General features: G+C 63.2%; 46 protein-coding genes and 3 tRNA genes. 33 read left to right on the plus strand and 16 right to left on the minus strand.

Annotated elements, in window-relative coordinates; translation table 11 throughout:
- The first annotated feature begins 109 nt into the window (after positions 1–109).
- Entirely contained in the window at positions 110–883 is a 774-nt protein-coding gene (gene map, locus Q0G75_RS07230) for a type I methionyl aminopeptidase (protein WP_294416864.1), read from the plus strand.
- A 105-nt stretch (positions 884–988) separates the two neighbouring features.
- Here map and Q0G75_RS07235 read toward each other — a convergent pair whose 3' ends face one another.
- Entirely contained in the window at positions 989–2,287 is a 1,299-nt protein-coding gene (locus Q0G75_RS07235; RefSeq protein ID WP_294416824.1) for a hypothetical protein, read from the minus strand.
- Positions 2,288–2,465: 178 nt separating this feature from the next.
- Between Q0G75_RS07235 and asnB the strand changes: the two genes are divergently transcribed.
- Positions 2,466–4,436, plus strand: a complete 1,971-nt coding sequence (gene asnB, locus Q0G75_RS07240; protein ID WP_294416826.1) for an asparagine synthase (glutamine-hydrolyzing) — start codon at positions 2,466–2,468, stop codon at positions 4,434–4,436.
- Between the two features lie 163 nt (positions 4,437–4,599).
- On the opposite strand, the gene Q0G75_RS07245 is transcribed toward asnB, so the two are convergent.
- Complete coding sequence (locus Q0G75_RS07245; protein ID WP_294416829.1) at positions 4,600–5,676, minus strand: methyltransferase domain-containing protein; 1,077 nt, start codon at positions 5,674–5,676, stop codon at positions 4,600–4,602.
- Between the two features lie 126 nt (positions 5,677–5,802).
- On the opposite strand from Q0G75_RS07245, the gene thyX reads away from it, so the two are divergent.
- Positions 5,803–6,483 carry an FAD-dependent thymidylate synthase gene (gene thyX / locus Q0G75_RS07250; protein ID WP_294416831.1) on the plus strand — a complete coding sequence of 227 codons (681 nt, stop codon included), beginning with the start codon at positions 5,803–5,805 and terminating at the stop codon, positions 6,481–6,483.
- Complete coding sequence (locus tag Q0G75_RS07255) at positions 6,476–7,930, plus strand: DUF1385 domain-containing protein (protein WP_294416832.1); 1,455 nt, start codon at positions 6,476–6,478, stop codon at positions 7,928–7,930. The genes thyX and Q0G75_RS07255 overlap by 8 nt, the downstream gene beginning before the upstream one ends.
- Positions 7,931–8,008: 78 nt before the next feature.
- Here the strand turns inward: Q0G75_RS07255 and Q0G75_RS07260 are convergent, their stop codons facing one another.
- Positions 8,009–8,488, minus strand: a complete 480-nt coding sequence (locus Q0G75_RS07260; protein ID WP_294416834.1) for a hypothetical protein — start codon at positions 8,486–8,488, stop codon at positions 8,009–8,011.
- A gap of 457 nt (positions 8,489–8,945) precedes the next feature.
- Here Q0G75_RS07260 and Q0G75_RS07265 point away from each other — a divergent pair, with 457 nt between their 5' ends.
- A complete protein-coding gene (locus Q0G75_RS07265; protein ID WP_294416836.1) occupies positions 8,946–11,525 on the plus strand; it encodes a DNA topoisomerase I in 2,580 nt (859 codons plus the stop codon).
- A 190-nt stretch (positions 11,526–11,715) separates the two neighbouring features.
- On the opposite strand, the gene Q0G75_RS07270 is transcribed toward Q0G75_RS07265, so the two are convergent.
- A complete protein-coding gene (locus Q0G75_RS07270; RefSeq protein ID WP_294416838.1) occupies positions 11,716–12,390 on the minus strand; it encodes a TetR/AcrR family transcriptional regulator in 675 nt (224 codons plus the stop codon).
- Between the two features lie 223 nt (positions 12,391–12,613).
- Between Q0G75_RS07270 and Q0G75_RS07275 the strand changes: the two genes are divergently transcribed.
- Together Q0G75_RS07275 and Q0G75_RS07280 are read left to right on the plus strand one after the other, a co-directional pair.
- Positions 12,614–14,365: an FAD-binding protein gene (locus tag Q0G75_RS07275; RefSeq protein ID WP_294416840.1), complete on the plus strand. Its 1,752-nt coding sequence runs from the start codon at positions 12,614–12,616 to the stop codon at positions 14,363–14,365.
- A 3-nt stretch (positions 14,366–14,368) separates the two neighbouring features.
- Complete coding sequence (locus Q0G75_RS07280; RefSeq protein WP_294416842.1) at positions 14,369–14,908, plus strand: cytochrome c3 family protein; 540 nt, start codon at positions 14,369–14,371, stop codon at positions 14,906–14,908.
- 360 nt (positions 14,909–15,268) lie between these two features.
- Here the strand turns inward: Q0G75_RS07280 and Q0G75_RS07285 are convergent, their stop codons facing one another.
- Together Q0G75_RS07285 and Q0G75_RS07290 are read right to left on the minus strand one after the other, a co-directional pair.
- Complete coding sequence (locus Q0G75_RS07285; protein ID WP_294416845.1) at positions 15,269–15,823, minus strand: FumA C-terminus/TtdB family hydratase beta subunit; 555 nt, start codon at positions 15,821–15,823, stop codon at positions 15,269–15,271.
- Positions 15,820–16,713 (minus strand): fumarate hydratase, encoded by an 894-nt coding sequence (locus Q0G75_RS07290; RefSeq protein WP_294416847.1) that lies wholly within the window; start codon positions 16,711–16,713, stop codon positions 15,820–15,822. Before Q0G75_RS07290 ends, Q0G75_RS07285 begins: the two co-directional genes overlap by 4 nt.
- Before the next feature lie 499 nt (positions 16,714–17,212).
- Between Q0G75_RS07290 and Q0G75_RS07295 the strand changes: the two genes are divergently transcribed.
- From Q0G75_RS07295 to Q0G75_RS07345, 11 genes are all read left to right on the plus strand, one after another.
- Complete coding sequence (locus Q0G75_RS07295; protein ID WP_294416848.1) at positions 17,213–18,367, plus strand: NADP-dependent malic enzyme; 1,155 nt, start codon at positions 17,213–17,215, stop codon at positions 18,365–18,367.
- 4 nt (positions 18,368–18,371) lie between these two features.
- A complete protein-coding gene (tmk, locus tag Q0G75_RS07300; RefSeq protein ID WP_294416850.1) occupies positions 18,372–19,271 on the plus strand; it encodes a dTMP kinase in 900 nt (299 codons plus the stop codon).
- Between the two features lie 5 nt (positions 19,272–19,276).
- Positions 19,277–20,452 carry a DNA polymerase III subunit delta' gene (locus Q0G75_RS07305; protein ID WP_294416851.1) on the plus strand — a complete coding sequence of 392 codons (1,176 nt, stop codon included), beginning with the start codon at positions 19,277–19,279 and terminating at the stop codon, positions 20,450–20,452.
- Between the two features lie 14 nt (positions 20,453–20,466).
- A complete protein-coding gene (ricT, locus tag Q0G75_RS07310; protein ID WP_294416854.1) occupies positions 20,467–22,065 on the plus strand; it encodes a regulatory iron-sulfur-containing complex subunit RicT in 1,599 nt (532 codons plus the stop codon).
- A gap of 59 nt (positions 22,066–22,124) precedes the next feature.
- Positions 22,125–23,588: a nicotinate phosphoribosyltransferase gene (locus tag Q0G75_RS07315; protein ID WP_294417915.1), complete on the plus strand. Its 1,464-nt coding sequence runs from the start codon at positions 22,125–22,127 to the stop codon at positions 23,586–23,588.
- A 51-nt stretch (positions 23,589–23,639) separates the two neighbouring features.
- Positions 23,640–24,542, plus strand: coding sequence for a DegV family protein (locus Q0G75_RS07320; protein WP_294416858.1), 903 nt, complete (start codon positions 23,640–23,642; stop codon positions 24,540–24,542).
- A gap of 59 nt (positions 24,543–24,601) precedes the next feature.
- Complete coding sequence (locus tag Q0G75_RS07325; protein WP_294416860.1) at positions 24,602–25,537, plus strand: DegV family protein; 936 nt, start codon at positions 24,602–24,604, stop codon at positions 25,535–25,537.
- A 3-nt stretch (positions 25,538–25,540) separates the two neighbouring features.
- A complete protein-coding gene (locus tag Q0G75_RS07330) occupies positions 25,541–26,518 on the plus strand; it encodes an NAD(P)-binding domain-containing protein (protein WP_294417917.1) in 978 nt (325 codons plus the stop codon).
- Positions 26,519–26,857: 339 nt separating this feature from the next.
- Positions 26,858–27,817, plus strand: a complete 960-nt coding sequence (locus tag Q0G75_RS07335; RefSeq protein ID WP_294416699.1) for a 4Fe-4S cluster-binding domain-containing protein — start codon at positions 26,858–26,860, stop codon at positions 27,815–27,817.
- Positions 27,818–27,905: 88 nt separating this feature from the next.
- Positions 27,906–29,378 carry a putative DNA modification/repair radical SAM protein gene (locus Q0G75_RS07340; RefSeq protein ID WP_294416698.1) on the plus strand — a complete coding sequence of 491 codons (1,473 nt, stop codon included), beginning with the start codon at positions 27,906–27,908 and terminating at the stop codon, positions 29,376–29,378.
- Positions 29,375–30,292, plus strand: coding sequence for a TIGR03915 family putative DNA repair protein (locus tag Q0G75_RS07345; protein ID WP_294417919.1), 918 nt, complete (start codon positions 29,375–29,377; stop codon positions 30,290–30,292). Before Q0G75_RS07340 ends, Q0G75_RS07345 begins: the two co-directional genes overlap by 4 nt.
- Before the next feature lie 137 nt (positions 30,293–30,429).
- Here the strand turns inward: Q0G75_RS07345 and Q0G75_RS07350 are convergent, their stop codons facing one another.
- Positions 30,430–31,545 carry a putative ABC transporter permease gene (locus Q0G75_RS07350; protein ID WP_294417921.1) on the minus strand — a complete coding sequence of 372 codons (1,116 nt, stop codon included), beginning with the start codon at positions 31,543–31,545 and terminating at the stop codon, positions 30,430–30,432.
- Positions 31,546–32,014: 469 nt separating this feature from the next.
- Here Q0G75_RS07350 and Q0G75_RS07355 point away from each other — a divergent pair.
- The 3 genes from Q0G75_RS07355 to Q0G75_RS07365 all read left to right on the plus strand — a co-directional run bounded on the left by Q0G75_RS07355 (position 32,015) and on the right by Q0G75_RS07365 (position 34,571).
- Positions 32,015–32,089, plus strand: a tRNA-Thr gene (locus Q0G75_RS07355).
- Between the two features lie 101 nt (positions 32,090–32,190).
- Complete coding sequence (locus Q0G75_RS07360) at positions 32,191–34,098, plus strand: HAD-IC family P-type ATPase (RefSeq protein WP_294416696.1); 1,908 nt, start codon at positions 32,191–32,193, stop codon at positions 34,096–34,098.
- On the plus strand, positions 34,095–34,571 hold the full coding sequence (locus Q0G75_RS07365) for a hypothetical protein (protein ID WP_294416695.1): 477 nt from the start codon (positions 34,095–34,097) through the stop codon (positions 34,569–34,571). The genes Q0G75_RS07360 and Q0G75_RS07365 overlap by 4 nt, the downstream gene beginning before the upstream one ends.
- A gap of 181 nt (positions 34,572–34,752) precedes the next feature.
- Here Q0G75_RS07365 and Q0G75_RS07370 read toward each other — a convergent pair whose 3' ends face one another.
- Entirely contained in the window at positions 34,753–35,388 is a 636-nt protein-coding gene (locus tag Q0G75_RS07370; protein WP_294416694.1) for a GNAT family N-acetyltransferase, read from the minus strand.
- A 524-nt stretch (positions 35,389–35,912) separates the two neighbouring features.
- Here Q0G75_RS07370 and Q0G75_RS07375 point away from each other — a divergent pair.
- Positions 35,913–37,229 carry a glycosyltransferase family 2 protein gene (locus tag Q0G75_RS07375; RefSeq protein WP_294416693.1) on the plus strand — a complete coding sequence of 439 codons (1,317 nt, stop codon included), beginning with the start codon at positions 35,913–35,915 and terminating at the stop codon, positions 37,227–37,229.
- A gap of 208 nt (positions 37,230–37,437) precedes the next feature.
- Here Q0G75_RS07375 and Q0G75_RS07380 read toward each other — a convergent pair whose 3' ends face one another.
- Positions 37,438–38,181, minus strand: coding sequence for a phosphoribosyltransferase family protein (locus tag Q0G75_RS07380; RefSeq protein ID WP_294416692.1), 744 nt, complete (start codon positions 38,179–38,181; stop codon positions 37,438–37,440).
- Between the two features lie 371 nt (positions 38,182–38,552).
- On the opposite strand from Q0G75_RS07380, the gene Q0G75_RS07385 reads away from it, so the two are divergent.
- Together Q0G75_RS07385 and larB are read left to right on the plus strand one after the other, a co-directional pair.
- Positions 38,553–39,599 (plus strand): ABC transporter substrate-binding protein, encoded by a 1,047-nt coding sequence (locus Q0G75_RS07385; protein WP_294416691.1) that lies wholly within the window; start codon positions 38,553–38,555, stop codon positions 39,597–39,599.
- Positions 39,600–40,008: 409 nt separating this feature from the next.
- Entirely contained in the window at positions 40,009–41,361 is a 1,353-nt protein-coding gene (larB, locus tag Q0G75_RS07390; RefSeq protein WP_294416690.1) for a nickel pincer cofactor biosynthesis protein LarB, read from the plus strand.
- 161 nt (positions 41,362–41,522) lie between these two features.
- On the opposite strand, the gene Q0G75_RS07395 is transcribed toward larB, so the two are convergent.
- Positions 41,523–44,477: an insulinase family protein gene (locus tag Q0G75_RS07395; RefSeq protein WP_294416689.1), complete on the minus strand. Its 2,955-nt coding sequence runs from the start codon at positions 44,475–44,477 to the stop codon at positions 41,523–41,525.
- Positions 44,478–44,654: 177 nt separating this feature from the next.
- Between Q0G75_RS07395 and Q0G75_RS07400 the strand changes: the two genes are divergently transcribed.
- The 5 genes from Q0G75_RS07400 (at position 44,655) to rplT (ending at position 47,808) form a co-directional block, all read left to right on the plus strand.
- Positions 44,655–45,065, plus strand: coding sequence for a hypothetical protein (locus tag Q0G75_RS07400; protein WP_294416687.1), 411 nt, complete (start codon positions 44,655–44,657; stop codon positions 45,063–45,065).
- A 29-nt stretch (positions 45,066–45,094) separates the two neighbouring features.
- Complete coding sequence (locus tag Q0G75_RS07405) at positions 45,095–46,237, plus strand: hypothetical protein (protein ID WP_294416686.1); 1,143 nt, start codon at positions 45,095–45,097, stop codon at positions 46,235–46,237.
- 397 nt (positions 46,238–46,634) lie between these two features.
- Positions 46,635–47,240, plus strand: coding sequence for a translation initiation factor IF-3 (gene infC / locus Q0G75_RS07410; RefSeq protein WP_042434641.1), 606 nt, complete (start codon positions 46,635–46,637; stop codon positions 47,238–47,240).
- Positions 47,233–47,430: a 50S ribosomal protein L35 gene (gene rpmI, locus Q0G75_RS07415; RefSeq protein WP_129425166.1), complete on the plus strand. Its 198-nt coding sequence runs from the start codon at positions 47,233–47,235 to the stop codon at positions 47,428–47,430. Before infC ends, rpmI begins: the two co-directional genes overlap by 8 nt.
- 24 nt (positions 47,431–47,454) lie before the next feature.
- The gene (rplT, locus tag Q0G75_RS07420; RefSeq protein ID WP_042434636.1) at positions 47,455–47,808 is read left to right on the plus strand and encodes a 50S ribosomal protein L20; all 354 of its coding nucleotides are present in this window, start codon (positions 47,455–47,457) and stop codon (positions 47,806–47,808) included.
- Positions 47,809–48,158: 350 nt separating this feature from the next.
- On the opposite strand, the gene Q0G75_RS07425 is transcribed toward rplT, so the two are convergent.
- The 5 genes from Q0G75_RS07425 to Q0G75_RS07445 all read right to left on the minus strand — a co-directional run bounded on the left by Q0G75_RS07425 (position 48,159) and on the right by Q0G75_RS07445 (position 52,853).
- Positions 48,159–48,491: a NifB/NifX family molybdenum-iron cluster-binding protein gene (locus tag Q0G75_RS07425; RefSeq protein WP_294416682.1), complete on the minus strand. Its 333-nt coding sequence runs from the start codon at positions 48,489–48,491 to the stop codon at positions 48,159–48,161.
- A 90-nt stretch (positions 48,492–48,581) separates the two neighbouring features.
- On the minus strand, positions 48,582–50,096 hold the full coding sequence (locus tag Q0G75_RS07430; RefSeq protein ID WP_294416681.1) for a DEAD/DEAH box helicase: 1,515 nt from the start codon (positions 50,094–50,096) through the stop codon (positions 48,582–48,584).
- 32 nt (positions 50,097–50,128) lie between these two features.
- Complete coding sequence (locus Q0G75_RS07435; protein WP_294416679.1) at positions 50,129–51,472, minus strand: glycosyltransferase; 1,344 nt, start codon at positions 51,470–51,472, stop codon at positions 50,129–50,131.
- A gap of 73 nt (positions 51,473–51,545) precedes the next feature.
- Positions 51,546–51,620, minus strand: a tRNA-Glu gene (locus tag Q0G75_RS07440).
- Positions 51,621–51,875: 255 nt separating this feature from the next.
- Positions 51,876–52,853, minus strand: coding sequence for a glycosyltransferase (locus tag Q0G75_RS07445; protein WP_294416677.1), 978 nt, complete (start codon positions 52,851–52,853; stop codon positions 51,876–51,878).
- 334 nt (positions 52,854–53,187) lie between these two features.
- On the opposite strand from Q0G75_RS07445, the gene Q0G75_RS07450 reads away from it, so the two are divergent.
- Complete coding sequence (locus Q0G75_RS07450; protein WP_294416675.1) at positions 53,188–53,598, plus strand: GtrA family protein; 411 nt, start codon at positions 53,188–53,190, stop codon at positions 53,596–53,598.
- Positions 53,599–53,841: 243 nt separating this feature from the next.
- Here Q0G75_RS07450 and Q0G75_RS07455 read toward each other — a convergent pair.
- Positions 53,842–53,918: transfer RNA gene (locus tag Q0G75_RS07455), tRNA-Arg, on the minus strand.
- A gap of 61 nt (positions 53,919–53,979) precedes the next feature.
- Between Q0G75_RS07455 and rlmD the strand changes: the two genes are divergently transcribed.
- The 3 genes from rlmD (at position 53,980) to Q0G75_RS07470 (ending at position 57,619) form a co-directional block, all read left to right on the plus strand.
- Complete coding sequence (rlmD, locus tag Q0G75_RS07460) at positions 53,980–55,320, plus strand: 23S rRNA (uracil(1939)-C(5))-methyltransferase RlmD (RefSeq protein ID WP_294416673.1); 1,341 nt, start codon at positions 53,980–53,982, stop codon at positions 55,318–55,320.
- Between the two features lie 328 nt (positions 55,321–55,648).
- Positions 55,649–56,182 (plus strand): peptidylprolyl isomerase, encoded by a 534-nt coding sequence (locus tag Q0G75_RS07465; RefSeq protein WP_294416671.1) that lies wholly within the window; start codon positions 55,649–55,651, stop codon positions 56,180–56,182.
- A 48-nt stretch (positions 56,183–56,230) separates the two neighbouring features.
- On the plus strand, positions 56,231–57,619 hold the full coding sequence (locus tag Q0G75_RS07470; protein WP_294416670.1) for a tetratricopeptide repeat protein: 1,389 nt from the start codon (positions 56,231–56,233) through the stop codon (positions 57,617–57,619).
- The last annotated feature ends 52 nt before the right edge of the window (positions 57,620–57,671 follow it).

Here is a 57,671-nt window from a genome sequence, read left to right on the forward strand (position 1 = left end):
ATTGCAGATTGCAGATTGCAGATTGCAGATTGCAGATTGCAGATTGCAGATTGCAGATTGCAGATTGCAGATTGCAGTTGATGAAGCTATTGGGTTAGGAGCATTGGTTATGTCGGTTATCTTGAAGTCTCCGGGTGAGATTGAGGCTATGAAGGCTGCAGGGCAGCTTTCCGCCGAGGTGTTGCGCAAGGTAGGGGAGTTGGTAAAGCCCGGTGTCTCTACTTTGGAGCTTGATGAGTTCGCCGAAACCTATATTCGCGAGCACGGGGGAATCCCGGCTTTCAAAGGCTACGGTGGATTTCCTGGGACGATCTGCGCATCGGTAAACGAGCAAATCGTTCATGGCATTCCCTCGAAAAAAGTTGTGCTTCGGGACGGCGATATCCTCAGCGTCGATACCGGTGCAACCGTTGATGGTTGGGTTGGGGATAATGCCTGGACGTTCGCGGTTGGGAAGATCTCCGAGCAAAAACGAAAGCTCCTCAAGGTTACCGAGGAATGCATGTGGGCTGGTTTGGATTGCGCCGTCGCGGGTAACCATTTGGGCGATATCGGCCATGCTGTGCAATCGATTGCCGAGAATGCCGGCTTCGGCGTAGTTCGTGAGTATGTTGGCCATGGCGTTGGCAGAAGCATGCATGAAGAGCCGAACGTCCCAAACTATGGACATAGGCATTTTGGCTTGAAGCTGCAGGTTGGCATGGTACTGGCTATCGAGCCTATGATCAATATGGGAACCAGAAAAGTGCTTCAGGGCAAGGATGGATGGCTGGTCAGCACGCGCGATGGCAAGCCCAGCGCGCACTTCGAGAAGATGGTCGCCATCACCGAAGCCGGCCCCGTGATTCTCACCACCGAACCAGACCATAGGCGTCCTCTGTAACACGACCTTAAGGTATGTATAGCAAAGGGCGGGCGTGCAGCGCGTATACACGCTGCACGCCCGCCCTTTTTTTAGCATTACGAGAGGACAATTGGCAAGGGCCTTCTACTTCAGCTGCTTTCCGTTTGTGTCCCAGTAGAAGCGCTTGAACTTGCGAATCTGGTTCAGGTGCATGATCTTCGCCCACATGTTGTGTTTGAAGGAATCGGGTGCGTAGTGCAACGGGTAGGGCTCATCGGTGGCCTTCAGAGCCTTCAGGGCCTGAGCAAGGCGCTCCTGGTTGTCCATGCTGCGCTTGAGCACATAGGCGGGTACGCAGCAGTACAAGAACGGGTTATAGGCCTCGTGATACTCCACCGGCTGGCCCATGACGAACTCGCGCACGATCAACTCGACGAAGTTCTGTCCGCCAAGGCTCATGTAGTAGGTGTTGCGCCCGCAGCGCGTGTTCACCTCGAAGAAGCGGAAGCTGCCGTCGCGGCTGTCGTACTTGATGTCGAAGTTGGCGAAGCCGCGATAGCCCACATGCGACAGGAAGCGCTTAGCGCACGAAATGATGGCCTCCTCGCGCTCGCCCATGATGCACAGCGGGTTGCCAAGCGCGGTGGGGTCGTGGTCCTGCAGGCAGACCACGCCGCCTGCCACTACGCGCATGTTTCCGGAAGCGTCCGAGAACGTGGTAAGCGTGCGGATGGCGTCGTCGCCGCCGGGGATGAAGTCCTGCAGCACCAGCAGGTTGTTGTAGTCCGACGTGCGGATGCTGCGCCAAACCTGCGCAAGCTCTTCGGGGCTTTCGATCTCGTAAATCTTTCGCCAGCCTTCGATGGTGGGCTCGGCATCTTGGAACTGGGCCGAGTTGGAAGGCTTGGCGATAAGCGGGTAAGGGAACTCGCTGACGGGAAGCTCGTCGGGGCCGTTGCCGCAGTCGAAGTACCAGGTTTTCGGGAACGGGATGTCGAGCTCCTCGCAGATCTCGTAGAAGCGGCGCTTTTGCGTGATATCGTCGAGCAGGGGGAAATCGATGTAGGGAACCACGTAGCCAAGGTCCTGCAGGCGCTGCTTGCCCTGCGAGAGCATGCGGGCATGGCAGTCGTCGCAACCCAAGATGATCAGCGTCTTCTCCGGATGCGCGCCGTGGACCTCCTTCGCGATGCGCTCGAGCGCGTTGTAAAGGCCCTCCTGCTCGTGGATATGCGGCTCCAAACGATAGTCGGTGAAACGGCTTTCGGAGAGCATCTTGATGTTTTGCGTGGCAAGCACGATGGTGCTTTCGATACCGAAGGCGCGATGCAGTTCGCGCACGTAGCTGTAGGCAAGGATATCGCCGCCTACCACCACCGGTTGCAGCAGGCGCGCAACATCTTCGGTGCAGGTGATAGGTGCGGGGTCGACGTTTGCGGTCATGAAATCTCCTTTGAGACCCGATAACGTATGCAGCCTTGCATTATCGCACACGCCGGTAGCCGCGCGTAGGCGTGACGCGCGTTTCGTGGAAAGTGCCCATAGGGCGAGCCGGTGGCGTATGATGGGCGAATGCAAAACGCCGGTCGGCGAACCTGTAAGAAAAGGAGCTTTCCAAAGCATGTGCGGATTCGTGGGATTCACCGCCGTTGATTTCGATGAGGGCGTCAATCGCGCCATCGTCAAGGATATGGCGGATCGCATTATCCATCGCGGCCCTGATGATGAGGGCTTTTTCGTAAACGATGATGTGGCTATGGGCTTTCGCCGCCTGTCCATCATCGACCTTGAGGGCAGCCACCAGCCCATGCAGAACGCTGATGGCAGCGTGACCGTCACGTTCAACGGCGAGATCTACAACTTCCAGGAGCTGCGTGCCGAGCTTGAGGGCATGGGCTACCAGTTCAAGACCAACGGCGACACCGAGACCGTCGTGCATGGCTATGAGGCCTGGGGCACGGGCGTGTTCGAGCGCCTGCGCGGCATGTTTGCCATCGCCATCTGGGATGCCAAGGAAAAGCAGCTGGTGCTGGCGCGCGATATCTTCGGCATCAAGCCGCTGTACTACCAGCATGAGGGCCGCCGTCTGATTTGGGGCAGCGAAATCAAGTCCTTCCTGGCGCACCCGCGTTTCAAGAAGGAGTTGAACCGCGAGGCGCTGCCGCAGTACCTGTGCTTCGAGTACATGAACGACTCGCAGACCATGTTCAAGGACGTCCATAAGATGACGCCCGGTCATTTCATGGTGCTCAAGGACGGCAAGGCCACCATCGAGTGCTTCTACAAGATCACCTACAAGATCGACCGTTCCAAGGGCCTTGAGGAATGGGCCGACATCATCAAGGATACGTTCGACGAGAGCGTGCGCGCCCATGAGATCGCCGACGTGGAGATCGGCAGCTTCCTGTCCGGCGGCATTGACAGCTCGCTGGCCGCGTACTGCATGGGCCAGCATCACGACGAGGGTGTGAAGACATTCTCCGTGGGTTATGACATCACCGGCAGCGAGGAGCAGCGCGACAAGGCTGAGAACGCCGGCTTCAAGATCAAGCTGGACGAGCTGAAGGATGCGCGCGAGTTCGCCGAGTGGGCGGGGCTTTCCAACAAAGACGTGCAGGTCACGGCCAAGGAGTTCTTGGACATCGTTCCCACTGAGCAGTACCACATGGACGAGCCGCTCGGTGCACCGTCGGCCATCCCGCTGTACTTCGTCAGCCAGCTTGCTTCTAAAGAGGTGAAGGTGGTGCAGTCCGGCGAGGGCGCCGACGAGCTGTTCGGCGGCTACTGGATCTATCACGACCAGTACGAGTTCTCCAAGTACTTCAAGGTGCCCCGTGCGCTGCGCGCGGCCGGCGGCGCGGTCGCTCAGATGCTGCCGCCGTTCCATGGGCGTCACTTCGCCATGCGCGGTTCGGGCGGCCCGGAGAAGAGCTATCAGCGCGCGTGCATGAACTACATGTGGGACGAGGTCCCCAACGTGCTGAAGGGCTACAACGGCCCGTGCAAGCCGTGGGAATGGTGCAAGCCGCACTTCGACGAGGCCGCGGTGCAGACAGGCGGCGGCGACGTGATCACGCAGACGCAGTACGTGGACATGGTCTCCTATATGCCCTACGACATCTGCCTGAAGGCCGACCGCATGTCCATGGCGCACTCCCTCGAGCTGCGCGTTCCCTTCCTGGACAAGAAGGTGCTCGACGTGGCGCTGCAGCTGCCCACCGATTGCCGCGTCACCGACGAGCACTCGAAGTACGCGCTGCGCCGTGCGGCCGCCCACTTGGGCTTCCCGCAGAAGGTGGCCGATATGCCGAAGCAGCCGTTCATTACGCCGCTGACCGTGTGGCTGCAGACCGACCTGTACTACGAGCGCATCAAAGAGGCGTTCACCAGCCCCGCAGCGCACGAGTTCTTCAACGTGGACTACCTGATGAAGATGCTTGACGACCACCGTAGCGCCGACTTCAGCACGCAGGAAGGCCGCTCCAAGCTCAAGATGATGCGCATCTGGAACGTGTACTGCTTCCTGTGCTGGTACGAGGTGTTTTTCGGCGAGACGTCGAAGCAGTACGCCCCGAAGACGCAGGTGGCGTAAACGGGTTTGTGCATGAGTGCGTAGGCGTGTGGGTTTTCCGTCGCGAACGGACAGATAAGGCTACGTCCCCAAAGTGTCCGGGTGACGGTTTGCTTGATCTCGCCTGCATAGGGAAACGAGAAACGGCCGCGGATGGTTCCGCGGCCGTTTGTTTTGCATGAGGCTACTTTTCCCAGGCGATGAAGGCCCAGGTGATCACGCGGGGGTTGCGTAGGCGCAGCGCCTTTTGCACGCCGCCGTGGCCATCGGGCGATCCGGCGTGCTCGTTGGGCACGAGGTTGTCGTTGAGCCAGGCGTGCAGGCGCACGTAGGCGGCTTGACGCTGTCGTTCGCCGACGACGGCGCCGGCGGCCCCGTCGATCATGCGGCGCAGGCTTTCCGCAGCCTGCTCGGGAGTGTCGAAGGTGTCGTTGCGTTCGGAGCGGATGAAGTCGACCTGGGGGAGGATTCCTTCTGCGGCCAGGATGTTGATGGCGTACAGGTAGTCGGGGCACAGCGCATCCTTAAGCCCCAGCTCGGCCATGATGCGCTCGTCGGTGCGAGGGCTTGAGCCGGTGGTCAGCGTGATGCATACGCGCCGACGCGCGATGTCGGTTAGGCGCAGCAAGCTATCGCGCAGGTTGGCGGTGGCGATGCTGCGGGAGGCGGTGCACACGTCCACCATGCCCGGGCGTACGCCCTTAGCCGCCCAATCTTCCTCCCAGCTCAGCTGCATGGGGAAGACCGTGTGGACATTGGCCTGCTTAAGCGCTTCCGACATGCGGCCAAGCATGCCGCGCGAGAAGTCGGCGGCAACCACCTTGTGGCCGGCAAGCCCAAGCGGCACGGCAAGCGCCCCGGTGCCGCATCCCATATCGAACACGGTTTCCCGGGGCCGGATATCCGCCAGCTCGATGAAACGTCGTGCGTAAGCGCTGGGTTCGGTGCTGGTGGGGAAGGTGTGAGAGCGGGAATCCCAGTAGGAGGGGTCGTCGGCCTTGCGACGCGCCTGTTGCAGGGCCATCCATTCCGCGTTCCAATCGGTGGTGGTGAGGATCGGGGTGAAGGGCTGCGCGTCGATGGCGGATTCGACGTTGATCTTGTCGGCCGCGGCGTTTGAGCCGAATGACTTGGTGGATGCCGGGGTTCGGTCGAGTCGGCTGCCGTCCGTTTGGTCGGTGGATGTGCCCGTGAGGTCAAGTTGGGAGCACCTCGTCTGCTTGAAGGACGAAGCGGGTTCGGGCGTGTTGTTTCCGGCCATTTTGAGCATCCCTTCCATGAAACGGCTGTGCAGCCGATATATTCGTTAGCACGTATAACCATAGTATCCGATTGCGCGCCCGCCTAAGCGACGGACGGGCAATCGTTCTCAGATAAGGAGCATACCATGCATGTAGAGCTGCTCTACCACACCCCTGATCCGGAGCGTGCCATCGCCACGGCTGCGCGCCTGTGCTACGCGCCTGTAGGCGCCGCCGAGCTGATGGAGACCATGCCGCCCGAGCGCATCAAGAGCGTGCTCACCACCATCATGTCCTCGGGGCATTTCAGCACTCTTGAGCATGCAAGCTATACGTTCGCCGTCGACGGCGTGTCGCGAGCGCTTACGCATCAGCTCGTGCGTCATCGCATCGCCAGCTTCAATCAGCAAAGCCAGCGTTACGTGAAGTTCACGGGCGAGGTTGCGGTGGTGAAACCCGAGAGCATCGCGGGCAACACCGAGGCATCCGAGGCGTTCGACAAAGCCATTCAGGCAGCAGTGGATGCCTACCATGCGCTGCTCGAGGCGGGCGTGCCCGCCGAGGACGCGCGCTATCTGCTGCCCAACGCTGCGGAGAGCAAGATCGTCATCACCATGAACGTTCGCGAGCTGCTGCACTTCTTCAGCCTGCGCTGCTGTAACCGCGCTCAGTGGGAGATCCGCGATATGGCGCACCGCATGCTGGAGCTGGCGCGTCCCACGGCTCCGTTCATCTTTGCCGATGCCGGCGCCCCCTGCGTGCGCGGTGCGTGCCCGGAAGGTAAGATGACCTGCGGAAACCCGTATCCGAAAGTCACGCGTGAGTAACGTGGCGAAACCGAAGAGCGACCTTTCCCGCGCGTTTTCCGAGGATGGCGCGCGCAAGACGCACGTGGGCGGCCAGGCGCTGCTCGAGGGCGTGATGATGCGCGGCAAGTACAACTGGGCCGTGGGCGTGCGCGAGCCGGATGGCGGCGTGTACGAGGAATCCCATGACCTGGCAAGCGGCCGAGCGAAGAACGGCTGGATGTATTGGCCATGCGTTCGCGGATGTCGTGCCATGGTGGAATCGCTGGTGTTGGGATACAAGGCGCTCGAGATCGCCGCGCTCCATGCGTTCAGCGAGGATGAGGAAGACGAGGCCGATTCGGCGCTCGTGCAGCGGGCGAAGGTGACCGGTTCCGACGGAATCGCTGCGAAGGCTGCAGCTTCGATGCGGCAGGCGGAAGCTTCCGGGTCCGGCAAGCACGCTGAGGAGAAGGCGGTCTTTGAACCTTCGGTGGCGGAGGACGCGGCGGGCGTAGGCGCCGCTTCGTCGCATCCGCTTGTCGGCGATGCCGATGTGGAGTCGCCAGCGCATTTGTCCGCTTGCAACCCTGATGGCGAAGCTCCCGTGTCCGCGCCTACGCCTGCAGATGCCGCGTTCTCCTGGAAGGATGATTTCGGCCGCCCCGACACCATGATCGACGCCTTGGGCGCTCAGCGTTCGCTGGAGGTGGTTTCCGAGCCGACCTCGGCTGATGGCGCTTCCGCTGCGGCCGCGAGCGCTTCTTCGCCGAAATCCGACGGCGATGCGGTGTTCGGCAAGAAGGAGATGGCGTTTTCCATGGTGCTGGGCCTGGTCATGGGCGTGGTGCTGTTCATCGTGGCGCCTGCGTTCATCACGAACCTGCTGGTGGGCGAGTACGATGCGCATACACTGGCCTGGAACATCGTGGACGGCCTTTTGCGCGTGGCCGTGTTCGTGTTCTACATTTGGCTGATCGGGCGCATGAGCGATATCAAGCGCATGTTTGGGTATCACGGCGCCGAGCATAAGACCATCCACTGCTACGAGCATGGGCTGCCGCTCACCCCGGAAAATGCGCGGCAGTTCCCTCGCCTGCACGTGCGCTGCGGCACGGCGTTTCTGATCATGGTGATGATCATCGCCATTTTGGTGTACACCGTCACGCCGCTCAATGCGCTTATCTCGGCGTGGGGCGTGCCCGATGGCGCCCCGAAGCTGGCGCTCGTCATCGCGGCACGCATCGCGTTGATGCCGGTGATCGCGGGCATCAGCTACGAGATCACCGTGCGCTGGGCGGGCAGCCATCCGGAAAACCCGCTGGTGAAGGTGGTACTGTGGCCGGGCATGCAGATGCAGTATCTGACCACTAACGAGCCTGATGATGGCATGCTCGAGTGCGCCATCGCCGCCATGCAGCAGGTGCTCGAGCGTGAGGAGCTTGAGGCGGCGAAGGCCGCTGCCGCGGCTAGAAGCGCTCAAGCGTAGGCTTAGCTGGTTACATAAGCGAAGAAGAAAGGCGGCTTGCGAGGGGATCGCAAGCCGCCTTTCTTCTTCATGTTGCGTCTATTGGTTCGCGCAGGCGATGAGCGGTAGATATTGCTGCGCGGCGGCCGGGACGGCAAGGTCGATGCTTTGGCCGTAAGCGCTTACCGTGACGTAACCGGGGGTGTTGTACGTGGTGAGCGTGGCGGGGACGCCCGCAGCGGAACCGGATACGGTGTTGGCGGGCACGGCGTTGGCGGGAAGGTCGGCAACCTGCCAATCCTTGATGTCGAGGTTCTCGATGCAGGTTTGCACTTGCGAGGACGAGATGCCCGTGGCGTTGGCGATGTCCCAGGTGTGGGCCAGAAGCGCATCGGAAACGGCGTCTTTGACGCCCGATGCATCGATAGCGGAGTTCATGGCGGTGGTCTTCACGCTGCTTGCTGCGTTGGCAACCGGGGCTGCGGTGGATGTGGCGGGCAATAACGCGCTTGCGCAGCCTATGCCAACGCAAACGACCAGAATGCTCCCAAGGCAAACTCCCAGTGCTTTTCGTACCATGCGACGCTCCCTTTCCGCCCGATGGGCGGCCTCCATGTTGCTACGTACGGGCAGGATGCCGTCGGTGATGCTGTGATGCGGCTATTGCGCTGCGAAGATGCGGCGGTTCGACGGCTCCTTGATGCTAAGGTTACGCGAAGGCGGGCAGCGGGGACCAAGGTTCTCGAAACCATCGCGGTTCCTTCGCGCGCCGCCGACGAAATCAACACGCATTCTGCAATTTCGCGGTATCGTCGTGTATAAGGCGGCCGGTTTTGCGTCGTTCGGGGCGCGTGCGGGCGGCTCGCGCAGAATCGCAAGCTCATCTTCGCCGTCAATCGTGTATAGTACCCCCTGCGCCGCCCGCGACGTTTCGCCGCGCGGCGCTACTATCCCCGCACACGTAAAACTACGAATGGGGCAACCGTGTGAACGATAGGGCCGCAAGGGCGGCCGGAGCAGGCAAGGAGGGTGCCGCATGAAGCTGGTGGTGACCGAGAAGAACGACGCGGCGACGAAGATCGCGGCGTTGCTGGGCGTGAAAAAGCCCAAGGCTGACAAGGTGTATTCCACGCCGGTGTATCGGTTCGAGGTGGATGGCGAGGAATGGGTGACCATCGGCCTGCGCGGCCATATCTTAGAGCCCGATTTCACGCCTACTCTTATATATAAGAAGCGCGGCGGCTGGCGCGGCGTCACCGCGGAGGGCGAGGCTATTCCGGCGCAGCTGCCCGCAAGCTTGGCGCGCCCGCCGTTCAAAAAGAAGAAGCCCTTCATCGAGGACGGCGTTGAGCTGAAGGCGTGGAAGATGGACGCCTTGCCGTATCTGATTTATGCGCCCATCGAGAAGCTCCCGAAGGAGAAGGAGATTATCCGCAGCCTGAAGAACCTGGCGAAGAAGGCGGATTCCATCGTCATCGCAACCGACTTCGACCGCGAGGGCGAGCTGATCGGCTCCGATGCCCTGTCGTGCATCCAGGAGGTCAATCCCACGGCGCCGGTTTCCCGCGCCCGTTACAGCGCTTTCACGAAAGAGGAGATCACGCACGCGTTCTCCAACCTGGTGGAGCTTGACACGAACCTGGCCTCGGCCGGCGCATCCCGCCAGGACATCGACCTGATCTGGGGCGCGGTGCTTACGCGCTATCTTACGCTCGTGAAGTTCGCCGGCTACGGAAACGTGCGCAGCTCCGGCCGCGTGCAGACGCCCACGCTGGCGCTGATCGTGGCGCGCGAGCGCGAGCGCCTGGCGTTCATCCCCGAGGACTACTGGGTGATCAAGGGCACCTTCGATGCCGCCGCGACCGCCGGTCCCACCGCCGGCGACGGCGAGCTTGCCTTCACGGCGCCGCACTCCACGGCCCGCTTCAAGGACGAGGCGGCGGCGAAGGCCGCCATGGCCGCTGTGGCCGGCGCGGCAAGCGCCACGGTGGCGGCGGTGGAGAAGCGCACGCGCAAGCAGCAGCCGCCCGTGCCGTTCAACACTACCAGCCTTATGGCCGCGGCCTCGGCAGAGGGCCTTTCGCCGGCGCGCACCATGCGCATCGCCGAAAGCCTGTACATGGACGGCTACATCTCTTACCCGCGTGTCGACAACACGGTGTATCCTAGCTCGCTCGACCTGGCCGAAGTGGTGAAGACCATCTCGGGCAACCCGGCGTACGCCCCGTATTGCCAGCAGCTGCTCTCCGCCGGCGAGCTGCACGCCACGCGCGGCAAGAAGGAGACCACCGACCATCCGCCTATCTATCCTACGGCCAAGGCCACGCCCGACGACCTGGCTCCGGCCGATTACAAGCTGTACAACCTCATCGCGCGCCGATTCCTGGCAACGCTGTCGGATGCGGCCGTGGTGGAGGGCACGAAGGTCACGCTTGAAGTGGGCGGCGAGCATTTCGCGGCCAAGGGCGACGTGCTGGTGACGCCGGGCTATCGCGCCATCTACCCGTACGGCATGAAGAAGGACGAGCAGCTGCCTGCCATGAGCGAGGGGCAAGAGGTCGCCTTCAACGGCGCCGAGTGCACCAAGAAGCAGACCGAGCCGCCGGCGCGCTACAGCCAGGGCAAGCTGATCCAGGAGATGGAGAAGCTGGGCCTGGGCACGAAGTCCACGCGCCACAGCATCATCGAGCGTCTGTACACGGTGAAGTACATCCAGAACGACCCCATCGAGCCCAGCCAGCTGGGCATGGCGGTTTGCGACGCCCTTGACAAGTTCGCCCCGCACATCACTCATCCACAGATGACGGCAGAGCTGGAAGAGGAGATGGACAACATCGCCGAGGGCCGCAACACCAAAGACGCGGTGGTCACCAACAGCCGCAATCTGCTCTCCGAGCAGCTGGCAAACCTGCTGCCGCATTCCGAAGAGGTCAAAGACGCCCTGGCCGATGCCGTGGCGGCCGACGCCTACGTGGGCAAATGCCCCAAATGCGGCAAGGACTTGCAGATCCGCGTTTCGCAAAAGACGCGCGGCATGTTCATCGGCTGCGCCGGCTGGCCGGATTGCGACGTCACCTATCCGCTGCCGAAGGGCAAGGTGGAGTCTCTGCCCGACCCGTGCCCGACGTGCGGCATGCCCCAGGTGAAGGTGACGGCGTTCCGTTCCAAACCGCGCACGTTGTGCATCGACCCGAACTGCGAGACGAACAAGGAACCCGACGTGGTGGTGGGCGAGTGCCCGAAGTGCGCCGAGGCCGGCAAGAAGGCCAAGCTCATCGCGCAGAAGAACCCGCGTACCCTGAAGCGCTTCATCCGCTGCGAGAACTATGACGAGTGCGGCGTGGGTTACCCGCTTCCGCAGTACGGCGCCATCACGGCCACCGACGAGGTTTGCGAGCACTGCGGTGCGCCCATGGTCATCGTCACGACCGCGCGCGGCCCATGGAAGCTGTGCCCGAACTTCAGCTGCCCGGGCAAGGAGATCGAGGCCGAGAAAAAGGCGGCTGCAAAAGAGGCGAAGGCGGCGGGCAAAAAAGCGCCGGCAAAGAAGACGGCTGCGAAAAAGCCCGCAGCAAAGAAAACCGCCGCGAAGAAAACGGCGAAAAAGACCGAGTAGCACAAGCACGAAAGTCGAGTAGCGTAAGCTAGCAATAAGCGCCTGCAAAGTGAAGAAGGCGGCACCCGAAGCGGGGGTGCCGCCTTCTTGCATAGTGAGTCAAAACCTCCGTATCGTTTCGACTCACTAACTTTTGCGGGTAAGAAAATGACGCGGCAATTGGCGTGGGCGGCGTGCCCGAAGTCATGTGCTACTCCTTGCCCCATTTCCAGGTTTCGGGGTTTTCGGGCGTGCGCCAGCTCCTCCAGCTTTCGGCCCCTGCGATGTTTTTGGTGCCGTCGATGATGATGTCGAGCCCTTGGTGGAAACGTTCTGCGCCGCTAGAGTCGCTGCGGATTGCCGCCCAGTCGCCATTGCCGAACGGATCGTCGCCATTTGCTTGTTGAGTGCATAATTCCGTGACCTCGCGGTCAATAAAGCCGGAAAGATACGCCCGCATGGTGCTCCACATGGAATCGTAGACCCCTCGAGGAATGCCCTGGTCAGTGTGAAGTAGGTAAGTATTGCGGTTGTGTTCCATGGGCCAAGCGATTTGCGTTTGCATTTGCATGAAGCGCACACGCGCATGCTTGAGCGAGTTTTCGCGAATCGAGCCGCAAATGCGGTGCAAGGAATCCTCCCAATATTCGCCGGGAATGGGCTTGTTATCGATGTTTTGGCGCATTTTTGCAAGTACGAGAAACAGCAGCTGCTTTTTCGAGGGAACGTAGGTGTAGACGCTCATGGTGCCGATGCCGAGTTCGTCGGCGAGGGCGCGGATGCTGAACTTTTCATATCCTCGTTCGTCAATCATGCGGAATGCGGCGTTTACCACTTCTTCTTGGGAAAAGGCATGTGCCCCGCGCTTCTGATGTTTCTTGGTCACGGTGATCTGCCTGCAATCGTTGCTTGCTATTCGACTGAAAGAATATAAAGCAAGCTCGAAGGTTTCTCCTCGCACTGTCGAAATTGCCCATAAAGAATGCTTGAAAAGCTAATCCGTACAGTGTACGATACAAGACTGTTGTACTCCGTACAGTGTACGAACGGAGTGGAGAAGGGGGCAAGCGGTAGATTCGCTTGCTGAATCAGAACATTAGGGAGGGAAGATGGCAGAGCGAGCAGAAAGCGGGATGTCCCGCCGCGGCTTTATGCGCGCTGCAGGTATTAGCCTGATCGGCGCTGCTGCGGCTACGGGCGCTTTCGGCCTGACCGGCTGCTCCGGCGAGGCGAAGGCCGCCGGCGTGACGGTGGAAAACAAGGGCGGCTGCGGCGACTTCAACGAAAGCGTCTATACTGACGTATTTCCGGTGAAGACGCGCAGTATTCCGGTAGTGGACGCGGACAGTGGCATCGTTCGTCAGGGCAACGTGGCGTTTGAGCTGCGTGATATTCCTGCGTCTGAGATTCTGCGCACCGAAGAGACGGATGTGCTGGTCATCGGCTGCGGGCTGACGGGCTCCGTTGCGGCCGTTGCGGCATCCGACGACGGCAAAACAAAGGTTTTGTGCGTCGAGAAGATGAACGTCGGTCGTGGCATGTTCGAGGGTATGGGCGTCGTTGGCGGCAAAAAGATGGAAGAGGCCGGCAACAACGTCGATAAGGCCGAGATGATGGACCGCATGCGTCATGCTGCGTACTATCGCGTGCCGATCGATCCCATTAAGCTGTGGGCTGATCGTTCTGGCGAAGCGGCAGACTGGCTGCAGGAAAAGTTCGACGAGGGCGAAGGCAAGATCCAGACGTACTTCAAGAAGGGAAACCCCAGCGCGCATAACTTTGAGGTGCCGCAAACGGAGATTGCCTTTAAGAGTGAGCTGTGGAGTGAGAAGACCACGTCTAACGCCGGCGGCGCCGGCATTTACATCGTCGCCGATCTGGCAAATACGTTCAGCAAGCGTCCGAACGCCGATTTGCGTTACAACGTTGCTGGTGTGCAGCTTATCCGCGAGGGCGACAACGGGCGCGTGACGGGAGCCATCTTGAAAGACGCTGACGGATATTTCCGCGTAAATGCTTCCAAGGGCGTCATCGTGGCTACGGGTGGCTTCGACGCAAACCCTGCCATGCTCAAGGCATGGTGCCGTGCCGAGGATATCGCTGCGTGCGCAAGCTGGTGCCCCAACGAGGGCACAACGGGCGACGGCCAGCTGATGGGCCTTGCCGTGGGCGGCCAAATGGATCCGCTTCCGGCAGCTATTATGAATTTCGACTACGGTAGCCCTGAAGCATTCTATTCGGCGTGCTTGGGCATTCGCACCATCGTGGGTGGCATCATGATTAACGAGCAAGGCCGTCGTTTCTGCAGCGAGGGATTGCCGTTCCAGGCGCGCTCCAATTCCATCACGGCGCAGGCGCACTACGGTACCGACACATGGCGCGTGGCGTCTTCCACTCAGGTGGGTAAGGACAAGGAAAAGGTTGAAGCTGCGTTCCAACCGTTTATCGACAAGGGCTGGGGTTTCAAGGCTTCTAGCCTGAAAGAACTTGCTGGCATGATGGGTGTGCCTGCCGATACGTTGGAGTCCGAAGTCGCTCGCTTCAATACGTTCTGCGACAACAAGAAGGACGAAGACTTCAATCGTCCTATGGAGAAGGCCACCAAGATCGAGGGCGATACCTACTATGCCGTGAAGCATCAGTCTTCCATTTTGGCTACGGTGTCCGGTCTGGTCGTTGACTACAACTGCAACGTGCTGGACTACGACAATAAGCCGATCGAGGGCCTGTTTGCGGCCGGTGGTGCTTCGGGCGGTTTCTTCTCCGGTAACTATCCGCGTCATATTTTCGGTCCGTCGGTCGGCCGTTGCGTCACGTTCGGCTATGTGGCTGGTCAGACCGCTGCGCAGGGGGTGAAGTAATCGATGGCAGAGAACAAGAATTCCGGCAAGAAGCGCTGGCCTATCGTGGTGGGCGTTGTCGCCGCGGTGCTGATCATCGCATGCTGCGGCGGTTGGGCATGGCATAACACGCCGAGCTTCTGTGGCACGGTGTGCCATGATTCCATGGGCAACCACTTGGCGAACTACGAGGGTACCGACGAATCGAACGGCGCGGGCCTCGCCGCATGGCACGGTCAGCACGAGGGCACGACGTGTCTGGACTGCCACACCGCCGAGCTTGACGTGCAGGTGGCCGAGCTGCAGTCGCAGCTGGCTGGCGACACGGACAACCTGGGCCTGGCCGATCGCTACTACATCGACAACGACAAGTGCCTGTCCTGCCATGGCGGTTCCTACGAGGAGCTGGCAAAACAGACGGCGGATTTGGGCGAGTACAACCCGCATCAAAGCCCGCATGGCAATTTGAACTGTAACGAGTGCCACAAAGGCCATGCTGCCCAGGTCGACACCTGCGGTCAGTGCCATCCCAACGGTGGCCAGACGATGCGCGGCAACAACTAAGCTGCACTCGACAGTCGGCAAGCGCCTATAGCGGCGCATAACGAAAGGCGGCGTCCCAAACGGGGCGTCGCCTTTCGGGTTGTGGGGTGGGTGATGCAGCAAGCGAGGCAACGTTTCGCTCTCGTCGAGGGCAAAACGCGATATGTTTGTGTTTTAATGTGCGCTTCCGAAGTAGAGCCTGATTGGTGGTTCGTATTTACCCAGGCCAGGAGCTTGGTGTGGAACGGCTTAGGTGGGCTGGCCTCGTTAAAACACAAACGTATCGCGTTTTCCGCGGTGCGCATTTTGCGCGCCGCGGAAAGTTAGTGAGTCAAAACCTTCCGGAGGGGTTGACTCATGTGCGCCGCGGAATGAGGGGCGCTACAGTTGCTCGCCGTTCTCGATGGCGCGGTAGAGGTCGCGGCCACAGGTGTCGACGGCTACGAACACAGGGAAGTCGTCAAGCTCGAGGCGACGCAGCGCCTCGGTGCCAAGGTCGTCCCAGGCCACGGTTTCGCTTGCGGTGACGTGCTTGGCCAGCAGCGCGGCGATGCCGCCGACCGCCGCGAAGTATACGCCGCCGTTTTCAACGCAGGCGTCGATGACGGCCTGGTTGCGCTTGCCCTTGCCGATGCACGCTGCGATGCCGGCCTGCATAAGCTGGGGCGTGGCGAAGTCCATGCGGCTTGCCGTGGTGGGGCCCACGCTGCCAAGCGGGCGGCCGGCAGCGGCGGGGGTGGGGCCGGCGTAGAACAGCGTCTGCCCGGCCAGCGCGAACGGCAGCTCGCCGGTTTGCTCGAGCGCTTCGAGCGCACGGGCGTGGCCGGCGTCTCGCATGGTGTAGCAGGGGCCGGTCAGGCGCACTTCCTGGCCAGCTTTCAGGTTCGCCAGCTGGGACTTGTCCAGCGGTAGGTTCAAACGTACGGGTTCGCTCATTTCCCCTCACCCCAATCGATCAGCTCGATGGATGCGCTGCGCATGGCCGAGCAGCCCATGTTCACTGCTACAGGCAGCGCGGCGATGTGGCACGGCGCGGTTTCCAGATGCACGGCCAAGGCGGTCGCGCCGCCGCCGAGGGCCGCCGGTCCGATGCCCGTGGCGTTGATGGCGGCAAGCAGCTCGGCCTCGCGCTCGGCGGCCTGCGGGTTTGCGGCGGGGGTTCCCACCTCGCGCAGCAGCGCGTGCTTGGCCAGGCCCGCCACCTTGTCGAACGTGGCACCCACGCCCACGCCCACGATGAGCGGCGGGCAGGCGTTGGCGGCCTTCTCGCGCACGCAGTCGAGCACGACCTTCTTCACGCCCTCCCAGCCGGCGCCGGGCGCGAGCATGACCACGCGGCTTGCATTGTCCGAGCCGCCGCCCTTGAGCAGCACGTGCAGCGTGGCGCCGCGGCCGGGGCGCAGGGCGATCTCGGCGAAGGCGGGGGTGTTGTCGCCGGTGTTGGTGCGGTCGAGCAGCGCGTCGGTCACGACGCTCATGCGCAGGCGGCCGTCGGTATAGGCGCGCGCCACGGCGTCGTTGACGCCCGACAGGATGTTGCCGGGGATGAGCAGCTCCTCGCCGACCTCCAGGCGCACCCAGCAGGTGCCGGTGTCCTGGCAGATGGGCACGCCGTCCTCCTGCCCGATGCGGGCGTTTTCCAGCAAGCAGTCCAGCACGGACTGCGCACGCGGCTGCGTTTCGTCCGCGCGCGCCGCCTGCATGGCGGCAAGCACGTCGGGGCGCAGGTGCGTGGCGCAGCGGCGCACGGCGCGGTACACGGCGTCGGCCACGGCGTCGGCGGTGAGCGCACCGGGCTGCGCCGCGGGCATGTTCTCGTCTTCCACGTTGTTCCTTTCCTTTTGATGCGTGTTCCTATTGTGCGCCATGCAGCGGCCCGGTGGGGGAATTCCACGCAATCCGGGGAGCGGGGCGGGGTTTTCCGCGTGACCGCGCGACGTGAAGGGGCCTCCCGCCCGTATCGCCGCGAATGAGCGGGGGCTCGCCGCGTATCGCTTTGCGTTTTCGTCCTCTTCTATCGTTGCTTTTGCCGGGCGTATCGCGTGTCGCAAATGGTTTACCGCGCATCGGGCCTTGCGTCGACGGTACGGCCCGAGGGCTCGGCCGCCTTTCCCCGCATTCGCTTACCTATCGTTTGTACGCCCCCAGCTCATCGGGCGAAACACACCTCATGGGCGTTTTTCGGGGAGAGCGCGCACGGTGTGCGGGCGGCAAGATGCAAGGGGTATAATCCCTAGCAGGACAACCGCTTTCCGCAAGGGGCGGGAACACTCACGTTAAACGGCGCCGCCGGCGCCGTGCATAGGGAAAGGTGCATGGAGCAGCATGGATATCGCGCAGGAATCGTTGCGTTTGCATGAGCAGTGGCAGGGCAAGCTGGAAACCGTCCCGAAGATGAGGATCGAAACGCGCGAGGACCTGGCGCTGGCCTACACCCCCGGCGTCGCCGAGCCGTGCCGCAAGATCGCCGAGAACCCTTCCGATGCGTACAAGTACACCATGAAGGCCAACACCGTGGCCGTCGTCTCCGACGGCTCGGCCGTGCTCGGCCTGGGCAACATCGGCCCGGCCGCGGCCATGCCCGTCATGGAGGGCAAGTGCGCGCTGTTCAAGACCTTCGGCGGTGTGAACGCCGTCCCGCTGTGCCTTGACACGCAGGACGTCGACGAGATCGTCGAGACCGTCAAGCGCCTTGCCCCCAGCTTCGGCGGCATCAACTTGGAAGACATCTCCGCGCCGCGCTGCTTCGAGATCGAGCGCCGTCTGATCGACGAGCTCGACATCCCCGTGTTCCACGACGACCAGCATGGCACCGCCATCGTGGTGCTCTCCGGCGTCATCAATGCGCTTCGCCTGACGGGCAAGCAGAAGGAGGCCTGCCGCGTGGTGGTCAACGGCGCCGGCTCGGCGGGCATCGCCATCGCCAAGCTGCTGCTCAACTACGGCTTCAGGAACCTTATCCTGTGCGATAAGTGCGGCATCATCAACTCGCGTTCCGAGGGCATCAACGAGGCCCAGCGCGCCATGCTCGCCACCACCAACCTCAACGATGAGGAAGGCACGCTGGCCGACGCCATGCGCGGCGCCGACATCTTCGTGGGCGTCTCCGCCCCGGGCATCGTGTCCGCCGAGATGGTCGAATCCATGAACTCCGACGCCATCCTGTTCGCCATGGCCAACCCCACGCCCGAGATCTTCCCCGACGTGGCCCGCGCCGCCGGCGCTCGTGTGGTGGGCACCGGCCGTTCGGACTTCCCGAACCAGATCAACAACGTGGTGGCGTTCCCCGGTATCTTCAAGGGCGCCCTGGAGTCGCGTGCCACGCGTATCACGAAGCAGATGAAGCTGGCCGCCGCCGAGGCGCTGGCCGCGCTCGTCTCCGATGACGAGCTGTGCGAGGACTTCATCATGCCCGAGCCGTTCGACCCGCGCGCCGTGGAAGCTGTGGCCGCCGCCGTGGCCGGCGCCGTGCAGGGATAGCAACGTGGCCGATATCCGCAACACGGGCATCGTGAGCGAGGTGCCGATGATGCGCGAGGGCCGTCCGACCTCGGGCGCCTCGGCGCATCCGGCTGCTCCCGCGCAAGCCGCCGATCAGGCGCTTTCTGCAGAGCAGGCGCCCGAGCGCGGCGTGTTCGTCACGTTCGAGGGCGGCGACGGCGCCGGCAAGACCACCCATATCCGCTTTCTGGCCAACGCCCTCACCGCCATGGGCCGCGAGGTCGTGTGCCTTCGCGAGCCCGGCGGCACCGAGGTGGGCGAGCAGCTGCGCGGCGTGGTGCTGAACCCGGCGAACTCCAATATGTGCGATGCTTCCGAGCTGCTCATCTTCGAGGCGGCACGTGCGCAGCTGGTCAGCCAGGTCATTGCCCCGGCGCTCGAGCGCGGGGCCGTGGTCCTGTGCGACCGCTTCACCGATTCCACCGTGGCCTACCAAGGCTATGGGCGCGGGCTCGACCGCTCGTTCGTGGAAGCGGCCAACGCGTTCGCCTGCCAGGGTATCGTGCCCGATCGCACCATCTTGCTGGTGGCGGCAAGCGCCGCCGAGGGGCTCGAGCGCGCCACGCGCCGCGCCGGGGCCGATCGCATGGAACGCGCAGGCGAGGACTTCCACGCTCGCGTGAACGCGGCGTTTTTGGAGATCGCCGAAAAGAACCCGAGCCGTGTGCGGCTGGTGCGCTCGAACGAGCGCAAATCGCATACAGCCGTGCAGGTATTCGCTCAGCTGGCGGACTTGTTCCCGTGGATGGGCGATTTCGTGCGCGCCAACGAGGCCTACTTCGAGCGTCTCGACGTTCATCGCACCCATGAGGGCCGTGTGGATTACCGCGAGGATTCCGCATCGACGCCTCGTGCGGAGCGTTCGGGCAAGGAGCAGCAGTAGCGCTTATGGCAGACGCATTCGAGAACATCTTGGGCCAGCCGCAGGTGCGCGAGTTTTTGCGCGCCACCGTGGCATCGGGGCGCGTCAGCCACGCGTACCTGTTCTGCGGGCCGGCAGGCTCGAACAAGACGCTTGCGGCGCTTGCCTTCGCTCAGGGCATCCTGTGCCCGAAAGGCCCCAAGGGCCCTCGCGGCGGCAATTGCGGCGCATGCGATACCTGCGGGCGCATCATGCGCAAAAAGCACCCGGATGTGCGCATGTTCGAGCCCGAGGGTGCTGCCGGCTATTTGGTCGAGCAGGTGCGCGGCATCGTGGCTGACACGGCCTTGGCGCCCATCCAGGCCGATCGCAAAGTCTACATCCTCGATCGCGTGGACCTGCTGGGCGTGCAGGCGGCCAACGCGTTCCTGAAAACGCTCGAGGAGCCGCCCGCCGACGTGGTGCTCATCCTACTCGCGCGCACGCGCGAAAGCGTGCTGCCCACCATCGTCTCGCGCTGCCAGGTGGTGCCGTTCCGCACCATCCCGGTTTCGGAGGCTGCGGGCATCGTGGTGCAGAACTCGGGCGCAAGCCCCGAGCAGGCGCGCGTGGCGCTGCAGGCCTGCGACGGCTCCATCACCCGCGCGGTGGAGTTCCTGAAGTCCAATGAGCGCCTGGAGTTCCGCGCCCGGGTGCTCGAGGTGCTGGCGTGCCTGCGCCGCGCCGACGATTGGGACGTCATCGGGTTCGCCGCCGATTTGGTGGTGCGCGTGAAGCTTCCGCTCGATACCGTGCGCGCCGAGCAGGAGGCCGAGCTTGCCGAGAACGCCGACTTCCTGGCGAAGTCGGCCATCCGCCAGATCGAGGCGCGCAACAAGCGTCAGCTCACGGCCAAGACCGCCGAGTCGCTGCGTCAGCTCACGGGCATCACCCGCTCGTGGCTGCGCGACGTTATGGCTCAGGCCGCGGGCGCGACCGATCAAGTGGTCAACGCCGACGTCAGGCCTTCCGTCGAGGAAGCCGCGGCGCGCACCGACGCCGCACGTGCCGCCGCGGCCATCGCCGCCGTGCGCCGCTGCGACGTTGCCATCTCTTATAATGTATCTCCTGAGACGTGCATCGACGCGATGCTGCTCGAGGTTCGCGACATACTGTACGGCCGTGCGCTGCCCAACGCGGCGCCGCGGGCGTATACCAGATAGAAAGAAGGAGCGCCATGGTCCGCATAGCGCCTGTCAACCTGCCCTACAACCCCAAAACGCTGTGGTTCGATGCGGGCGAGCTGGAACTGCACGCCGGATGCGACGTCGTGGTCCAAACCGCCCGGGGAACCGAGTTCGGCCATATGGGCGAGCCTGCGTTCGAGGCAACGCCTGACCAGGTCAAGAAGCTGAAAACCCCTCTGAAGCCCGTCTTGCGCGTGGCCGATGACGAAGATCGTGCCAAGCAGGCCGAGCTCGAGGCCCGTGCCGCCGAGGCGCTTCCCGTGTTCAAGGAGCTTGCCGCGAAGGCCTCCGAGGAGATGCGCCCGGTTTCGGTCGAGTACCTGTTCGACGGCGACAAGGCTGTGTTCTACTTCGAGTCCGAGAACCGCGTCGACTTCCGCGAGCTGGTGCGCACGCTCTCGTCGCGCCTGCATGTGCGCGTCGACATGCGCCAGATCGGCGTTCGCGATGAGGCTCGCATGGTGGGCGGCCTTGGCCACTGCGGCCAGGAGCTGTGCTGCAAGCGCCTGGGCGGAGAGTTCTGCCCGGTGTCCATCCGCATGGCCAAAGAGCAGGACCTGTCGCTGAACCCGCAGAAGATCTCGGGCGTATGCGGCAGGCTCATGTGCTGCCTTCGTTACGAATACGATGCCTACAAGGACTTCAAAAGCCGTGCGCCGAAGAAGAACGCCCAGGTGGAAACGCCCGATGGTGTGGCGAAGGTGGTGGATCTGGACGTCCCGCGCGAGGTGGTGTCGCTGCGCATCGAGGGAGAGAAGCCCGTGCGCGTCCCGCTTTCCGATTTCGAGGCGCCTGAGGAGGGCACACGTCCGAAGTGCCTGGGATGCGAGGCTTGGGAGCGCGCGCTGAGCGAGCAGCCCGGCGATGCTTTCGGCGCGGCCGCAGCCTTGGCAACGCCGCAGCTGTCGGGCAAGGACAAGCTTGCTGATCGCGCCAGCGTGCGTCACGTCCCGGGCGGCAAGAAGGCCGACGGCGCCGCCGAGGCCAAACCCGGTCGCTCCAGCAGGCGCGGTCGCGGCAAGGGCGAGCGCGCCGAGCAGAAGGCCGCCGAAGCTCAGCCCGCGCGCAAGCCGCGTCGTCGCCGCTCCACCAAGGTCTCGGGCGGCGCTGCGCAGGCGGGGGAGAATCAGGCTCCGCGTACCGATTCCGCCCAAGCTGCAAGCGCCGCGTCCGCCGGCAAGCAGTCCGGCCAGGGCGGCAAGCAGCCCAAGGAGGGCCAGGCCAAGCGCCGCGGCATGCAGCCGAGCAAGCGCCGCGGCCAGGGCGGCAAGGACGCCAAGCAGCAGAACCAGGGCGGCAAGCAGCCCGGATCTGCCCAGCAGGCGGGCAAGCGCGGCCAGGGCCCCAAGGGCGGCGCCGATGCGCAGCGCGGCGGCAAGCCCGACAACCAGGGTCCTAAGCCCCGCGTGCGTCCCGGCCAGAAGTCCTCGGGCTTGGCTCAGGGGCCCCGTCCCGACCAGGGCGGGCAACGCAAGCAGCGCGAAGGCGGCCAGGAAGGCCAGGCTCCCGGCCAGCACCGCCGTGCTCGTCGCCGCAGCCATAAAGCCGCAGGCGCCGGCGAAGGCCAGGGCGCCCCGCAGGGTAACTAGCAGCATCTCGCGCCCCCGCTTGGGCAAAAGCGGGGGCGCCTGCGTCAGGAGGTATCAACGTGCACGGGGAAAACGGCCACGAGCTGCTCACCGATCTGTATCAGCTGACCATGGCACAAGGGTATTGGGAGACGGGGCAGGGCGCCACGCAGGCCTGTTTCCATGCGTATTTCCGCGACTATCCCTTCCGCGGCGGCTATGCCATCGCCTGCGGCATGGACCAGCTTGCCGAGCTCATCGACGGGTTCTCGTTCAGCGCTGAGGACGTGGAGTACCTGGGAAGCCTTGATGCGCCGGGCGGGGGGAGGCTGTTCAAGCCGGCGTTTTTGGAGTACCTGCGCACGTTCTCGCTGCGCGTTGACGTCGACGCCGTGCACGAGGGCGCCGTGGTGTTCCCGCATGAGCCGATTGTGCGCGTGATGGGCTCCATCATGGATTGCCAGCTCATCGAAACGGCGCTTCTGAACTGCGTGAACTTCGAAACGCTCATCGCCACCAAGGCCGCTCGGGTGTGCTTGGCTGCCCACGGGCTGCCCGTTGCCGAGTTCGGTCTGCGCCGCGCCCAGGGCGCCGGCGGCGGCATGTGGGCAAGCCGCGCCGCCGTGGTGGGCGGCTGCGCATCCACGTCCAATGTGCTTGCGGGTAAAACCTACGGCCTGCCGGTGTCGGGAACGCATGCGCACTCGTGGGTCATGTCGTTCCCCAGCGAGCTCGAGGCGTTCCGCGCCTATGCGCGCGAGTTCCCGCGCAACTGCGTGCTGCTCGTGGACACCTACGACGTGGAGCAGGGCATTCGCAACGCCATCACCGTGGGCCTCGAGATGCGCGCCCGGGGCGAGCGCCTGGCCGGCATCCGCATCGACTCGGGCGACCTTGCCTGGTTGGCGAAGATGGCGCGCCGCATGCTCGACGCTGCCGGCTTGGACGATTGCGGCATCGTGCTGTCCAACGACCTGGACGAATACACCATCCAGTCCATCTTGGACGAAGGTGCTCCCGTGAGCAGCTGGGGCGTGGGCACCAAGCTCGCCTGCGCGTTCGACCAACCTACGCTCGGCGGCGTGTACAAGCTTTCGGCGACGCGCGCCCCGGGGCAGGCCGAGTGGGTCGACCGCCTGAAGATCAGCGAGTCGGCGGCGAAGCTGACGGTGCCGGGCGTGCTCGATGTGCGCCGTTACTATAACGACGACGGGACCATCGCCGGCGATATGGTGTTCGATGTGAACGCCGGCGTGGACGAGGGCCAGGTCATCGTGGACCCGCTCGATTCCATGCGCCGCAAGAAGCTTGCGGGCAAGCGGTTTTCCACGATGCTCGATCCTCTGGCCCGTAACGGGCAGGTGGTGCTCGACGCAAGCGGTCGCAGCGCCATGGAGGCGCAGCGTCGCTGCCGTGAAGGCCTTGCCTGCTTGGACGAGAGCCAGAAGCGCATGCTCAACCCCCACACCTATCCGGTGGGCTTGGAGTATGGTCTTTGTGAGCGCCGCCGCGCGCTTGTTGGCAAGCTTCGCGGTATCGCGTAGGGTTGAACGTAATGTATGCGCGCTTAAGCCGCGCTTCCGATTGGGGGATTCATGATCAGGATCATCACCGATTCCGTGTCTTCGATCACGCAGGAGATGGCCGCCCAGCTTGATATCCAGGTGGTCACGCTGTACGTGAACCGCAACGGCAGGGAATATGAGGACGCAACCATGGACTTGGATGCGTTCTATGCCGATATCTATGACATGGTGGATGATATCCCCACGTCAAGCCAACCGTCCCAGCAGTTGCTGGAAGAGGTGTTCGAGGATGCGGCCCGCGCCGGCGACCAGGTGTGCGGCATCTTCATCTCCACGGGGCTTTCGGGCGCCTATGACGGCGCCTTGCGCGCCATCCGCGCGGTGACCGCACGCAACATCGGCTTCAAATGGGAACTTGTCGACTCGCAGTCGTGCGGCTTCGACGAGGCTTTCCCCGTGCTCGAGGCCGTGGCGGCGCGCGATGCGGGCGAGGACCTGCGCGGCGTGGCGCAGGCAGCCCTAGACGCCATCGAGCGCACCCGCTTCCTGTTCACGCCGGAGAGCCTGACGTTTCTGCAGAAGGGCGGGCGCATCGGCGGCGCGGCGGCGCTTTTGGGCAACCTTATCCAGCTGGCACCGGTGCTTGCCGTGCGCGACGGTTCCCCGGTCACCTATGCCAAGGTGCGCACGCGTAAAAAGGCGCTGGACAAGATCGTGGCGGCCATGAAGGCCGACATCGAGGAGCACGGCCTGCGCGATGTGGTGGTGCACTACATCGGCGATAAGACCCCGGCGGTGAAGTGGGCGCACGAGGTCATCGAGCCCATGCTCGGCCGCAAGGTCAGCGTGCTGCCGGTAAGCCCGGTGGTGGGGTTGCACGTGGGCCCGGCCGTCGGCGTCGCCTATGAATGCGCGCATGCCGTATCGGGCAAGCTCACCGGGCCGAAGGCGGCCTTGACCTGCGCTTCCTAGGCGCGAAGCAAAATCCGCCCACCGCCTGCGGGCGCGGGCGTTCCAACGAAAGGAGATGCATGGAAGCCCAGCCGAAATGCAATCTGATCATCGACTCCTGCTGCGACCTCCCCTTCGAGGTGATCGACCGTCCCGGCGTGCAGCTGTTGGAGTTCCCCTATATCGATGAAAAGGGCGAGCATAGCGACGATCTGTATCGCACCGTCACGCCGCACGAGTTCTACGAGGGCATGCGCGCAGGATCGCAACCGTCCACGGCGCAGGTGCCGGTAACGGTGTTCCACGACGTGTTCTCGAAGGCCATTGAAAGCGGCGTTCCCACCGTGTACCTGAGCTTCACCAGCGGCCTTTCCGGCAGCTTCAACACGGCGGTGATGGTGCGCGACCAGCTGATCGCCGAGCACCCTGAGGCAGAGCTGTACGTGGTCGACACCTATTTGGCGTCTATCGCCGAGGCGCTTCTGGTCTACGAGGCGCTCAACCAGCGCGACAACGGCATGACGGCGCGCGAGCTTGCCGCATGGGCCGAGGAGGCGCGCTACTTCGTGGACGCCGAGTTCATGGTGGACGATCTGGAATCGCTGCGCCGCGGCGGCCGCATCCCCAGCACCGTCGCCTACGCGGGTGCGAAGCTCGACGTGAAGCCGCTGCTCAACATCAGCATCGAGGGCAAGCTTGCGCTGACGGGCGTGGCGCGCGGGCGCAAGAAGGGCATCAGGCAGCTGGCCGAGTACTGCTCGAAGCGCATGACCGATCAAATGCCGGGCCGTTGCGTGGTCATCGGCAACGCCGACTGCCCCAAGGACGCGGCGCGCCTGAAGGAGCTGCTGGCGAAAGAGGACGACAACCTGCTGTTTTTGGAAAGCAGCATCGGGCCGGTCATCGGCAGCCACGTGGGGCCGGGCATGCTGGCCGTGGTGTTTTGGGGTGGCGATAAGCGTGAGGAGCTTTCAGTGGCCGACCGCATCGCCCGCAAGATCAAGAAAGAGGGTTAAGCCATGACGAAGGCTTTCGTGTTCGCAGGAAACGACACGGTGGGGAATATGGTGGCCGATCGCCTGTGCGGCGCCGGCTGGCAGCGCGTGGGCGATGCGGGCGCGGCGGATGCCGTCATCACCTACTTCACCGCTCAAAGCGCGCTTGAGGATGCGTATTACGGCGACAACGGCATCGTGCAGGGTGCGCGCAAGGGCACGCTGCTCATCGATCTGTCGTGCACCACGCCCACCTTCGCCCGCGAGCTCAATGCCATGGCCTGCGTTGCCGACCTGGTCGCCGTCGAGGCGCCGCTTGTGGTCACCGACGTGGCCGTGCCGGACGCGTTCGCGGCACGCGAGAACCTGGGCTGCTTCGTGGGCGGCGAGGAGGACTGCGTCGAGGCGGCGCGCGAGGTGCTCGACCTGCTGGTAGCCCACGTCACCGATGCCGGCGGCCCGGGATCGGCCCAGCTTGCCCGCGCCGCGTATAGCCTGCAGGCGGCGGCGCAGCTGGTCGCCGCCGTGGAGGCGGATGCGCTGTACCACGCGGTGCGCACGTCCTCCGACATGGGCGAGATCGCCGGCATGCGCGCCGGTGCGATCACGCCGGCCGGCGATGCGCTGCTGGCCGCCGTCACCGACGGCCGCTTCGACGGCACCTACACGGTGGAGATGCTCATGGGCGAACTGACCGCGGCGCTGACCACCGCCGACGATGCCGACCTTATCCTGCCGCAGGCCGAGGCCGTCCAGCGCTTGTTGGAGCTTCTGGCCATCATCGGCGGCTCGGACAAGGCCCCCTCGGCGCTGTCGTTGGTATATCGCGAGGAAGACGCATGCGCGAAGGAGGGCCTGGACTGGACCCGCGCCGAGCAAACGTACGGCGACCATGGTCACGACCACGACCATGACGAGGACGCCGACTGGGGCGATGACTTCGGCGATGCCGGTATCATGGACGACGACGGCATGACGGGCGCTTATCCCGGTTTTAACTAGGCGTCTTGCCCGTAAAGGGCGGTCGAATGATGTATGAGGGCCCGCAAGGCGGCGGCCCGGCTGCTTGGAAGGGCGCAGTTGCTGATGCGTGCTGCTCGTCCCGGGCCGGGTCGCGCATTGCGGGCCCTTTTTAGCGGTAAGGGCGATTGCGCATTTGCTTGATCTGGGCGGATGCCGTAGCCGTGCGCCGCAGAGCCGGGTTGCGCGATGCGGGCCCGTTTTGCCGGCTGGGCGGCTGGACGGTCGTTTGGCAGGGCGGGCGCTACGTCGCAGCAGGCGGTGGCGCGTGCGAACGGTTTCGACGCGCAATCGCGTAGAGAAGCGGGGAAGGGATTTGCTATGGAGTTCGAAGAAGCGTTAGCTTGCTGCAGGCTGTGCCCGAGGGCGTGCGGCGTCGACCGCGTTGCCGGCGAGCGCGGCGTGTGCGGGGCGCAAGGGGAGCTGGTAGTGGCCCGTGCGGCATTGCATATGTGGGAGGAGCCGCCTATCAGCGGCTCTCGCGGCAGCGGCACCGTGTTCTTCTCGAACTGCCCGCTCCGATGCGTGTACTGCCAGAACCAGGTGATCGCCGATGGGCGCGCTGGCGTGCCCGTTACGGTGGATGATGTGGTGGATATGTGCCTTGACCTGCAGCAACAGGGGGCGTTGAACATCAACTTCGTCACGCCGACGCATTATGCGCCCCATATCCGGGCTGCCGTAGCCCGTGCCCGTGCCCGTGGCTTGGCCCTGCCCGTGGTGTGGAACACCTCGGGGTACGAGACGGTGCAGGCCGTGCGGGACAACGTCGGCACGGTGGACGTGTACCTGACCGATTTCAAGTACTGCTCGAGCAGCCTTGCCCGTCGTTACTCCGCGGCACCCGATTATCCCGAAGTGGCTCTGACAGCCCTTGAGGAGATGGTGCGTTGCGTGGGCGCCCCCGATGGCGATGAGGTGGACGGACAGCCGCGCCTTACGCGCGGGGTGGTGGTGCGCCACCTCATGCTGCCCGGTGCCTTGGAGGATTCCAAGCGCGTGGTGCGTACGGTATGGGAGCGTTTCGGAGGCGATGTGCTGTTGTCTCTGATGAACCAGTACACGCCGGTGCTGGCCGATGCGGCGCAAGCTGGGGATGCGTGGGCGCAGCGCCAACTTCAGCGTTGTCCTGAGCTGGGTGGACGCGTTTCGGATGGCGAATACGAGGAGTTGCTGGACTATGCCGACTCCCTGGGAATCGAGGATTATTTCTGGCAGCAGGGGGGCGCGGCGAAGGACAGCTTCATACCCGCATTCGATTTGACCGGGGTGCCGCGATAATATCGCACAAACGTTCTTGACCACGAACAAGCGTACGAGTATAGTATGAGCCTACTACACGTACGGATGTTTGTGGAAGGGGTTGTCCATGGATGTGCAGGAGAAGCTGGAGATCCTCGCCGATGCGGCGAAATACGATGTCGCCTGCACGTCATCGGGGTTGCAGCGCAGGTCGAAGGCCGGCTATGTCGGCAACGCCCTGGGCGCTGGATGCTGCCACAGCTTCACGCCCGATGGTCGCTGCATATCGCTGCTCAAGGTGCTCATGACCAATGTATGCGTGTACGATTGCGCGTATTGCGTCAACCGTTGCAGCAACGAGGTGCCTCGCGCCGCGTTCACGCCCGAAGAGCTGGCCGATCTCACCATGGCGTTTTACCGTCGTAACTATATCGAAGGGCTGTTCCTCAGCTCAGGTGTCATCGGGTCGCCCGACCATACCACCGAGCTCATGATACGCACGTTGCAGCTGCTACGCGATCACCATCGATTTCGCGGATATATCCACGCAAAGGCCGTGCCGGGAACCTCGCCGGAGCTCATCGACAGGCTTGGGCATCTTGCGGACCGTATGAGCGTGAACCTCGAGCTGCCCAGTCAGACAAGCTTGGGCTTGCTGTGCCCCCAGAAAACCAAACAGCGCATCATAGCTCCTATGCGTCAAATCCGAGACAACATGGCGCAGGACCGGGAGTCGCGCGGGATGTCGCGTCGAAGCACAACGTATCTGCCTTCCACTCGCCCGAAGGAGCGGGGGCGTGCGTTCGTGCCGGCAGGGCAGTCCACGCAGATGATCATAGGGGCCACGCCAGAAACCGATTTCCAGATTCTCAACCTGTCGCAGGCGCTCTATAAAACGCTGCAGCTCAAGCGTGTGTTCTTCAGCGCCTATCTGCCGGTAAGCTCCGATGAGCGTCTGCCGCAGAACACGGCAGTGCAATTGAACCGTGAGCACAGGCTGTATCAGGCCGATTGGCTGCTGCGCTATTACAAATTCGACGTATCGGAAATCATCAGCGCCGACGCGCCGAACTTGGAGATGGACGTTGACCCGAAAGCTGCATGGGCGGTGAATCATCTGGATCTTTTTCCGGTGGAAGTGAACACCGCGCCGTTGGAAGTGCTGCTACGCGTGCCGGGGATAGGTCCACGCGGGGCTCGTTTGATCATACGCGCTCGACGCACCTCGTGCTTGCGGGAAGGGGAGCTTCGCAAGCTGGGAATCGCGTTCAAGCGGGCGCGTTACTTCATCACCTGCAACGGGAAGTACCAAGGCAACGGGGTGGAGTTCAGCCCCGAGGCGTTGCGGGCGCAGTTGGCAAGCCCTATAGACGGCGGTCGGCATGGTGCTCGCTCAGGGAAGGTGTTGCCCGGTCAGCTTAGCTTGTTCGGGTCCGAGGTTGGGCGTGCAGCCATAGGAGCAGGGGATAAGGCGGCCATGCTGGGCGGCAGCGCGAGTGGAACGCAGCAGCTGCAGGCGCCGGCGGTTCAGGAAGGCGTGGCCGATGGGGTCTTCGGTTGGCAGCATGCATTGCAGGGCCGGCAGAAGGTGCCCGCATGAGCTTGGATGTCGGCAGGGAGCCGCTGAACAACGTGGCGTATGTGCACGATGGTACTACCGAAGGGCTGCTAACGGCGATATTCCAGGCATATGCGTTGCATGAGCAGCCTGAAGACTTTTCGACCGAGACCGCGTTGCAGCCTCGGTTAGGGCAAAGCGTGCACTATATCGAAACCGATGCGGCGTTGGCCTCGCGCGTGAAGGCGGGGATCGTGCGAAAAGCAGGGCGGGATGCCTGGGATGCGGTGTTGCACGCGTCGCTGTCGGATGACCCTTCCGCCGGCGTTGCGGTATATCGGTTCGTCCGGCATGTCATGGCGCGGCCTGCTGCCGCGAACAGCGGTTTGATTCGCAACTTGACCCATCCCGTCGCCGGCCCCGTTGCCCGTCTTGACCGTTCGGTGATGAACGAGCGGCATTTGATGATGCAGTTCCTGCGTTTCGAGCACTTTGAAAACGGCATATGGTTTGCAAAGTGCAACCCCAAGGCAAATGTGGTGCCGTTGCTCATGGACTGGTTTGCAGGTCGGTTCAACACCGAGCGTTTCGTCGTATACGACGAGGTTCATCAGGTCGCGGGCATCTACGATGGCGCAGGCTGGTATTTGGCGCAAACCGATGAGGTACATCTGCCCGAACATGCCTCCGATGAAGCCGCTATGCAAGCGGCATGGAGGGGGTTCTACGATGCCATGTCCATATCGGCTCGTTATCACCCTGAGCTTCGAAGGCAGTTCATGCCGAAGCGGTTATGGCGCAACATCGTGGAGGTGCGTGATGAGCTGTCGGACGGCAGTGGGAAGAGCGCTTTACCCGAGGCAGCTATGTCCTCAGGTCGACGGCAGGAAAACCGCGATTGCATGCGCGGGCGATGCGCTTCTGTTGCTGCGCTGCCCCTGGATAAGCGGCTGTAAAAACGCGAGCGCGCATGGGCGATCTTTTGTTGCCGCAATATCTTCGGGAAGGCAGGTGGGAACGCGTCGGTTGGAAGGGGCGTTGCGTTTGGGGTGCCGCCGATGCCTGCTGGCAAGCATCGGCGGCATGGCTTTACCTACAACGTACGAGCTGCGTTGTCCGGATCGATCGACATGCTTTGGAAGCGTTGCTCCATGTATTGGTTGTCGAAGTGGTCGTCGATGAAGCGGGAGATGGCGTTGTCGGGGGCTACACCGGCTTCGCGCTGGTACCAGCGGTCAAGCGACATCAACGTCATTCCGCAGTCCACTATCATCAAGGCGGCGCATACGGTGGTTAGGGAGTAGCGCCAGTTCCAGGGGATGCGGTTGACCAGTTGCAACATCCAGGGAAGGCATAGTTTCACCCAGAACAGGCCCAGCACGCCCCACATGGCCATGAACATGCCGTTGGTACGGCCGTCGATGGAAAGGAACGTTCCGGTGTAGTCCCAGGCAACGATGCCGAAGGCGAACTGCATGAACCAGCTGACCGCATATTCGAACGCACCGCCGATCACCGCGCTTACCAGGAAGATCACGGGGAAAGGCGCTTTATGGAAGCGGTTGAGCGCCATGGTCATCAGCATCGCGCCAACGCCGTAGATGGGGCTAAAAGGCCCGAACAGCAATCCAGCCCGGTCTTCGTAAACGCCGGGGTCCACCACCAGCACGTGATAGACGGTCTCGATGACAAGGCCAAGCACGCTGCATACCACGAATATCCAGAACAGATTGAAGAAGTTCAGGGTGATGTAGCCGCGACCGGTGGGATCAAGGCCGAGCGTGCCGTCTTCCGCTTGCTCCCTGGTTTCCATGTCGCGCAGCTTGCGGCGAAGCTCGCGCTCGCCGGCGAGCGCCGGGTCAAGGTAGGACTGCATGACGATCAGGAACACCGCCACCACGGCATGGGGGATCACGTTGGCTCCCAGGCCGTTGAGCATGATGGAGCAGATGATGATGGCGGCCAAGATGAATATCATGGCCTCGGTGCCTCGTGCGGCATGTTTGCGTTTGTTTCGCAGCAAGCGGATGCCGAAGATGGCGAACATGGAGGCCAGTGCCGTGTACAGCACCGATTCCACCACATAGATGACCACGGTGGCGGTGGAGGCTTCGATGTCAAGGTTGCCGGAGGTGAATGCCAGCACCATGGTGACGATGGTGATCGTCAAAAGCACCGCGGTAGCTCCGCCTGCCACAAGGCACAACACGCCGAATACCTTCACCGCCAAGGGAAGGCGTTTGCGATCGATGGCGTCTCGGTCGGCTCGGAATCGTTTCCTTACCCTGGGGGAGGACGTTGTGTTAGGGGAAGATTGTCGTTCGTCGTTAGTCATAACACTCCAAATGAGATATCGCGTTCGTAGGATAGCGGGTTCTTACCGCGAACCAGTATAACCAGATACTGGCGGCAGTTCGACAAGAGCGGTTTACGGTTCGGTTGCGATGCGCAAAACAAGAGCATCCGTGCATTAATTTGCATTAAGAATGATAAACGAAAGCGATGGCTTAAGCGAAACACGCAAGAACCTATGGGGGGGAGGTCCCATATGCCTTCAGCCGTATTCGGGTGCGTAACGTGCTCGGCTGTATTTTGGTGTTGATGGTTGTACCTTTTATGGGATGAGCTTTGAGAATCCGGGTTGTTGTCGTACAATGGCTCGACATGCACTTTCGTGTGCCGGCATGACGCAATGGTAGCGTAGCAGTTTTGTAAACTGCCTGTTGCAGGTTCGAGTCCTGTTGCCGGCTCCATCGTTACGTCAAGGCCATCGCTTTCCTGCGGTGGCCTTTTTGTTACACGTTGTTCGGGTTCTTGGTCTGTATTGACGCGGCGTCGGTTGGAGGGAAGCGGAATGAACGAGGCTGCTGGGATAGAGGCTTCGCTTGGTCTCGCATCCGAGGAGGCGCAGGCGCGCATCGCCGCGGGCGAGGCCAATGTCGATGCGGGCGTGAAAACGCGATCGGTCGGGCAGATCGTCCATGACAACGTATGCACGCTGTTCAATCTGGTGAACGCTGTCTTGGCCCTTATCGTGCTGTTCACGGGGTCGTACAAGAACATGTTGTTCATGGTGGTCATCGTATGCAACACCGTTATCGGCATCGTTCAGGAGATCCGTTCGAAGCGCATCACCGACAGGCTGTCGATCATAGCCGGCTCGAAAGCGCATGCGTTGCGCGATGGCATGGAAGCAGAGCTGCCGCTCGATGAGCTGGTGCGCGATGATGTTGTGGTATTGCGTCGCGGGGATCAAGTCCCTGCGGATGCGCAGGTCGTGAGCGGCGAATGCCGGGTCAACGAAAGCCTGCTTACCGGTGAGGCCGATCTTATCCGCAAACAGCCTGGAGATGCGCTCATGAGCGGATCGTTCGTCAATTCCGGCACGGTGTACGCGCGCGTGGTCCACGTTGGCGCTGAGAACTATGCGGCGAAGATTTCCGCTGAGGCAAAGGAGCGCAAGGCCGTGCGCTCGGAGATCATGCGCTGCCTCAACGACATCATCAAATTCGTCAGCTGCATCATGTTCCCGTTGGGAGCGTTGCTGTTCGCGCGGGATTATCTATCGGGCAACTCGGAGCTGAACAGCGCCATCCTATCAACGGTGTCTGCGCTGGTGGGCATGATTCCTGAGGGGTTGATCCTTCTCACGTCAACGGTTCTAGCCGTGGCCGTCGTGCGGTTGTCGAAAAGCCAGGTGCTCGTGCAGCAACTGTACTGTATTGAAACGCTGGCGCGCGTGGATGTGCTCTGCCTGGACAAAACGGGCACCATCACCACTGGCGACATGGAGGTTGCCTGGGTGCGGCCTGTAGAGGGCGAAGCCGCCCAGGATGCGCCCGATGCGCTTGATCGGGAAGCGCGCCGCGCGTTGCGCGCCATCGCCTGCGCCGACGATGACCTCAACGAGACATCTCGAGCGATAGCCGCATATTTCAAGGATGCAGAAGGCCGTCCCGAAACGTGTTCGCGCATGATTCCTTTCAGCTCGGACAAGAAATGGTCGGGCGCTCAGCTTTCGGATGGGTCGTGCTATGTCATGGGCGCTGCGCAGTTCGTGCTCGGCGACGCTTATGAGCGCGTCAGACTGCAGGTCGAACGGCTTGCGGCCGAAGCGCGCCTGCTGCTCATCGCTCGCGTGGAAGGATTCGATGAGTTCGGGAACATTCGGGGAGATCTTCGGCCGCTCGGGTTTGTGGGCATTCGGGATCAGATCCGCCCAACGGCGGCGGAAACCATCGCCTACTTCAAAGACCAGGGCGTGCGCGTGCTTGTGATCAGCGGCGATGATCCGCGCACCGTTTCCGGCATCGCCGAAAAGGTGGGGGTGGAAGGCTCCGATCGTTTTGTGGACGCCTCCACGTTGAAAACCGAATCCGATGTGGAACGCGCGCTAGCGTGCGACAGCGTGTTCGGCCGCGTGAAGCCTGAGCAGAAAAAGCAGTTCGTCTTGGCGCTCCAAAAGGCCGGCCACACCGTTGCCATGACCGGCGATGGCGTGAACGACACGCTGGCGCTCAAGGCTGCGGATTGCAGCGTCGCCATGGCGGCAGGCTCGGATGCCGCGCGCAACGTGGCGCAGCTGGTGCTCGTCGACAACGACTTCGCCAGCATGCCGAAGGTGGTGGCCGAAGGGCGTCGATCCATCAACAACTTGCAGCGTTCCGCATCGTTGTTCTTGGTGAAACGCTGTCGTCCATCGCTTCCGCCCTGCTGTTCATCGCTGCGCCGTGGCAATATCCCTTCCAACCTATCCAGATGACGCTCATCAGCGCATTTACCATCGGCATACCGTCGTTCGTGCTTGCACCCGAACCGAACCGAGAGCGCATCCGGGGTCGTTTCCTGGACAACGTCATCGTCAAGTCGATTCCCGGCGCTGTATGCTCGGTGTGCTGCATCCTTGCGGCGAACGTGGTGGGCTATTGCCTCATGGGCCTTGACTACGAGCAGGTGTCCACGTTGTGCGTGCTGCTGACGTCCTGGATCGGATGCAACCTGGTGATCCGCCTATCCATACCGTTCACGGCTATCCGCACGGCGCTGCTTGTCGTGGTGATCGGCGGCACCGCTGGCGCGTGCCTGCTCATGCCCGGCGTGTTCTGCATTGCACCGTTCACACCGGGCATGTGGGTGTTTCACGGCATCGCCGCGGCGTTATCCGCCGTGGCGTTCCACGCGCTCTACCTCAAGCTGGATGCGCTTCATGCGGCGCGTATCTGTGAATCTGAATAGGGTCTCCATTTCAGCGGGGGAACGGATGGCGACCTGCGCCGCTGATTCGCCCCGACGGGGGGGAGGATGGAGGCCTGTCTCCTCGCGAGGGCGACGGGCGGCAGCCTGCGTCCCATCGGGGGCAAGGGCGGTAAACCGCTCGTTAGCTCCTATGCCCCCGCGTACGGTGCGGCTTCCGGCGCTATCGCCCGATGCCCTCCAGGTCCATCTCGTAAACGAACATGCGCTCGGGAAGGATCCGCGTCTCGTCGTCGGCGAAAGGCTGCTCGGCCGCACGCCTCATGCCTCGGTGCTCGTAGTATTCCCACGTGCAGTCGGTGTCGGTGAAGATGAACGCCTTCGAGGCCCCTTCAGCTGCCAGGTAACGTTGAACGTGTTTCATGAGCGTGCTTCCGATTCCCAGGCCTCTTGCTTTGTCGGATACGGCGAACAGCACTAGCTCGAAATCGGGGTTGCAGCCGCTTTGCTCAAGCAGGTCGCGGTCGGCTTGCTCCATAGCCTCAAGAAATCGCGTAAGGTCTGCGCTGCTGCCGCCCAGCTCATCAAGTAATTTGCGCGCATCTTGCTCGATGGCCTTCCAATGCGCCTGCGTTTGCTCGCTAGGGGCGCCTGCCCTTGCCATGATCACGCCGATGGGGGAGCCGTCGACAACGGCGACTTCGGCGAAGGTGTTGCGCTTCGCGAAGTTGGCGAAATCGATGATTCCAGAGGCGATGCGTTTTCTGCCGTCGGTGTAGCTGTGCCACGTGTCGCCGAGGATGGCGCCAAGCGCCTCGATGTCCTCGTCCCGAAGCGTGCGATATTCAACGTGCTCCATAAAAACCTCAGTGCTCCTTACGAATAGTCCAATATCAGACCAACTAGTATGATATTGGACCATAGCAAAGGATGGCTTGTAGTGCAAATCGGGTTTACGAAGAATCGAAGACTTACCTGCGAAAGGCAATAAAGTGCCGCAAATCATTAGTGGGAAGTATTATTCCAGTTGCGAGGGCCTTAGCATGTTCGGCCAATCTTGCGCATTGCGAGAGTCGTCAGCAAGCATTACCACCGTCGCACGAGCGCTCGATTTTATGAAGGGCGTGTGCGCACCCTGTGTGCAAATGGGGCGATTCCGCCTGTTGGCGGTCGTATACTGAGCCAAATGGCGCAGCACGCGCGACAAACGGGCCGCATGCCGCTATACTTCTACAGGTTTGAAACGTTCCGCCTACAACGAACCTACCAATGCAGCATATACGCGCGCGGGACGTTGCCTGATGCCGTATGGGTATCCGGGGGCGCCGAAGGCGGCGCCTGAGGTTGGCCGCGAAGCGGGTGCGGCCCGTAAAAGGAGCAAAGGTGCTAGATCAGTTCTTCTCGCATGTCTCGTTCGTGGACATATTCAACTTCTGCGTCTTCTTGGCGTTCACCATCTGCTACACGTACCAGCTCTACTACGTGTTCGTGGTGCTTACCCGCAAGCCCAAGCAGCTTGTCGCGAAGAAGAACCACAAGTTCGCCGCCGTCATCAGCGCTCGCAATGAAAGCGCGGTCATCGGCCAGCTCATCCATTCGATCAAGGTGCAGAACTACCCGAGCGAGCTCATCGACGTGTTCGTCATCGCCGACAACTGCACGGACAACACCGCCGAGGTCGCCCGTGAGGCCGGCGCCATCGTGTTCCCGCGCTTCAACACCGAGCAGGTGGGCAAGGGCTATGCGCTCGATTACGGCTTCAACGTCATCCGCAGCCAGTATGCCGATCGCGGCTACGAGGCGTATTTCGTGTTCGACGCCGACAACGTGCTTGATGTGAACTACTTCCGCGAGATGAACAAGACCTTCGACAACGGCGCCGTGGCATCCACCAGCTACCGTAACTCCAAGAACTACGACAGCAACTGGATTTCCGCCGGCTACGCCGTGTGGTTCCTGCGCGAGGCGAAGTTCCTCAACCAGGCCCGCTTGACGCTCAACACCAGCTGCGCCGTTTCCGGCACGGGCTTTTTCGTGTCCGCGAAGATCATCGAGCGCAACGGCGGCTGGAAATGGCACCTGCTCACCGAGGACATCGAGTTCTCCGCCAACTCCATCCTGGAGGGCGAGCGCATCAGCTACACGCCTACGGCCGTGCTCTACGACGAGCAGCCCATCACGTTCCGCGATTCCTGGAACCAGCGTTTCCGCTGGGCGAAGGGCTTCTATCAGGTGTTCTGGCATTACGGAGCCCGACTGGCCAAGGGCATCGCCACCAACCCCAAGGGCAGCCGTTTCGCCTGCTACGACATGCTCATGACCATCGCCCCGGGCATGCTGCTCACCATCATCAGCGTGACGTTCAACGCCATCATCATCACCCTGGCGGCGGCGGGCCTTATGTCCACGGGCGTCATGGTCGCCTCCTCGGTGTCGTCGATCTGCTTCTGCCTGATGAACTACATGGTGTTCATGTTCATGTTCGGCGTGCTGACCACGTTCGTGGAATGGGATTCCATCCACTCCACCACGGGCAAGAAGATCCGCTACATGTTCACGTTCCCGTTCTTCATGCTCACCTACGTGCCCATCGCGCTGGTGGCGCTGGTGAAGAAGTGCAACTGGAAGCCCATCAAGCACTCCATCAACGTGGACGTGCAGGAGTTCGCCGAAAGCGAATCCCGCCGCGAACGCGCCTAGCGCTGAACGGCGAAACAACGTACGAAACGGGAAGGCGGCCTTGGGGCCGCCTTTCTTGCGTTTGGGAACGTGTTGCGAACGGCTCTGCTTGCAGGATCGCGCTTGTCTGGGTGTAGCTCTAGTGGGCGCATCGGGAAATCGGGGAAAGCGCCAGTAACGTTTTTGATGCGAGTTGCCGGGGCGCCGGCCCTTGTCGTGGGCGCGTTCGCTATACGCGGGCGAACACCAGGCAGTGCAGCTCCACCGCGCCTGCCGCGCGTAGGGCGTCGCAGGCCGCGTTCATAGTGGAACCCGTGGTGCACACGTCGTCGACGAGCAGGATGCGGGCAGGCACCGTGGCGCCCGGCAGCGCCTGGAAGCGCCCCTGCAGGTTATGGATGCGCCCGCGCCGTCCGAGCGCGCGTTGGTCGAAGGTGCGGGGACGCGCCAGCGCCTCGACCACGGGGATCCCCGCCATGCCGGCAACGGCGCAGGCAAGCTCGCGGCCGTGGTCGAAGCCGCGCCGGCGGCGTGCGGCGGCGCTCGCGGGTATGGGCGCCGCCACCGCGCCGGCAAGCCATGCGGGCGGCACCTGGGGAAGCATGAGCTGTGCCATCTCGGTCGCCAAGCGCCTTTCCCCGGCGTCTTTCCAGGTGCGCACGATGCGCGCGGCGCCTTCCTCGAACGACACAGCCGCCGCCATGCCGTCGAACGCCGGGCGCGTGCGCCCTTGCGCCGCAAGCATCACCTCGTTGCACTCGCAGCACTGCACGCGCCCGAACGGCGCGCCGCAGCGGGGGCAGGCGCGCCACCAGTCCACGTAGGCGAGCGCCGCCCGGCAGGAATCGCACAGCACGTGTCCGGGCGTGTCGCAGATCGCGCATCGCGTCGGCCATACGGTCTCGGCCAAGGCCTCCGCGGCTTCGCCGGCGATCGGGGCGCAGGCCCCTGCTATGTTCGACAGCATTCTCATGTCTGGAAGCATAGAGCGCGCCGTCTTGCGAAACCCTTGCGGAAAACGCGCCGCGAAACCCTCTGCTCCTTGCGTATCTGATACACTACTAAGGCTTCTTTCGAGTCTGTAGTTGCGGGCTTTCCACGAAGGCCCTAGTCCATGGCAGATGCGGTCGAAAGGATCCACGTAAGTCCCGCGGCGCGTCCGCGAAGGCGAGCACGGCGTATCCTAGAGGTAAGACGCACCCTCCGTTTATACGAGCGGCATACCGTCGCGACGGGGGAGAGGGTGGCGCGAAAGCCAAGCCCCGGTGCGCGAGTGTGGGGTCGAAAACTAGGTCAGTCGGAAGAAGCTTGTTTTCACATGCACGAGATGGAGGAAGTCGGAACATGAAGCATCTCAAGCGCTTTGCCGCATGCTGCGCCGCGGCCGTCTGCTGCGCCGCCATGCTGCTGCTTGCCACCGGTTGCCAACAGCAACAGGAATCGTACACGCCGCCCGAGGCCACGCCTGCGGTCAGCAAGCCCGTCATCGCCCAGGAAGGCGTTCTGCGCGTCGGCGTCAACGCCAACAACGCGCCCCTTGCCGGTCAGCCCTCCTCTTCCACGAAGATCGTCGGCATCGACGTCGACATGGCGGCCGCCCTGGCCGACCAGCTGGGCCTGAAGCTCGAGGTCGTGGACGTGTCCACCGACGCCGCCGGTGCCCTCACCTCCGGCAAGGTCGACGTGGTCATGGGCGTGAACAAGTCCGATTCCCCCAGCTTCTGGACGTCCGACACGTACCTGCCCACCGCTGTGGCGCTGTTCGCCCAGTCCTCCAACTCCACGGTGCCGGCGAACTCCGCCCCCACCAAGATCGCCGCGCAGGTGTCCTCCAACAGCGCATGGGCCGTCACCAACGAGTTCGACAACTCCACCATCACCACCACCGAGGACCTCAAGAGCGCCTTCTCCGCGCTTGAGTCCGGCAAGGTGCAGTATGTGGCCGCCGACGCCGTCGTGGGGTCCTATGTCTCGAACAACGCCGGCATGGACGTTCACATGGTCGCGCTCATGCAGCAGGCCAGCGGCTACTGCGTAGGCGTGCTTGACGGCAACACCCAGCTCAAGCAGGCTGTGTCCAATGCGCTTTCCGCTATGAACTCCAACGGCGTGTCCTCCATCATCCAGAAGAAGTGGCTCGGCACCACCATGGACCTTTCCGGCATCAAGCTGACCGCCGGCGCCTCCGATGACGAGGACGACATGGGCGAGGTGCTCAACTCCGCCAACGCGGCCATCGGCACGCTCACGGGCAACACCGGCTCCAGCACCAGCAAGACCGACTCCGACAGCAAGACCACCAGCTCCGATTCCGATAGCAGCTCCGCCGCTTCCAGCAGCACCAGCGACTCTAGCGCTTCGAACGGCGCCGCAAGCACTGCGTCGAACTAATCGATAGCAAGCTGAACTCGGCTTCATCTCTGATCAAGGCCCTCGCAATCGCGAGGGCCTTGCTGTAGAGGGCCGCAGACGATCGCGAGGGCTTGCCGTGCTGGGCGGCGGTCGATCGCGAGGGTCTTGCTGTACCGGATTGCGGTTGCGTCGCGAGAGCCTCGCCGCACTGAGCTACAGTCGATTACAAGGTCTTGCCGCATCGGGCGGCGGTCATCGATCGCGGGGACTCGCCGTGCCTCGGCCGCGTCGCGGTGCGGCGGCTGTCGGGCCCGCTGCATTTCGTCAGCGTCTATGGCGAAAGCGTGCAGCCCTTCGCTCGTGCTTGACCTGAAGTCAACTTCCGGTGCTTCAATGGTTGGAAAACAACGATGGTCCGCGTTTGGCGGGCGGGGAAGGAGCGGGTCATATGGAACCGCAGCAGGTCCTGCACATGCTCGAGCAGGTGGCGTCGGGTTCGGTAAGCCCGGCCGCCGCGCAAGGCATGCTTGCCGACCAGGGCTACTCTGATCTGGGTTTCGCGAAGGTCGACACCGATCGCGCGCGGCGCACGGGCGCAGGCGAGGTGGTGTACGGCGCTGGCAAGACGGCCGATCAGGTCGCCGATATCTGCCTGGCCCTGCGCGATGCCGGCCAGACGTGCGTGCTCGTGACCAGGCTTGAAGCGCAGAAGGCCGAAGCGGTGCGGACTGCGCTGCTCTCCCGCGACCCGCAGGCTGCGGCGGCGTTCGAGTATCGTTCAACTCCACAGCTGGGTCTTCTCGGTGCGCCTGCAAAGCCCACGCGCGATAGCTACATCGCGGTAGCGTGTGCGGGTACTAGCGACCTGTACTGCGCCGAGGAGGCGGCGGTCACCGCCGAGGTGCTCGGCTCTCGCGTGGTGCGCCTCTACGATGTGGGGGTTGCGGGCATCCATCGTCTGCTGGCGCACCGGGAGGACATCGCAGGCGCCAGCTGCGTGGTGGCGGTTGCGGGCATGGAGGGCGCGCTTGCCAGCGTGGTGGGCGGGATGGCCTCATGCCCCGTGATCGCCGTTCCCACGTCGGTGGGTTACGGCGCCAGCTTCGGCGGCGTGGCGGCGCTTCTGGCCATGCTCAACTCGTGCGCGTCGGGCGTTTCCGTGGTCAACATCGACAACGGCTTCGGCGCGGGATATCAGGCGCACATGATCGAGCGCGCGGGCGGCCAACGTGGAGAAGGAGAACCTGACATGAACACCCTCAGATGGAACCTTGGCGAAAATGCCACGCGTGCCCAGCTTCTGGGCGACACGCTGCTGCAGCTGCCGCGCGATGCCCGGCAGCGTCTTGAGGCTGCGGCCGATGCCGCGGGCGTTCCCGATCGGCACCATCATGATATCGGAGAGGTCATCGCCACCATCGACGGCTTGGCGGTATCGCCGGCGGTGCGCGGCCATATGCGCGCCATCTACACCATCTTGGCCGAAGCCGAGGCCGCCGCGCACGGCTGCGTGGTCGAGCAAACCCACTTCCATGAAGTCGGCGACGGTTCCCGTATCCGCAACACGCTGCTCGTCTGCCTGGCGGTGGAAGCCACGGGCGCCAAGCGCATCGTGGCCACGGCGGCGCAAACGGGGCAGGGCGAAGTTGAATGCGCCCATGGCACGCTTTCCATCCCGGCTCCGGCCACGGCGGCTATCATAGCTCGCGGCATCCCCGTGTGCGATCGCACGTTGCCCGGCGAGCGCATGACGCCTACCAGCGCGGCCATGATCTTGCATTTCGTGGACGAGTTCGAATAATCGAAGGTTTGCGAAGCTGCGACCCGGGGCCATCGCATTCGGGCCGCAGCTTCGTTTTGCGTAAACGAAAAGCGCCGCAGGCGCGGTCCCGCATCTTGCAGCGGGCCTTGCCTGCGGCGCTTCGCCGTTTTCATGGCCTTCGGACGTTGCTGTCTTCTCCGCTAGCCGTTGAGCAGGTCGATCACGTCCAGATCGGCTTTCGCGCCCTCGAGGATGGCCTTGTTGCCGAAGACGCAGACGGCTTCCTTGCCAAGCGCCCCTTCGATGACGCTTGCAAGCTCGCGCAGCTTCTCTGGTGCGGCCTGGATCATCTCCGCTCGCGTCTGCGCACGCGCCTCGGGCGTGCGCCCGCTCAGGAAGTCGCCGTCCTGGCGGCGAATCTGCATGCGTTCCTTGAGCGGCGCATCGAAGCCGGCAACGGTGCTGACCACGTAGCCGTCCATCTCCTCGGGCGCGGGGTCGAACGCGGCAAGCCATGCGGGCGTGCCGTTGAACCGTTCCAAGGTCTCGTCCAGATGCGGGTCGCGATACGAATAGAAGCGCACGGTGCCGCTGCGTGCCGCTTGGAAGCCCGCTCCGTAGGCGCCGCCCTTCACGCGCACCTCGTTCCACAGGTAGTCGTAGGAAAGCACGCGCGCCGCGATCTGCCACACGCCGGAGTAAGGCGCGCCGAGCGAGCGGCGGTCGAAGCCCGTGGAGGCGTAGCACACGTCGGTGGGCACGATGAACGCTTCGTTGCGCACCTTGGGCTTGGGAATCTCCAGTGCGGCCGGGACCTTGCCCGTGCCCGCTGTGATACCGGCGCATTGCCAGAAGCGCATGACGCACTCGTCGCTGCCGGCGATCGACACCAGCAAGTTCGACCCGTCGAACAGCTTATGCGCCACCTGGTTCAGGCGTTTTGCCAGTTCATTGGCGCGATCGTCGAAGTTGTCCAGCAGCTGGACCAGGAAGCGGTGGAAGCCTACGCCGCCGAGCTGCTGGCGCACCACGCCGGCCGGCAGGAAGTACGACGTCAGGCGCGCCATGGCTGCCGCGTGCCCGGCGTTGGCGAAGCTCTGCTCCATGCCGATGCGGCGTTGCTGCAGCGCGTCGCGGATCTTACCGGTGTCGGTGAAGTCGGTGCGTGCCAAGATCTCGCTCGGCAGCTCGGCCAGCCATTCGACGTTCTCGGCCAAAGCCGATGCGCTCGCTACGAACGTGGGCGTCACGGCATCTGGATCGTGCTCATCCTCGTACACCTCGCAGAAAAACGAGCAGTTGCCCAGCTTGCCGTTGGTGAGCGTGTCGATCTCGGCCGCCGAATGCGCATCGGTGCCGAGCTTGCCCAGCACGATGCCGAGCACCGCCGCATACGGCAGGTCTTCGAAATCAAGGCAGCTCATATCAAAGTAGCGGTAGGCGAAGACCAGGCCGCGCGTGGGCAGGTGATGGCGGATGCAGGGAACAGGCGTGCCCTCGGCCAGGCCGTATGCGGGCTCGACGGGTGCGGGCCCGATGTCGGCGACTGTCAGCTGCGGCAGTTTCGCCACATCCTCGGGCGCGTCCGGCGTCTCCTGCATGCGGCGAAGCAGCGCGACCTCATCCTCGACGCGCTGGAAGTCGTCGTCGGTGAAGCCGGCGGCAAGGTCGGCAAGGCGACGCTGGCCGGGGTCGTCCTGCTGCTCGACGGGGACTACCTCCACCTCGGCCATATGGGCGCTGTCCAGGAACACCTCGCGGATGAGGCCCTCGAAATACCCCTCGTCAAGCGCGCGGCGCAGGTAGGCGAAGTCGTCCTCGTAGCGCAGATAGGCCGTGGCAAGCTCATCGTCGTAGAGCCAGCCGCACAGCGACGTCATGGCAAGCGCCACGCCGTCGGCCATGCCGAAGTCGCGTTCGCGCATGACGAACTCGGCGCGGGAGATGGACGCCTCCACCAGTGCATGGTCCAGGCCGCCTGCGGCCAGGCGCTCAAGCTCGGCATCCACGGCGGGGCGTAAGCGCTTCGCGGCGTCTTCGCCCAGGTCGCGCACCTGCAGCACGGCGAAGGGCTGCTGCACGGAATCGGCCAGGTAGGACTGCACGTCCCCAGCTATACCGGAGTCCAGAAGCGCGCGCTTGAGCGGCGCCTCGTTGCTGCCGGCGATGGCGTCGAGCAAGATATCGACGGCCACGATGCGCGTGCGCTCGCGCACGTGCCCGATAACCCAGCCCAGGCCCATGCAGGCGTTTTCCGGCGCGGTTGCCATCTCGCGGCGCACGCCCAGGGCGCGCACGGGCCCTTGCACGGGCAAGGTGCGCGGTGCAAGCTCCGCAAGCCCCTCAGCTGTGCGCTGCTCGCGGCGTTTCGCCTGCTCGGCGGCCACGGGCGTCAGGTAGCCCTCATCCAAGAACGCAAGCATGCGGTCAAGGTCCAGGTTGCCGTACAGCACGATATAGCTGTTGTCCAGGCGGTAGTGCCGCTCGTGTTCCTCCAGGTAGTGCTCGTAGGTGAGCGTGGGAATGGCCTCGGGGGTGCCGCCGGACTCGAACGCGTAGGGGGTGTCGGGGAACAGGCTTGCCTGCAGCTGGTCGTATAGCACGCTGGTGGGGTCGGACAGCGCGCCTTTCATCTCGTTGTACACCACGCCGTTGTAGATGAGCTGGCGGCCGGTCTCGGCCTGGCCCTCTTCGGCGTCGGCCACCTCAAGGTGCCAGCCTTCCTGCTCGAACACCTGGCGTTTGCGGTAGATATCGGGGTGCAGCACCGCGTCCATGTACACGTCGGCCAGGTTCATGAGGTCCTGGTCGTTGGTGGATGCTACGGGGTAGAGCGTCTTGTCGCCGAAGGTCATGGCGTTCAAAAACGTTTGCATGCTGGTTTTCAGCAGGTTGACGAAGGGTTCCTTGACAGGGAACTTCTCCGAACCGCACAAAACCGAGTGCTCTAGGATGTGGAACACGCCGGTGTCGTCGGCCGGAGGGGTGCGGAAGGCGATGGAGAACGCCTTGTTGCGGTCGTCGTTGCGCAGGTATAGAAGCTTCGCCCCGCTTACCGGATGGGAAAGCGTATAGGCATCGCCGTCGATCTCGGGCAAGGGCTCGGCCGTGAGCACGGTGAACCCGTGCAGTTCCTGGCCTTGTTCAAGGTTCATGCAAGCCGCCTTTCTCTTTGCTGGTTTCGCCCGCTATTGTCGCACACTGGCGGCGTAGCCGGGCAAGGTGCCGGGGCTGCTCCGTGGTTTTTCTACCTAGGTGCCGGGGCCTGTCGGCCAATCCTATATAATCAATGGCATACACAGCATGGAAACGCACAAGGCAGGAGGTACGGCATGGCGCAAGACCAGCGCTTCTCCCATATCACGGTCAATGCCGCCGGTGACGAAGATGTGGTCATCCAGGCGGGAGCCTACGGCCGTCATCGGGGCGAAGATGTTCTCGAAGAGCCCGTCTATGCAGAATCCGAGCCGCAGATTGCTTCCGTTGAGACGTCCCGCCCGCTGCATGCGGCCCAGCAGGCGCCTGCTCAGGACCATGCCCATGCCGCCAAGCCGCATGCCGCGCACGCCCGCAAGCCGGAAACCGTTGCGTCCGATAGCCGTCCGCAGCCTGCCCATCGCGCCGAGCAGACGCTCGAGGACCTGGACGCCGGCCCCATGTCGGGTATGCAGAAGGCGGTGCTCGTCGGCGTCGGAGTCGTCATCATCGCGGCGATCGTCTACTTCGCCCTGTTCATGCGCTGATCGGCTGTTTTCAAGAGAAAGGCCTGACCATGTCCAAACATAGCTTCAACATCGCCCGCGGCGCCCGCAAGCAGCAGCCCGAAGGCGACGCGTCCCTGGGTCTGACCGAGGCGTTCGCGCCCATCGGCGCCGGCGGCGCCCCCGAGCAGCGCGGCGCGGCTGACGGCGATACGTCGCTTGGCCTGACCGAGGCGTTCGCGCCCGTCGCGGCCTCCCACGGCGCGCATGCCGCCGGGTTCAGCTATCAAGGCGACACCTCGGAGGACTATTCCGACCCGGTAGAGAGCCTCGAGCCGCGCGACGAGCCCGTGTTCGGCGACGAGATTCCTGCCGCGGCGCCTGCCCAGAACCGTGGCCGCCACGGCAAGCCCGAGCCGCTGGAGCATCCGCACCTCAAGAAGTCGCGTCGCGTCCGCCGCGTGCTTGTGATCATCGTGGCCCTGCTCGTGGTGCTCGCCTGCGCCCTGGGGTATTTCGCCTTCCAGTTGTGGAACGAGTCCAGCCGCGCCATGGTGCAGCAGACCCAGGCCCAGCAGCAGTCCACCGATGTGGGCAACCTTTCCCAGGAAAACTCCGGCAAGGACGCGGCAAGCGTCACCACCACCAAGAAGACCGAGGTTCCCAACCTGGTCGGCGTGCTGGGGCAAACCCAGGATGCGGCCATCACCGCGCTTGCGCACGGTGCCACGGTCACGTCCTCCAAGGACGTCAACGAAGAGGGCAATTCCGTGAAGAAAAGCGTCACGGTGGCCCTGACCGCCGAGCCTGCCGATTCCCGTTCGGGCACGCCCACGGTCTATTTGGGGCTTGACGCCGACGGCAAGGTCATCCAGGCCGGTTACTCCGCCGCCACCGCGTCGCTCGGCTACGGCTCGCTCAGCTTCGCCGACGCCGTGAAGAACGAGCACATCGTCGAGAAGACGCTGCGCGAGGCGGGCGTGAACGTGGCAGACGGCTCGGCCAAGCTGCCTACCGACAAGACTTCGTACTCCACGTACGCATCGGACGGCACCACGCTGGTGAAGGAGAACTGCTCGTTCAACGGCACCGTGGACATCAACGGCGCCGCCCACACCTGGTCGAGCGTGCTCATGTACGACTACAGCACGGCCAACGCCTCCGGCAACCTGGCCGACACCGTGCGCATCATCTACATCTACATCAACGCGTAGCAGGCAACCGGCGGCCGAATGGCCGCCGGTGCTATTTCGACCAGGGACCCGGGGCCGTGCGCTCGGCATGTCGGAACGCAAGGGCTCGGTTGATGGCCTGGCTGGAGCTGGGTGGGCCTACCGCAGCGCGTGTCGGCGATCGGCGGGCCTGGTTTCCACCCACGGCTTTCGCTTCTTGTGTCCATCTTGTGAACGTCGGCCGGCAAAAAGGGCGGTCCCTTGCGCCGGGCGGCGTTCACGCTATAATAAACGAGCTGTTCACAAGCGGGGGCGTAGCGCCTCCCACCTAGTTCGGCGCTTTCAAGCTGCTGATGGGTTGTATGAATACCTGAACATGGTTCGTTCATCACGCCCGCATGCTTGAAGCTGTGGGTTTTTTTATGCCATGCGAAACCGCATGCAAGGAAGGAAGGTGAGTGCGATAGCCGCTCAAGAGCCTAGGCTCAACGAACAGATCACGGTGCGCGAGTGCCGCCTGATCGGGTTCGACGGAACGCAGTTGGGTATCTACCCGGTTGCCCAGGCGCAGCGCGTTGCTGACGACCAGGGGCTTGATCTTGTTGAAATCGCCCCGAATGCGGAACCGCCCGTGTGCCGCATCATGGATTACGGCAAGTTCAAGTACGATCAGGCCATCAAGGCGAAGCAGGCTCGCAAGAACCAAAGCAAGATCGAGACCAAGGAAATGAAGTTCCGCCCGAAAATCGACGTGGGGGACTACACTACGAAGAAGAAGCACGTGCTTCGCTTCCTCTCCGCTGGCAACAAGGTCAAGATCACCATCATGTTCCGTGGCCGCGAGATGGCCCATCCGGAACAGGGCCTGACCATCCTGGAGCGCCTGGCCGACGACCTGAAGGACATTGCGGTCATCGAGAGCCAGCCGAAGATGGAAGGCCGCAACATGCACATGCTCATCGCCCCGCTTCCCGCAAGCATGGCGGCGAAGAAAAAGAAGGCAAACGACAAGAAAGACGAAGGAAAGGACGAAGGCAATGCCTAAGATGAAGACCCATCGCGGTACGGCAAAGCGCTTCCGCGTTACCGGCTCCGGCAAGATCATGCGTGCTAAGGCCTACAAGAGCCACATTCTGACGAAGAAGTCTCAGAAGCGTAAGCGTAATTTCCGTCACGAGACCGAGCTGGCTGCCGCTGACCGTCGCGTCGTGGCCCGCAACCTCGGCCGTCGCTAAGTTTTAAAGGAGCAGTGATAATCAATGGCTCGTATCAAGCGTGCAGTCAACGCCAAGAAGAAGCGCCGCACCGTCCTTAACCGTGCAAAGGGCTACTATGGTGCCAAGTCCCGTTCCTACACCGCTGCTAAGGAACAGGTCCAGCACTCCCTGCAGTACCAGTACCGCGATCGTCGCAACAAGAAGCGCGAGATCCGTCGTCTGTGGATCACCCGCATCAACGCCGGCGCCCGTCTGAACGGCATGAGCTACTCCGCCTTCATGAACGGCCTGAAGAAGGCTGGCGTGGAGCTGGACCGCAAGGTGCTTTCCGACATGGCCATCAACGACCCCGCGGCTTTCACCGCCATCGTCGAGGTCGCCAAGAAGGCCCTCTAAGCTGTTTCAAGCTTCAAATGCGAACACCCCGCTTGGGAATCCAAGCGGGGTGTTTTGCGTTTTGGGTACGTATCGCCGAGCATGTTGCATCGTTGCTTGCATGCGGACAGTTGTCCGCATAGGCGAGATGGGTTGTTGCCGATCGAGCCCTGCGATTGTGCGCCGATGTTTTCGAATCAGAGGTGTTATAAGGATATTAAGCCCCGGATCGTAAATAAAGATATTAGCGTTCAAGGTTGTGTTTAGCAGGTTTATTCTGCTAGCATTCACCTGCCTTAGAGGCTGTAGATACGAAAAAAGCGCCCCAAGGCGCTTTCCACGTGCCATGCTATCGCGTAGCGCATATGCGCTTACGATGCCTCCAGCTCTTCGTGCGTTCCAGACAGCGTGCGCCCGATATAGGTGCGCGCAGCTGCGGATGCGGTGCCGGTGTACCCGGTTTGAACCTCGATGCCGGCTGCTTTCAGGGCCGTCTCCGAGGTTGGGTCGATCCTGTCGGCGATCATAACGCTGACATCAAGGTCCTTCAATACCTGAGCCAGCTGAGCCGGAGGGAACGAAAGGTTGGGCATATTCTGGCAATCGGCGAACATGCCACGGTCAACGCGATAGCACATGAAACTTGAACTGCGTGCAAATCTTGGCGCCACATCAAGCCCCTGGCAAGCTACCGCTATGCGCATGGCGTCCTCCCTCCTAAAGACGATATACACTTTACCGATAGATTACCGGGCTGCTATGCGCCGGCCCCTTAACCGGCGCATAACCAACTGTTAGCGGCGCCTGTTGCGCTGGTGCGCAACCTGGGCGCGATGGGCGCGTCCAGGGCGAAAATCGCCGCCCTGCGCACCGGACGCGCTGCTGGTCTTGGCGCGGTTGGCGGAAGCGTTCCTAGAGCCGTTGCCGCGCTTCTGCTGCGAGCCGTGATCGACGTTGCTGTGCTTCCTTGCGGCGTGCGCCGTTCCGCTTGCGGGCTTTTCGGCGGCTTTGCGGCTGCCCCGTTTGGCGCGGCGGGTGTTCACCTCTTCGGCCTGCGCCGCTTCGCGCGCCTTGTTCTTTCTGCGCGTGCGGGCGGCTTGCTCTTTCTTGGCCTGCTGGATTTCGGGGTCGCGACGAGCTTCGGCACGCTGGGCCCTTGCAGCGGCTTCGTTTTCGGCTTCATGCATGTCGAAGTTCTCAAGCTCAAGCTCGGGGATGGTGCGCTTGAGCAGCTTCTGGATGTCGCGCAGCGCATCGGCGGTTTCGGGGCTGACGAAGCTGACGGCGAATCCGGAGGCGCCTGCGCGGCCCGTGCGGCCGATGCGGTGCACGTAGTCCTCGGGCTGCGTGGGCAGGTCGTAGTTCACCACGTACTCGACTTCTTCCACATCGATGCCGCGTGCGAGCACGTCGGTGGCCACCAGCACGTCGGTGGTGCCGTTGGCGAAGTTCTCAAGAGCGCGGCGACGCTGGTTCTGGCTGCGGCTGGAGTGGATGGCCTCGACGGAGTAGCCGACCTTCTTCAGGCGGCGGCAGGTGGCGTCCGCGCGGCTACGCGTGCGGCAGAACACGATGACGCGCCTATGGCCGCGTTCCTTCATAAGGCCCTTGAGCAGCTCGGGCTTCACGGCCTGCTGCACGTGCATGACGTACTGCTCCACCGTGTCGGCCGTCTCGCCCTTGTGGGCGATCTCGACCATGGCGGGGTCGTGCAACAGCTTGCCGGCCGTGCTCATGATGGTACGATCGATAGTGGCGCTGAACAGCAGGGTTTGACGGTTGTGCGGCGTGGCGCCGATGATCTTGCGCATGGCAGGCCAGAAGCCCATGTCGAGCATGCGGTCAGCCTCGTCGAGTACGAGCACCTCCACGCTGCTCAGATGGGCGGCTCCTTGGTCCATAAGGTCCACCAGACGGCCCGGCGTGGCGATGAGCACGTCGATGCCGCGGTTGAGCGCCTGGATCTGCGGGTTGTAGGAAACGCCGCCGACTACGGTGAGGATGCGATGGTGCGTGTTCTTCGCGATGGTGCCGCACACCTCGCCGATCTGCTCGGCAAGCTCGCGCGTGGGGGTGACCACCAGCATAAGCGGACCCTTGTTGCCCTTGGCGTGACCGAGCTTGTCCATGGTGGGCAAGCTGAACGCGGCGGTTTTGCCGGTGCCGGTCTTCGCGGCGGCGATCAGGTCGCGGCCCTCCAGCACCTTGGGGATGGCCTGCTCCTGCACAGGGGTGGGGGTGCTGTAGCCCAGCTGGGCCACAGCCTGCAATGCCTGGCCCGAAAGGCCGAGGTCGTCGAAATGCGTCATATAAGGTAGATCCTTTCCATGTGCGCGCGGCTCTATCGCACGTGCGCGGGTTTATGCCCCCAATAGAAATGGAGGAAATGCTTCTTATACAGCGGGTTTGCCGGGTCTTTCTCGGCGTTGGCAAGCTCCATGGCGGCGCACGCTATGTCGCGCGCGGCGTCGGGGTGGCGAAGGAAGCTGCCGTTGACCAACATCGAACGCGCGCTCTCAGGGCTGCGCGAGATGTGCCGCAGCGCTTCAAGCAGCTCTCGCCAGGTTGTCACGTGCATGGCCGCACCGTGTGCGGTGAGCAGCCTGACGTTGGCGTTTTCCTGGCCGTACGCGCGGCCGAGCAAGATCATGGGCACCTGCGCGCACAGGCACTCGGTAACGGTAAGGCCGCCGGATTTGCAGATGACCAGGTCCGATGCCGCCATAAGACCTGCCATGCCCTCGACGTACTCGAGCACCGTCACGCAATCGGAGATGCCCAGGTCGCTGCAGGCCCTTCGCAGGTGGTCGGCGTATTCGGCATCGTTTCCCGCGACGAACACGAAGTGCAGCGTGTCGCTGAACGTGTGCAGATACGGCAGCAGGTTATCGAGCGCTGTGCGGAAGTGCACGTAGGGCCGGGGCAGATAGGCTCCGGCAAGCGCCAGCACGATGCGCTTGTCCTGTGGCAGTCCCAGACGTTGCCGGGTTTGCTTGCGGTCGTAGCTTGCACGGAAGTCCTCGCGCGTGGGGATGCCGGTGATGCGGATGCGTTGCTCGGGCACCAGGCGCGGGCGCAGCGTCTCGGCCATGCTCTCCGTGGCGACGCAGAACAGGTCGGAGGACAGATGCGGCCAGAGGCCCTCGGTCTCATAGTCGGTGGGAACGCACACGATGGGGAAGTGCTGGCCGGTAAGCATGCGCGCCGCCACGGCGACGTTGGCTGCGGTGATGTGTGTGCATATGATGGCAAGCGGGCGACGCTTGCGCACCAGCTCGGTGAATTTGCCGTACATCAGGTGCGACCAGATGCTCCCGCCGCCCCATAAAAGCCTGCCGGTAAGCGTGAAACGCCACGTCAGGTCATATATCGGGCGGGTAGGGCCGGTGAACATGGAAGCGGTTTTGTCGCCATCGAACACCACACGGCCGAAATCGAGCACATCGAGAACCTCGACCTCAAGACCGTCGGGGAGCTTCGGTACTTCGGGGAAGGCCTCCGTGGGCTGCTCGCGCCCTTCGGCCTGCTCGGCTTTCATATATTCGAAGGCTTGGGCCACGGCGTTGGCCGCGCTGCGATGCCCCGAGCCCACCGAAGCGTGCATGACGATGACCAGCGGTGCGGCCTGCTCGTTGTGCGGATCGGTTTCTGCGGGGGTTGCGATGATGGATGCCTTTCCCTTCAAGATAGCGAAAAAGCCGGCGAACCGGCTTTTGCTAACAAAAAGGGCCGGTACTCGACCAGCCCTAGCGTTCGAATGGTGCCCCCAACGAGAATCGAACTCGTGTCTCAGCCTTGAAAGGGCCGCGTCCTGACCTCTAGACTATGGGGACGGGTTGCGCTTCCGTGTCGAAAAGCAGCCTGTTTAGTATGCCAAAAAGCAATCCGATTCGCAAGCCCCGATTACGCGGTTGTGCATATTTCTTACACAACTTAGTCTCATTTCAACAGACCGGATGGGTTCGCTCGACGCAAAGCCCCGTAAACTGATGATCGTCGATGGGGCGTGAAACGATCGGGTGCATTGGCCTGCGCTGATGGGGGACGCCCTTCTCGACGGGAAAAGGGGGACACGGGAAGCCGTCGGCCTACTTCGCGGCGTTTGAGCGCCCGTAACGCTCGTAGGCTTCCGTGACCTCGATCTCGTACTGCTTGCGGTTGCCCTTGACCACCGTGTCCAAGATGAGCCCGCACGCGAAGCACAGCAGGCCCACGAACACCAGGCCCACCGCCAGAAGCGCCGTGGGGAGCTTGGGCACCAGGCCCGTGGCGGCGAACTGCGCGATGACCGGCACGCCGGCGACAAGCCCCAGCACCACGAACAGCAGCGCCACCCAGCTGAACAGCGCCAGCGGCTTGTAGTCCTTGAACAGCGACATGATCATCATGAGCACCTTGAAGCCGTCGGAGAAGGTGGACAGCTTCGACTCGGAGCCCTCGGGGCGGTCGCGGTAGTCGATGGGCACCTCTGCGATGCGCCAGCGCTTGTCGACGGCGTGGATGGACAGCTCGGTCTCGATCTCGAAGCCCGGCGAGAGCACGGGCATGGTCTTGGCGAACACCTTGTTGTAGGCGCGGTAGCCCGTCATGACGTCGGAGAACTCGAAGCCGTAGATGGCCTTGATGAGGAAGCGCACCAGGTCGTTTCCGAAGCCGTGGAAGGCGCGGTCGTTCTCCTCGCCGTAGGTGCCGTTGGACAGGCGGTCGCCCACCACCATGTCGGCCTCGTCGGCGAAAAGCGGCGCGAGCAGGGCCGGCGCGGCCTCAGCGGGGTAGGTGTCGTCGCCGTCGACCATGAGGTAGGCCTCGGCGTCGATGTCGCGCATCATCTGGCGCACGACGTTGCCCTTGCCCTGGCGGCGCTCCACCTTGACGCAGGCCCCGTGGGCGCGCGCGATGTCGCCGGTGCCGTCGGAGGAGTTGTTGTCGTAGACGTACACGGCCGCCTCGGGCAGCACGCGGCGGAAGTCGTCGACCACCTTGCCGATGGTGATGGCCTCGTTGTAGCAGGGTATGATGACGGCCACGCCTTTGCCCGTGAGGGCGGCCTTATCGGTTTCAGTCACCGGGCGCTCCTTCGTGAAAGTTGAATGCACAATTACTAGGCATGCTACTCGAAACCGCGCGGTTTCGCTACGTGAATGCCATGCTTTCCGCAGTATATGCGCGGATGGCGTGGGATTGTTGTGCCGATGGGGCAAGGGGTGCCATAATCGACAGGTTGCGCGAGAGCGCTTTTCGCCTGGCGCACGGGTCGTTCGGCCTGCTGCCGGTGCCATGTTCCGGCATGCAAGGTTGACAGCGCGTGCGTGACGGCATTTGGGAATGTATCGAGCCGGGCATTGCTTGAAGGTCCGGCGGATGCGGGATGCCCCCGCTTGCGATGGAGAGGAGCCCTGCGTGAAGAAGCTTATCGCGCAGCTTATGAAGTTCGGCGTGGTCGGCGTGATCGCGTTCGTCATCGATTACGGCCTGCTGGCCCTGCTTACCGAGGCGTTCGGCGTGAACTACCTGGTCAGCGCCACCATCTCGTTCACGGTGTCGGTGGTGTTCAACTACGTGGCGTCGATGCGCTACGTGTTCACCCATAAAGAAGGCATGTCCCGTCGCCGTGAGTTCATCATCTTCGTGGTGCTGTCGGTCATCGGCCTGGGCATCAACAACGCCTGCATGTGGGCGGGCGTCGAGCTTCTGGGCGTGCATTATCTGATCACCAAGATCTTCGCCACGGCGGTGGTCATGGTGTGGAACTTCGTCACCCGCAAAATCTTCCTGGACGCCGGTGATGCCCCGCAGGGGCAGCAGGCGTAATCGTTGCTACGCTTGAAGGCGCGCTTTGCTCAAGGTTATTGTCTGGCGGGTGCGTGCGTCGGGTGATTGAGCGCTCGACGCCGAAGATGCGTGCGTTGGGAGGCGAAGTGCCCGACGCTGATCAAGGCCTTCGTCTGGCAGGTGAGCGCGTCGGGTGAAGAGATGCTTGCGACGCTGAATTACGACGCGAGAAACGACGAACCCGCCAAGCTTGACACCTGGCGGGTTCGAGGGAAATCGGAATGGTGCCCTAGGCAGGGTTCGAACCTGTGGCCTTCTGCTCCGGAGGCAGACGCTCTATCCAACTGAGCTACTAGGGCGTACCTACCTATTATACGCTACTATCGCCCGAATGGGCCTGAAAAAGAAACGAGTGTGAACATGACCGAAACCATCACCATCGAGCGCATGGGCTACGGCGCCGAAGCGGTCGGGCATCTGTCCGACGGCAAGACCGTGTTCGTGGAGGGCGGCGCCCCGGGCGATGTGGCAAGCGTGGAAGTGGTGGAGGACAAGCCCACGTTCGCCCGCGCCCGTATCGCCAAGCTCGAGCAGCCCGGAGCGTGCCGCGTGATGCCGAAGTGGGCCGAGCCCGTGGCAAGCGGCGCAGCACCGTGGCAGCATATCGCCTATGACGCGCAGCTTGAGGCCAAGCGCGCCAACGTGGTGGCCGCGCTCGCCCGCACGGGCGGCTTCGGCGATGCAGCCTCCGAGCTGGTGGCGCCTTGCCTGCCCTCCAAGCGCCAGTGGGGGTACCGCAACAAGCTTGAGCTAGGCGCGCAGTGGGACGCGAAGGGCACGTTCAACCTGGGCTTTCATCAGGAGGGCAGCCCCGATGTGATGCAGGCGCTGTCCTGCCCGCTGGCGCATGACGCCATCGCCAAGGCCCCCAAGGCGCTGCGCGGCGCGCTTCGCTATCTGCAGGGCTCCGATGACCTGGGCATCTTCCGCGTTGGCGTGCGCACGAGCGTGCGCACTCGCGAGACCGAGATCGCGCTGTGGACGCGCCCGTCGGGCTTCCCGCGCGCGGCGGCCGCCAAGATGCTGAAAAGCTCGCTCAAGGCCACGAGCGTGGTGCGCGTCATCGCCGACCCGGGCAAGGCGCGTAAGATCAAGGGCCTTGAGGTGCTCGACGGCAAGGGCTGCTGGCAAGAGCAGCTGCTCGGCGCGCGCTATGTGGCGCATGCCCCGTCGTTTTTCCAGGTGAACACCGCACAGGCTGAAAAGCTCATGGAGCAGGCCATCCGCATGCTCGGCGGAAGCGTGGGGGAGGAAGGCCCCGAGGGCCTCGACGGGCTGCTCGTCGCCGACCTGTACGCGGGCTGCGGCACCTTCGGTGTGGCCATGGCGCGCGCCGGTGCAGACGTCATCGCCGTTGAGTCTGCTGCCTCCTCGGTGCGCGACCTGCGCCGCAACGCCGACGAGAACTACGTCGATATCGACGTCATCGGCGGCGACGCTGCTCGCGAGCTGCCCGAGCTGGGCGGCCTTGACGCGCTGGTGGTGGACCCGCCGCGCGCGGGCCTTGCCGACGGCGTGCCGGCCGATATCGCCGCCGCCCGCCCGGGGCGCGTGGTCTACGTCAGCTGCAACCCTGCCACCTGGGCGCGCGACGTGCGTCGCTTCGAGGATGTGGGTTACCGCCTGGAGCGCGTGCAGCCCGTCGATCTGTTCCCGCAAACCTATCATGTGGAGTTGGTCAGCTGCTTCGTGCGCGGCTAGGCATCGGCGCGTTCGTGCGGTTTGGCGTTCGCAGGGCCCGGTTTGCGTAGGCCGGGCAGGAATGCGCGCACGGCGCTGCAGCGCCGCGTTTGTGCGAGCCAGTGAGACGTCCGTGCGGCGTCGGTTGCCGCTTGCCGGCGCCCCGGCCCCGTTTGTGCGTTCTACGGTTTTTCCCCGCAGGCGTTTTCAGGTTTCGCCGCGTCCGGTCCCAAGCTGCTAAACTACACATCACGAGATTCGTTTAAAGCAACGCCCGCCTTCTGCGCGGGCGTTTTCGCGAAGGCCTCCGGCAAACGTCGGGGCCGGCTTGAGAAAAAGGAGAAGTCCCATGGCTTTGTACACTCCCGCGTACCAGCCCACCGGCGAGGAGATCGCCGTCATCAAAACCTCCAAGGGCGACATCCGCGTGCAGCTGGCGGGCAAGGACGCCCCCATCCACGTCGGCAACTTCGTCGAGCTTGCCACCAAGGGCTTCTACGACAACCTGAAGTTCCACCGCTACGTGCCGGGCTTCGTCATCCAGGGCGGCTGCCCCAACACGCGCGACCTTGATACCGACCAGGTCATCGCCGCTGCCGGCAACCCCTTCGCCGGCCTTGGCACCGGCGGCCCGGGCTACTGCATCAAGGAGGAGTACTCCACCAACCCCAACAACCACCACGCCGACGGCGCGCTGGCCATGGCCCGCAGCCAGAACCCCGATTCCGCGGGTTCTCAGTTCTACCTCTGCCTGGGCGCCCAGCCCATGCTGGACAGCGGCTACACCGTGTTCGGCCAGACCATCGAGGGCATGGATGTCATCGCCCAGCTTCGCGTCGGCGATGTGATCGAGGGCATCGAGATCGAGAACGCTGCCGAATAACCTGCTAACCGCAGCATTCCGAAGCGTACAAGATAGCGAAGGATCCAGATGAACAACCAGTTATTCCAGCAAGCCCGCGCAGCTTATGCGCAGAAGGACTTCCAAGGCGCCTTGGAGGCCTACCAGCAGTGCTTGCAGGACGAGGCCAGCCCCCTCGCCCCCGGCGAGATGGGCCAGCTCTACCACCAGATGGGCAACTGCCTGGTGAAGCTCAAGCAGCCCAACGAGGCCATCCAGGCCTATGGCCAGGCCGTTGCCGACGAGGCGTACGACGCCCGCGGCGGCGTGCATTACAACCTGGGCATGGCCTATGCCGCCCTGCACGACTACGAGGACGCCGTGGCCAACTTCGAGGCGGCGGCTTCCGATGCGAAGTACGATTCCGCCTACAAGGCCTACACGGGCATGGGCAACGCGCTTTTGAAGATGGGCAAGACCGCCGAGGCCGGTGTGGCGTTCCGCAACGCCGCCCTTGACGAGGCTAACCCCGATCCCACCAAGGCCCTGCTGAACCTGGGCGTGTGCTTCATGGCGCTCAACCGCGCCGCCGATGCGGTGTCGTCCTATGAAAGCGCCCTGCAGTTCGACATGCAGCCCGAGATGCGCAACCGCTTGTACGCCAACCTCGGCCAGGCCTACGTCGCAACCGGTCAGATGCAGAAGGCCGTCAACGCCTTCGAGGAGTCCATCGCCGACAAGACGTACTTCCTGTCCGACTCCGCAAGCGTCGATTACCAGCGCGCGGTGGCGGCCGTCGCCCAGGGCACGTCCGAGATCACCCAGGTCATGGCTCCGGTTTCGGTTCCCGGTGGCGCAGCGCCCTCCGATTCGGCAGACCTTTCCGGCATCGATGTGGCAGCCGACGGCTCCGCCATGTACGCCGAGCAGGACCCCTACGCCGCTCAGCAGGCCGATCCGTACTATTACGGCGACCCCTACGCCGCCGATGCCGGCCAGTACGGTGCGGCAGCAGGCGACGATCGCTTCTTCAGCGCCTCCGACGAGGAGTTGGAGCAGTGGTCCAAGGGCGTTGCCAAGCGCGATCGCAAGCGCCGCAACGTGGGTCTGAAGATCTTCGTCGTCATCATCCTGCTCGTGGTGGCGGCCTTCGGCGGCGCGCTGTTCATGTACACGCAGGGTTGGGGCTATCCCAGCCAGGACAGCGTGGCAACGCAGCTGTTCGCCGACCCGGATAACGCCTCTGCGCTGTATTCCGCCGAGGTCAGCGACACGTCCGCTGCTTCCATGACCAACTCGCTGGTGAAGGATTCCGCACCCACCATCAACGCCGTGGAGAAGTCCATGACCGACTCCACCGTGTACGTGACCGCCGAGACCGACCAAGGCGGGCAGATGCAGTACAAGCTGTCCATGGTGCGCGACCTCATCGGTTGGAAGGTCAGCAACGTGGAGCTGTACTTCCCCAGCCAGAACTAACGGTTTGATGAGCTGCGGACTTCGCGTCCGTTCCTGTCGCCAAACGGCTCGA

This window comes from uncultured Senegalimassilia sp. (assembly GCF_934636665.1).
Lineage (GTDB): Bacteria > Actinomycetota > Coriobacteriia > Coriobacteriales > Eggerthellaceae > Senegalimassilia.

Excerpts from the sequence above, each read along its gene's own strand:
- map (WP_294416864.1), top strand. The coding sequence starts at position 110 with ATGTCGGTTATCTTGAAGTCTCCGGGTGAGATTGAGGCTATGAAGGCT.
- Q0G75_RS07235 (WP_294416824.1), bottom strand. The coding sequence starts at position 2,287 with ATGACCGCAAACGTCGACCCCGCACCTATCACCTGCACCGAAGATGTT.
- asnB (WP_294416826.1), top strand. The coding sequence starts at position 2,466 with ATGTGCGGATTCGTGGGATTCACCGCCGTTGATTTCGATGAGGGCGTC.
- Q0G75_RS07245 (WP_294416829.1), bottom strand. The coding sequence starts at position 5,676 with ATGGCCGGAAACAACACGCCCGAACCCGCTTCGTCCTTCAAGCAGACG.
- thyX (WP_294416831.1), top strand. The coding sequence starts at position 5,803 with ATGCATGTAGAGCTGCTCTACCACACCCCTGATCCGGAGCGTGCCATC.
- Q0G75_RS07260 (WP_294416834.1), bottom strand. The coding sequence starts at position 8,488 with ATGGTACGAAAAGCACTGGGAGTTTGCCTTGGGAGCATTCTGGTCGTT.
- Q0G75_RS07265 (WP_294416836.1), top strand. The coding sequence starts at position 8,946 with ATGAAGCTGGTGGTGACCGAGAAGAACGACGCGGCGACGAAGATCGCG.
- Q0G75_RS07275 (WP_294416840.1), top strand. The coding sequence starts at position 12,614 with ATGGCAGAGCGAGCAGAAAGCGGGATGTCCCGCCGCGGCTTTATGCGC.
- Q0G75_RS07280 (WP_294416842.1), top strand. The coding sequence starts at position 14,369 with ATGGCAGAGAACAAGAATTCCGGCAAGAAGCGCTGGCCTATCGTGGTG.
- Q0G75_RS07285 (WP_294416845.1), bottom strand. The coding sequence starts at position 15,823 with ATGAGCGAACCCGTACGTTTGAACCTACCGCTGGACAAGTCCCAGCTG.
- Q0G75_RS07295 (WP_294416848.1), top strand. The coding sequence starts at position 17,213 with ATGGATATCGCGCAGGAATCGTTGCGTTTGCATGAGCAGTGGCAGGGC.
- Q0G75_RS07305 (WP_294416851.1), top strand. The coding sequence starts at position 19,277 with ATGGCAGACGCATTCGAGAACATCTTGGGCCAGCCGCAGGTGCGCGAG.
- ricT (WP_294416854.1), top strand. The coding sequence starts at position 20,467 with ATGGTCCGCATAGCGCCTGTCAACCTGCCCTACAACCCCAAAACGCTG.
- Q0G75_RS07320 (WP_294416858.1), top strand. The coding sequence starts at position 23,640 with ATGATCAGGATCATCACCGATTCCGTGTCTTCGATCACGCAGGAGATG.
- Q0G75_RS07325 (WP_294416860.1), top strand. The coding sequence starts at position 24,602 with ATGGAAGCCCAGCCGAAATGCAATCTGATCATCGACTCCTGCTGCGAC.
- Q0G75_RS07330 (WP_294417917.1), top strand. The coding sequence starts at position 25,541 with ATGACGAAGGCTTTCGTGTTCGCAGGAAACGACACGGTGGGGAATATG.
- Q0G75_RS07335 (WP_294416699.1), top strand. The coding sequence starts at position 26,858 with ATGGAGTTCGAAGAAGCGTTAGCTTGCTGCAGGCTGTGCCCGAGGGCG.
- Q0G75_RS07340 (WP_294416698.1), top strand. The coding sequence starts at position 27,906 with ATGGATGTGCAGGAGAAGCTGGAGATCCTCGCCGATGCGGCGAAATAC.
- Q0G75_RS07345 (WP_294417919.1), top strand. The coding sequence starts at position 29,375 with ATGAGCTTGGATGTCGGCAGGGAGCCGCTGAACAACGTGGCGTATGTG.
- Q0G75_RS07360 (WP_294416696.1), top strand. The coding sequence starts at position 32,191 with ATGAACGAGGCTGCTGGGATAGAGGCTTCGCTTGGTCTCGCATCCGAG.
- Q0G75_RS07365 (WP_294416695.1), top strand. The coding sequence starts at position 34,095 with ATGACGCTCATCAGCGCATTTACCATCGGCATACCGTCGTTCGTGCTT.
- Q0G75_RS07370 (WP_294416694.1), bottom strand. The coding sequence starts at position 35,388 with ATGGAGCACGTTGAATATCGCACGCTTCGGGACGAGGACATCGAGGCG.
- Q0G75_RS07380 (WP_294416692.1), bottom strand. The coding sequence starts at position 38,181 with ATGAGAATGCTGTCGAACATAGCAGGGGCCTGCGCCCCGATCGCCGGC.
- Q0G75_RS07385 (WP_294416691.1), top strand. The coding sequence starts at position 38,553 with ATGAAGCATCTCAAGCGCTTTGCCGCATGCTGCGCCGCGGCCGTCTGC.
- larB (WP_294416690.1), top strand. The coding sequence starts at position 40,009 with ATGGAACCGCAGCAGGTCCTGCACATGCTCGAGCAGGTGGCGTCGGGT.
- Q0G75_RS07395 (WP_294416689.1), bottom strand. The coding sequence starts at position 44,477 with ATGAACCTTGAACAAGGCCAGGAACTGCACGGGTTCACCGTGCTCACG.
- Q0G75_RS07400 (WP_294416687.1), top strand. The coding sequence starts at position 44,655 with ATGGCGCAAGACCAGCGCTTCTCCCATATCACGGTCAATGCCGCCGGT.
- Q0G75_RS07405 (WP_294416686.1), top strand. The coding sequence starts at position 45,095 with ATGTCCAAACATAGCTTCAACATCGCCCGCGGCGCCCGCAAGCAGCAG.
- infC (WP_042434641.1), top strand. The coding sequence starts at position 46,635 with ATGCAAGGAAGGAAGGTGAGTGCGATAGCCGCTCAAGAGCCTAGGCTC.
- rpmI (WP_129425166.1), top strand. The coding sequence starts at position 47,233 with ATGCCTAAGATGAAGACCCATCGCGGTACGGCAAAGCGCTTCCGCGTT.
- rplT (WP_042434636.1), top strand. The coding sequence starts at position 47,455 with ATGGCTCGTATCAAGCGTGCAGTCAACGCCAAGAAGAAGCGCCGCACC.
- Q0G75_RS07425 (WP_294416682.1), bottom strand. The coding sequence starts at position 48,491 with ATGCGCATAGCGGTAGCTTGCCAGGGGCTTGATGTGGCGCCAAGATTT.
- Q0G75_RS07430 (WP_294416681.1), bottom strand. The coding sequence starts at position 50,096 with ATGACGCATTTCGACGACCTCGGCCTTTCGGGCCAGGCATTGCAGGCT.
- rlmD (WP_294416673.1), top strand. The coding sequence starts at position 53,980 with ATGACCGAAACCATCACCATCGAGCGCATGGGCTACGGCGCCGAAGCG.
- Q0G75_RS07465 (WP_294416671.1), top strand. The coding sequence starts at position 55,649 with ATGGCTTTGTACACTCCCGCGTACCAGCCCACCGGCGAGGAGATCGCC.
- Q0G75_RS07470 (WP_294416670.1), top strand. The coding sequence starts at position 56,231 with ATGAACAACCAGTTATTCCAGCAAGCCCGCGCAGCTTATGCGCAGAAG.